Origin of the sequence: Microcoleus sp. AT8-B5, assembly GCF_036705565.1 — a bacterium.
Taxonomy (GTDB): Bacteria; Cyanobacteriota; Cyanobacteriia; order Cyanobacteriales; family Microcoleaceae; genus Microcoleus.
Genome location: NZ_JAUBUY010000010.1, coordinates 115,344 through 158,550 on the forward strand (window position 1 = coordinate 115,344; position 43,207 = coordinate 158,550).

Genomic DNA, 43,207 nt, shown 5'->3' on the forward strand with positions numbered 1-43,207 from the left:
CAGAGCAATCACCAGAGGCTTGCCTTATACAGGCAGACTTACTTGGCGATCCTGGCATGGAGATGAAGGAATGGATCGTCAATGGATCACCACCTGATGTAAACCCTTATCTTCAAATGGCGGAGATTCAAAACGAAGTTGGTCCCTGGGTTATGTTAGATGGCTATATAGTCCAGGAAAACGAAACTCTTGGTCGAAACATTTTTTGCTTCATCCGAAGTTTTCTCGTCTTGTCCAGTGAGGCTGATTCTTTTTTCGAGCATCTATCCAATCAAAACTTAGGTGGAAGATGGTTGCCTGAAAAGCCATCAGTTGGCTATACGTTTGCAGGCGAGATTCCGTGGTGTGGAACGTTTCCTGAAAATAGCACTTGTGAATTCTCGTTCGTTGTGAAAGAGGAGACTGTTCAAGTTGAGCGGATGGAACCAAGATTCTTTTTAGATGGCAAGCAGCTAGATTTGAGTCATGTCGATATAGTTAAACTTCGCTTATTAGGTGTTAATGCATACAATGAGGGTGCTGAAAAACTTAGCGAAGAAGAACTTGGGCGTATTGAAATTCGTGAAATTCCAGTGGAAGTTGAGGAAGTACAGCAAGATATAATCACATATCATGCACTCATTCCGGTCTGTGACTTTCATTGGGAAAGTAGTCGTAGCCCTGCCAATCATGCTAGTCATGCCACTACGTTAGCAAAAGAGATTGCCTCTGATTTGGAGTTAATTGGTCAACCACAGACATTCGATCTGCTTACAAGGAAGGGAGTTAAAGCAACATATAACGTTTCTGATTGTAGCGATGATTTCAACAACAGTCAGTCACTGTTTTATATGCAAGAAGAATTATTGAGAGACTTTCTTAAGGAAAACGATCTCGCCCTTATTTGGGCTATTTGGGGCGAACGTCAATATTCATCGAATCAACTCAATAGATTATTTCATAGACCCAATCACCCAGACCCAGCTCATGCGGTGTACAGCCTTGTAAAACGTTACAAGTAAGTAGGTGGTTATAAATCAAGCAAGTAGGTGGTTATAAATCAAGTCAAAAACCCAAAAGCCAAGAGCCTCATACCAAAAGACTTCCAGCATCGAGTAGTGTTACTTTAATTTTGACCGCCTACTTACTTGTAGCCACGTTCATAAAGTTTTTCAAATAACTCTTGTTAGACATACTAGCCCGTACCTTGGAGTAAAGACTATCAGCATCGACTAAGATGTCACCTTCAGCCGTGCGACCATCAAAGAAAAGACCCGACTGCGCCAAAGCTACTATGATTTCTGTTACGGAAAAATTATATTTCCAACGTTTCAGCGCTGAAAACCACTTACACTGTCTTCTTCCGATCGCTCACAATCCCTACTCCTCGCCTCTATCCGATCTAGCTCATCTGCCACAACTCTCCAAAAGTCAATATCTTCAGGGGAAATACCCTGAGCTAAAACCAAATTTTCTCCGCGAACCTTGATTAACTCCCCTCGGACAGAAACAGTCAGAGAAGATACCGAAACCCCCTCCGACTCTCCCACGATCAGATCGTACAAATCTCCTACCCGAACGCGAGTGTACTCATCAGTCTCTTCCACGCGATCGGGAGCATGATTGAGTAAATACTCAAAAGCTCTTTGAGCTGTTGGCAGGATAGACTCAGCCAATTTTACCTGCTGAATATCCATTGTGGCTGCTGGCGGTACTGAATCAGCATTCAAATTATCTGCTGACACGTTTTCAATTATCGGCTCTAACCAGTTAGAGAATATAACCAAATCCTCTGAGTTTTCTTTAACAGTTGCATTCAATACCTCTGCATCGCCATAAGATAGAGCGCTTTGCACTTCACCCTCTAAAGTGATCCGCAGAACGATGTGGCTGTCTCGATCGGAAATCACCCTGATTGCTTCATCCTCCTCTAAAAATGCTGTCCAATCTTCTATAACTTTACGTTTTCCTAGCTTTAATAGTTGACAACCATCTAATAAAGTGCTGACTAGCAAATTCTCTAGCTCTAAGCGCTCCTCTTCTGGCAGCTTTACTATCTCTTCTTTAAACTGTTCTTGTACTTCCTCTTCACTTTCAGTCTGGTATTTCAAAAGAACCGGATTGCTTAAAGTAAGAGGTACGATTAGTTCGCTAGAATTAGAGCGATCGCTCTTCAAATCTTGCTCCTGTATTTCAGCTTCTAAAGTTCCTGTTTCTGTCGATCGCGAATCAGCTTCATCACCCTCTCCTTCACTGCCCAGCGTCCCAACTTGATTGTCGCCATCTATTTTGGACAGCTCGACAAGCAAATTTTGTTTTGGTTGCCAATCTTGCCTTTTTGAGGAAGATAAGCCTTTAAGCTCAAGAACTCGGCGTTCGCAATCTTTGTTTAATTCGATGAAATTGGCGGCATTAGTTTTTACCAGACTGATTTGAGCATAGGCATATTTCTCACCTGCTAAGGACAGAGCAAAATCAATAGCAGCAAGGCAGCCGTGATAGAAATCTTGAGTCTCGCCGATGCAGACACAATCTTCTATATCTGGTCCGCAATCGGTTTCTCTTCCAATTTGTCTAAGTTGAGAAATAGATCTAACAGGCAACCTAGAAATGGATAGCTTACAGTCACCTTCTACTGAACTTGAACTTAAACTTTGTTGGGATGAGTTATCTCCTTCATCATTGATAAAAGTTGCTATTTTAGCTTCTAAAAGGTTAAGCGTTTGTACTCCGCTTTCTTCGTCTATTAATTTAACTGCCCCATCCAATCCCGCCAGCAATCCCTGGTAAAAATCTTGAGTTTCTCCAGCTATTGCTCGGTCAGTTGCTATTTTCTCAAAAAAAGCCAGCCCTATTTGTTTTAGCCTCCAAATATAGTCAGGGGGAAATCTCTGTATGGTGTCTAAAAACATAAGTGTTCCGCCATCTAAAAGCGCGTCGATCTTTTAGCAACCAACCTATCATGCGCTCTTGTCGATCTCGGTACGCCTTCAGTTGTAACTAACTTTAGTTCTCAAGGCAGAGAACATTGAACCAGTAATTGTTTAATCAAAAAGTATTGTCTAGAAAAAACCCATTGAATAAATGCCTTTTGCCTATTGCTATAACTAACTGGAATTACAAGAAACAACAGCCACTCGGACGATAGTTTTGCCTCTCAATCGCGTTTTAATAGTCCGCAAGATTAATTTTGCCGATGACTTTTGAGGTGGGAAATTAGGAGGGACGGCGGATTGAGTTTACAGCCTTTAGCTTTTAGCTTTAAGCAATAACTTTACTGTTAATAGGAGAACGGCGTTCCCATGCATTTTGACTATCAATACAGCTCTCGACAGCCTGCACCCGTCGCCGATCCGCTGCGGCACAGCAGGAGGCACATACTAGCATCCGTCCTATTGCTACTGGACAGCGATCGCGCTTTTGCCGACTGGTCTCTCCCCCAAATGCCCCACGTATCAGGGTTTACCTACAAAGGAAATCGCTTTTTGGTAGCAACTCACAAAGAGGCTGAGCAGATAGTTTGGGGGTGGCTCAAGGATAATTTATGGGCAGTAACCAATACTGCTGAAGATATTGACTTGCTGCTCCAGCACTTGCAAATTTCACCATCTCTAATTGAAGCACTCAATGGACAAGCTACTCTGAATTACCTTCGGACAGTTCATCCCAGAAAATTCTGCAAGCTTCTGTCCCCTGCCATAGCCAATCCCACCCAGTTCGTGCAAGCTCTGTTTAAGAACCGCAGCAGACCGGGACTGGTTAAACGCGCCATTTGTGAATCAGCCCAGTTCTCGCCTCTGGCAACGACCGAAGTGGAACGGGCCGGATATCTCATTTACTGCATTATTAATCAACCAGAGGTACTTCCTGGCTCGCTCAAACTAACAATCAACTATCCTTATTCCTACAAGTCAATGAAAGAGCGAGCTTAGAAGTATTTAGCGTCACCTGCTAGCATTCATGAACGCGACCGCATTGCCGTTGTCTTTCACAGCAACGGCATGGTCACTGTTGCCAATTGCCTTTGGGAGTGGGAAAAAATAAAAAAATTCCTAATGCGCCTTCAGAGACATCACCTTGATATGAGAGTATAACTATAGTTTTTCTACAAAACGGTCTGGGAATAGTGAGGGTTCATGCCTAAAGTGCAGACATTCCCAAACTTCAACAAAAGTGCAAATATGCTTACAGTTTTAACCGCCACCTCCCTTTGCACTCCGTTTTGGAACTATGGTGGCACGCTACCGGAGGGCAATTCATGACAAAGATAATCTCGCTGTTCAACCAAGCGGGCGGTGTGGGGAAAACCACGATCGCGCTCAATCTCGGCTACCACCTCTCCTTACGAGGCCACAAGGTTCTTCTCATCGATATCGATCCTCAAGGTTCTCTAACGCTCTTCATGGGGGTTGACTCTCAGAATTTGGATAAAACTGTGTTTGATGCCATTGTCAATGAGGAACCTCTTTCCATCCACACGGGCATTCACGGTATGGATTTGGCTCCTACCAACATCAACCTCAGCGCGGCGGAAATTCAACTGGTTAACATGGATTTTCGGGAAGTTCGCCTCAAAGATACGATCGCCCCCATTCAAGACAATTACGATTTCATCCTCATAGATTGCCCTCCCAGTTTAGGGTTGCTCAGCTACATCAGCCTGGTAGCTGCTACTCACGTCTTAGTCCCCGTTGAGACTCACTACAAAGCCTTTGAGGGCACCAACCTGCTGTTGCAAACAGTAGCAAGAATCAGAAAGAAAGGAAACCGCTCTTTGCAGATAGCTGGTTTTGTTCCCTCCCGCTATGCTGCTACCAACTCTCAGGACAAGCGGACTCTCAAAGCCATAAACGAGCAGTTTACGACCTTTGGCCCCGTTTACACTCCCATCCCGCGCATAACTGCTTTCGCGGATGCTTCCGAGAAACAAGTCCCGCTTGCTGTTTACGAACCTAAAAATCCCGTCGTCAAAATATTAGACCAGCTATCCGCCTTGATGGAGAAACTCAATGTCAAGTAAGAATGACCAGCCCTATAAAGGTAAGGCAAATTTGAGCGTTTTGTTTGGAGATGAAGAAGTGGCAGAACCAACAGCAGAAAAACTGCTCTCGATTGAGTCGATAAAGCTTCCATCCTCTCAACCTCGCCGATACTTCGACTCCCAAGCTATGCAGGCTTTGGTTGAGTCAGTAAAAACTGATGGAATTCTCCAACCTCTATTAGTCCGTCCTTTGGGAAATGAAAAATACGAGCTAGTAGCTGGCGAAAGGCGGTATAGAGCTGCTAGAGAAGTGGGATTGACAGAAGTTCCTGTTATCGTTCGGGACTTGACCCAACAGCAAGCTCTGCGCGTCGCATTAGTTGAGAACCTCCAGCGGGAAGACCTCAACCCAGTCGAAGAAACCGAGGGGATATTGCAACTGCTCTCTCATCACCTTGAATACGATCTAGAAGAGGTGGTACGGCTGCTCTACCGGATGCAAAATGACGTACAGAGGATGAATGATAACGTTATCATTCATCATGAAACGCAAATAGTCGTCAAGGTTTTTAGCGAATTGGGGCGGATGTCATGGGAGTCTTTCGTCAGCAATAGACTGGGACTGCTGAAGCTGCCGTCAGACATCCAAGAAGCCCTCCGCCGAGGTCAGATCGAGTATACTAAGGCGCGAGCGATCGCCAAAGTAAAAGACGAGCAGGCAAGAAAGTCGCTTCTAGAAGCCGCGATCGCTGAATGTCTATCTCTAACTCAGATTAAAGAACGCATCGCGGATTTAAAGGCAGGTAATTCGGAAGAAGAACCGGAAGAAAATCTGAAAACAAAAATAAAGGGAGTTTTAGCAAAAGCGAACAAGTCCAAAGCTTGGAGCGATGCAAAGAAGCAGAAGCGCCTCCAAAAAATTCTAATAGAGCTAGAATCCCTCTTAGTAGATTAGAAAAAACAAGGGCAATGCCGCATTCTGCCTAATTCATGCAACCGGATTCTAGAGAAGAAGTTCCGGCATTGAAGGGATGGTCGTACCCATTCAAATACAGAAGCGCTCGGATACTTCTGAGGAATTAAATATGCGACTTCTAGCGGACGCCTTCATAAAGCAAACGGCAAGGCGGTTAGGAGTTTCCAAGTTCCTGAAACCATTGATTCTAGTTCGTTTTTTCCCTAGTCCCTAGTAAGATCTCCCCTAGTCCCTAGCTATACTTCGGGCGAGCGGCGCGATCGCGCGGAGTACAGGGCTTGATATTATTTCTGCCCTGGCTGTTGGGAGGCAAAGGTTAAGTTTTTGTCAAGGATGCTGTGTTAACCAAGAGAACATTATTTTTTGGTGCTCGGTCTGATACAGGCGATCGCGCACGGGACGGCACAACTATTTCTGTAAAAAGAAAAGTCGAGCTAACAATTCTAACCAAGAGTGACAGTGAAGGAGAAATTATTAGCTTTGCGACAGTGAATGAGAAATCAGCTTTTAGGTAGAATTCGATCGAGCTTGGCAGTTGATAGGTTAGAGACATAGAGATGAAACCGAAAAAAGCAAACTCAAACCCTGTTTGGCTTATGTTGACAGTTATGCCACAAAGTCACACTCTTTCAAACCACAGCCGACTTTCACCGCCGGCAAAGTATCAAACCCTGTTAGACTGTTTTTTGGCAGATTTTCAAAAGTCGCTAAATGCTTTAGCCCGCGCTTGGAACAAGTATCAGCCCAACGATTCGCTCTCAAACGACAGAAAACAAGACTTAGATTGGCTTGAAACGACGCTGCAAGAGTACAAAATTTCCATCCACACTTCAACTAGGAGGCAAGAGTTTTGGAAAGGTTGCAGGGATGGAAAAAAAAGCAGGAGAACAATTTCTGACGAAGGCTCGCCAAATGTCGCACAAACCTTACTCAACGCGACCGCGAATCCGAAAATCCCTCAAATCTACGATCTGGGGTTCCATGTTGGATGGCGGTACGCTCGTCTCAAAGACTACTTGTTGCGAATCAGAAAGCAGCGAAAGTTGGAAGAATCCAAGCAGCTTCAAGATTATCAACAGTTTTTAAGTTTTATCCGCCAAAAGGCTGACTCAGAAGATATGGACTCGTTCGTAAGCTTTGGATGGAGGCGGGAGGGAAATCCAGGGTAATGAGAGATAAACGCAGTAAAATCTTGGCGGTTGATGATACGACTGACAACTTATTTATTATGCAGGCTATCCTCTCCGAAGAAGGCTACTGCGTCAGTACAAGTTCTAGCGGACTTGATGCTTTAGCTTTAGTTGAGGAGTCGCCCCCAGATTTACTCCTGTTGGATGTAATGATGCCAGAAGTAGACGGTTACGAAGTGACTTACAGAATTCGCTCAAATCCTCAACTTCCCTTTATCCCCATCCTGTTAATTGCGGCTGACAACTCAACAACCATAGCAGATGGACTCGACTTGGGCGCTGACGATTTCGTTTGCAAGCCCATCCAAGTAAATGAGTTGCTGGCTCGCGTCCGTGGCCTCCTCCGGCTCAAACACAGCATAGATGCGATGCAGGAAGTAACAAAGGCGCGAGAGGATTTTGTGGCTCGTCTTACCCACGACTTGCGGATTCCCCTAGTCGGCGCTGATAGAATGCTGACCCTACTCCAACGAGGGAAATTTGGTGAACTGCCCGTTCAAGCGGTAGAGGCGATCGCAACCATCGGCAGCAGTAACCAAAATTTGCTTTCGTTAGTCAATACTTTACTGGAAGTTCACCGATTTGAATCTGGTTGCAAAACTCTGGCGCGCACCCCCTTTGACCTCAAAAAACTGGTCAAAGAAGTCGTTAAGGAACAGGAGGCTGTGGCTATTGATAAAGGACTTGTCCTAACTTTCGACGACTCTGACCCGCAACCACTACGAATTGAAGGCGATCGCCTCGAACTCCGCCGAGTCATCACCAACTTAGTGGGAAATGCGATTAAATTCACCGATTTTGGTTGTGTGAAAATCGTTGTTCGTCCAGATGCCAAGTGGGTAAATATTACCGTAGAAGACACCGGCCCCGGTATCAGAGCCTCAGAACAAGCTTCGCTGTTTGAACGATTCCGCCCCGGAAACCATGCTAGAGCAGGTTGCGGCCTGGGGCTGCACTTGTCTTGCCGGATTGTAGAAGCCCACTCTGGCAGCATTGACGTGATATCAACGGTGGGTCAAGGCAGCACATTTACTGTACGGCTTCCCATCTCGCTCTAAAAGTTTTGTTTGGATCCAAAAGAGCGCATACGTTCTACCTTGGACACACCCCTGTCCCTGAAGTACAATTGTCCCTTTTTAAACAAACCAACCATGAATAAAATTAGCGTTGCCTTAATTGAAGACCACCACCTGACAAGGGCTGGAATCAAAGCAGCTTTAGAAGACTGCGAAGAACTCGAATTTATCGGAGAAGCAGCTAACGGTCTGCAAGGGATAACTTTACTGGAGAAAACCCTGCCTGATGTAGCGATCGTTGATATCGGACTACCGGGGTTGGTAGATGGGATTGAATTGACAAAAAGATTCAAAGAATACGTGCAAACTTCCAAAGCCCCAAGCATAGATAACCAACCGAAAGTGTTGATTTTGACGATGCAGGATAACGAGGAATCAGTGCTGGCAGCTTTTGCAGCGGGAGCAGACTCTTACTGCATGAAAGATGTCAGTTTTGAAAAGTTAGTGGAAGCTGTTGTTGAGACAAATGCTGGCGAAAACTGGATCGATTCTTCAATTGCTAGAATCGTTTTGGCTCGCATGAATAACCCTTTCAAGGAAGCTGTTAACAAAGCCCCCATTTCCACTGTGTCAATCAATGGAGTTGAGCCAGAATACAGTCAGTTGTTAATGGCAAACCCTTTAACAGAACGAGAAAAAGAGGTTATAGAGTTGATTGTCGAAGGGTGCAGCAATGAGGAAATTTGCAAGCAGCTATACATTTCCCTCGGTACTGTGAAAACTCATGTGCGTAATATCCTTAATAAGCTGTCTTGCGACGATCGCACTCAAGCTGCTGTCAGAGCCCTTCGCGCGGGTTTAGTTGACTAAATCCGTTTCAAGAGCAACCGCTTGGTGGATAATACAACAGAGACGTTCCAGCAATCTAAGCTATTTAGGCGAGGGTCGCGATTAAAGGAGGTGCAGTGCCAGTTAATGCCGACAAACCACACTTGTGGAAACCCGATATTGCCCTGTCGGTAGACTTCTATAACAATTGGTTCATGCAGTTTGCTCCAAAAGCCTATCGCGACACTCGCATTGCTACAACTCAACAAGTTGAATCTGCTTCTTCTGAGACAGCCAATCTTACCAACATCACGTCCGCATTACTGCGATAGCATCCAGAGGTTTTGCCCATTTTACGCATGGCGGCAGCGCCGCCAATTGCGCGCGATAGCCGGATCGGTTTAGCAGGAGTGTCGCCAAACCTGGTCAAAAATATGGAAGAGAACAACGAATTCCGCCCCGGGCAGACATTGCAACTCTGGATGCTGAACTAACAAAAATCGGCGTTGCTGAAATGAGGTATGATCGAGGGGGCGAGTGAAAGAGCGAGAAAATAATGAACATTAAATCAGACTATCGGCTCAATAAGTAGGGCTACCGTGTACACAGAAGTTGATTCTGAGCTAGTTTCCATCCCAAAAAGATGGATTCAAACTGTCGGAGTCCATGAACAAGGGTAGGCATTCCGGGAGGTCTCTGAGAACTATAACCAGAGCAACCCCCAAGTCGAGCAATCAGCCAAGTAGCCCACGGTAAGGAGGCGGGAGGATAGGGATTTTGCAATTTTTTCGTGCGCCCTTGAAAAGATGGTTCAATCACAGACAAGCATTGCTGTTGAGAATCAGAGAAAGTCAGGGAAACTGGTAAGTCGGCACGATCGCGCCCTTCAACCATTTGTAGGGTTCGCACGGCAACGCCTAAAGCCAAGACAGTGAGTCGTTGAATGGCAGCTACGAACTCTAACTGTGTAGCTTCAAGATTTAATCCTGCTTGTTTCCATGTGGCAAAAAGTTGTTCAATGCGCCATCGCCATCGATACCATTCGATAACTTGTAGTGCTTGTTCTAAACAAACCACCCTGTGAGTTGTGAGTAATCGCCAATGAATCGCTTCTTGCCCTGCCGGAGGATTAACTTCTATTGCTTCGACTGCGTAAAGAGTGATACTGGGTGGATAATCTTGTGCCTTCAATTGATCTGGACGCCGAATCTTAACACTAACACAGCGAATAATAAGCAATGCTTCTCTCGCCGTCCGACCAATGCGTGGGTCTGCTGGTACATCAATTGTATAAGCCCCTTCACAGGGCTGTTCTGTTAAATACAGAATATTCCATGTATATCTGGTACACACAATCTTGTAGTAACTAAGGTGCGTCGCCATCATCAACAATCTGCAAGTTTCATTGAACCGGAGGCGGCAACGACGCGCCCTACATAAGACGTACCACACAATATAGCTGCTACTGTACTTCATGAACCTGGAATATGCTGTAAGAACTTTGAGGGCGAAATTCAAAACTTGGGTTATCCGAAGGCTGCTTTATTTTCTTTTTGTTTAGCTCTGGTTTCTTACAATATTTTAGCTGTAGTCCGAAGGGCTCTCGGCAGTGTACGCGGTGTGGGAAAAATTGAGTCAAGTCTTTGAGAATTCTACGAAAGTTGATGAAATTTAAGGAACTTATCGGGGGACGACTATAGCCTGTGAAGCTGATAATTGGAGGCATATTCAGGCTTGGTCATTGTCTCAACTGGCTGATTTTCTGTTAGATTTAGCTGCACGAGTGAATTTGAAGTCTTTTCTGAAGCAGCCACGTTCCCCCAGAAAGAAGAAACCACCGGGGAATTGTTGACTCACGTCACCGTCATCTTTCTACAGCAAGGCTGCTGGAGCAAGCTCAGCAGCCACCTTGACAGGGCTGGGTTTGGTCAGCCTACGATCTCCCTCCCTTCAAGCATATATTTTTATGCGGGTATGGGCATATAGAGCGTTTATAAACAATTCACTTTTTGCTAGCGCTGTAAAAAAAGTTTCCCATCCCCCTTGACATTGAAGTCAGGTTCAAGGTTTAAGCTACTCTTATAACTCTTCAAAAAAGGTTAAGAGAATGGCTAAACGTATAGTCGAAGTCTTCACTGCTGGGTGTCCCTTGTGTGATGAAACCGTTAAGTTAGTGAGGGAGTTAGCCTGCTCAAACTGTGAGGTGCAGGTTTACGATCTGCGTGAGGGTTGCGCCACCAATAAGTGCCGTGAGAAAGCAAACCAGTACGGCATTAACCGCGTCCCTGCTATTGTCGTCGATGGTAAACTTGCTGAGTGTTGCTCTCACCAACAGCCAGTGTCCCGCGAAGCGCTTATAGCTGCTGGTATTGGGCAAGGATAAATTACTGATGGGGAGGGGTAATCGCCCTCCCATTCTCAATTAAAGAGGTGGCAAAAAAGTGAAACAGGGATTGTTTATCAGCCAGTTAAGCCGTCAACTGGGTATACCCGTTCCGACAATTCGCTATTACGAACGCTTGGGACTACTCAAGCCACCTGAGCGAACACAGTCACAATATCGTATCTATTCAGAAGAAGCGCTAGAACGTCTGCGGTTTATTCAAAAAGCTAAGCACTTCGGACTTTCCCTAGATGAGATCAAAAAGCTCATTGACATCAGCGCCCAAGGTATTCCTCCCTGTGCAAGCCTTAAGGCAATGGTAAAGGAGCATCTAGATGAGTTGGAGTGCCGTATTGAGGAAATGGTTGAATTTCGCCAGGATTTGGCTAATCGGTATTCAAAGATTGAGGCTTTGGTTGAAGAAGAGTCAACCACACCGAACAATGTCATCTGTGGTAGCACAATCTGTCGGCTGATTGAGCAAGAAAACGATACCCCCCGAAACATTACCAGCGAAACAGTTGTTAAAGAGCGTTTTAAGCGTTGATATGCGATCGCACTCATGGATTTTGGGCATGGCAGAGGTGTTCAGGTTTTGGTTTGGGTTTAGTTTCCCAAAAATTGAGGTGTTGGTGGCGATCGCGAACGCTGTTTTGCTTAAGATACCGCAGCGTTGTCTTTGTCAAGGATACGCTGCGAAAACTGGACTAATTCAGCAAAGCAACCGGGGTTATTTTCAAGCAACCATTCCGTGAGCATTACTGAGTGTTTAGTTTTCCTAAACTCGACCCGCGCGTTAATATTTTCGTCAACGTATTGGGGATTTGATAACTCCTCTGAAGTAATCCTTTTAACTCAAATCCATCCAATCCGCTAGACCCCTTGGAGCAAGAAGTTGACGAGCAAGGCCAAGAATTGCCGAGACAGTACCACCCAGCTACTAAAAAAACTTTGCAAAAAGTCTTTATCATCCTGGTAGTTGTTGGGGCAATTCTTGGGGAATTTTATCTATAGGGGTGATTTCGCTGATGCAAAAGGTCGGACTCACTGATGTGCCGGCGCGGGTACAGAATCCGAAGTAATCAAGTCCGAAGAATCTGTCGATGCTGAATGCACTGATTTTCTGGGATGAAGCTTGAGAAACTATAATGTTTTGTATGGATGTTTTCTAAATAATTGATGCTTAAAAATTCTACGGCTGCGCCCGATCGCATTTCACAGCGACAGATTTCAGAAAAACTTGTCTCCTCCGGCTTTCACGCTCTTTCTGACCCCCTGCGAATTCAGATTTTGGAGTTGCTGCGAGAACAGGAGTTGTGCGTTTGCGAATTGTGCGATCGACTTTCTGTCCCTCAGCCTAAACTGTCTTTCCACCTCAAAACCTTGAAGGATGCAGCTTTAGTCCGCAGCCGCCAAGAAAGCCGCTGGATTTACTACAGCCTCAATTTAGCTCAGTTTGTCGCCCTCGAACAGTACCTCGCCGAATACCGCCGCTTCAGCCAGATCCTGCCGGCCCGCCCTTGTTCCGACGCAGATTAACCCATCAACATTTCTTAATATGTTTATTGCCTGTTTGTCTTCCCTCATACTTGACATATCAAATTTTATTGATATGATTCCAGTGTACCCCTTAGTTATGACATTGGGTGAGGTCAATGAACCCAGCAGAAAAGCCCAAGGTTTCCGTACTAAGTATAATTGCTTTGACCATAGGTGCGATCGGGCTGCTCAGCTCCTGCGGACAAGTCCAGTCGCCAGAATCGCAAAGCATTAAAATTGACGGTTCCAGCACCGTGTATCCAATTACGGATGCGATGGCAAAAGAATATCAAAATACGAATCCCCAGAAAGCATCAATTACTGTTGAATTCTCCGGTACAGGTGGAGGATTTAGAAAGTTTTGTGCTGGCGAAACTGACATCAGCAACGCCTCGCGACCCATCAGCCCAGGGGAAATGGAAGCCTGCAACAAAGCTGGCATCCGCTACTACGAATTACCTGTCGCTTTTGACGCGCTCACAGTAGTAGTCAATCCAAAAAACGACTGGATAAAAGACATTACTGTAGAGGAATTGAAAAAGATTTGGGAACCCGCCGCCCAAGGAAAAATTACCCGTTGGAATCAGATCCGACCCAATTGGCCGAATCGACCTCTAACCCTCTACGGGGCAGGCAAAGATTCCGGTACATTTGACTACTTCACAGAGGCAACAGTAGGTACTGCGAAAGCCAGCCGTACCGACTATACAGCTAGTGAAGACGATACAGTTTTAGTGCAAGGGGTTATTAAAGACGAAAATGCTTTGGGTTACTTTGGATTTTCCTATTACGAAGACAACCAAAGTCAATTGAAAGCTGTAGGTATTGACAGAGGCAAAGGAGCAGTGTTGCCCTCCCGCGAAACTGTAGAAAAAGCTCAATATAACCCCCTTGCACGACCTCTATTTATCTATGTCAACTACAACTCTGCTCAAAATAAAATAGAAGTACGCAATTTTGTAGAATTCTACATGAAGAAAGCTCCGACCTTAGTTAGTTCTGTGGGTTATATTCCTTTACCAAAAGAAGGCTATCAACTAATTTATAACCACTTCTACAATGGCAAGGTGGGGACAGTTTTTGGTGGCAAAGCTCAGCTTGACTTGACTATTGGCGAGTTATTGCGACAGCAGGCAAATTTTTAGGTATCAGTGCTCATCTGTCAACTGTTGTAGCTTCTTAGCTGTCAATCTAGATTGGTAACTAAACTATAACAACCGAGGTAAATTTCTCACGGATCTACTCAATGTTCAAGTCAGTTTCTAAAACAGTGAGAAGCTTGTTTTCACCGGAGTGTCGCAGAGAAGCGCTCGCCGAATTTCTGGGTACATTTATTCTAGTTTTTGCAGGCACGGGCGCGGTGATGGTTAACAAAATTAGCCAGGGTGCTATTACTCATTTAGGCATCAGTTTTGTCTTTGGAGCCGTTGTAGCCGCGATGATTTATGCTACTGGTCATCTTAGCAGCGCCCACCTAAATCCTGCTGTAACATTCGCTTTCTGGGCTAGCGGCTTTTTTGTAAGCAAACGTGTTTTGCCTTATATTCTAGCGCAGTGTGCGGGCGCGATAGCAGCTTCCACACTGCTGCTAATTACTTTAGGAAAAGTGGCAAATCTCGGTGCAACTGTTCCTCTGAATGGTAACTGGTTACAGTCTTTAATTCTAGAAACAGTATTGACTTTTATCCTGATGTTTGTTATTTTAGGTTCAGGATTAGATAGGCGCGCTCCGATCGGTTTTGCCGGGATAGCAATTGGGTTAACTGTAGGGTTAGAAGCTGCATTTATGGGGCCAATTACCGGAGCGAGTATGAATCCGGCGCGGTCATTTGGCCCAGCAATTGTAGGAGGAATTTGGCAGCACCAGTGGGTTTATTGGGTTGCACCAATTTTAGGAGCACAACTAGCTGTTTTGGTTTATCGGATAATATCCAACGGATTTCGCGATATAAGTAAGCGAGGAAAATAAATGGAAAGTGTGATATTTATTTGCCAGAAAAATTCTACCCCTGTCGGATGAGGCGGCTGCAATGGACGAACAACAAGCGCAACCAATTTCAGAGAATTTGTGGTGGGTGATTCCAGGCCAACTGGCAGGGGTGCGGAAGCCAACAGCAGAGGAACTCTCTACGCTTCAGTCAGTAGGTATTGGGGGGATCGTCTCTGTAATGGACGATGCTTCCAATCTGGATTTGTATGAGCAGGCAAACATTCCTCACCTTTGGTTGCCAACGAAAGGCGGTACTGCACCCAGCCAGGAACAGATTCAGCAATTGCAAACCTTTGTGGATAGCCAGAATCATTGTGGGCACGGGGTTGCAATTCACTGCACAAGTGGCAGACGACGCACCGGAACGATGCTGGCTTCCTACTTGATTCAGGCAGGTTCATCCTATGACGATGCGATACTCACTATTCTGGATGCCAATCCCAACGTTGAATTGAGAGAGGCGCAAACCGCTTTCCTGCAAGAGTTAGCAGGAAAACAAACTTATTCTCAATAGCCCCATTCTTATAACTAATTAACGCTACTCATGACTCGTTTTGACCATCCTCCTCGCATCCTGTTTTTGTATGGCTCTTTAAGAGAGCGTTCTTACAGTCGCTTGTTGGCAGAAGAATCTGCAAGAATTATTCAGGATTTCGGTGCTGAAGTTCGGTTTTTCAATCCTCTAGAATTGCCCATTTACGGTAGCGTTCCCGATACCCATCCCAAGGTTCAAGAATTGCGGGAATTGAGTTTGTGGTCGGAGGGTCAAGTGTGGTCTAGTCCAGAAATGCACGGCAATATTACGGGCATTATCAAAAATCAAATTGACTGGATTCCTTTAAGTATTGGGGCTGTCAGACCGACTCAAGGCCGAACTTTGGCGGTGATGCAAGTCAGTGGCGGTTCGCAGTCTTTTAATGCTGTCAATACTTTGAGAATTTTGGGCCGCTGGATGCGGATGTTTACGATTCCGAATCAGTCTTCTGTGGCGAAAGCTTATCAGGAGTTTAATGAAGATGGGACGATGAAGGATTCGCCTTATCGCGATCGCGCGATCGACGTGATGGAGGAACTGTACAAGTTTACCTTACTGTTGCGGGAGCAAACCGACTATTTGACCGATCGCTACAGCGAACGCAAAGAACAAGCGGCCAAAGAGGCGATCGCACTAGCAAATCGAGCCCTTGAATTACCGGGCGCTTAGAAACCGCCGGAACCCCGACAGCAACCCATAACCAACAACTAACAACTAACAACCAACAAAAACCATGAAAAAAGTAATGTTTGTTTGCAAAAGAAACTCCTGCCGATCGCAAATGGCAGAAGGATTCGCTAAAACCATCGGAGTCGGCAAGATTGGAGTCACCAGTTCCGGGTTAGAATCAAGCAGAGTACATCCGACAGCAATTCAAGTCATGTCAGAAATCGGCATTGACATCACCGATCAAACATCCAACCCATTAAACGAATTCAATGCAGAAGACTACGACGCCGTAATTTCTCTGTGTGGCTGCGGCGTGAATTTACCCGAAGCGTGGGTATTGCGAGAAGTGTTTGAAGATTGGCAACTCGACGACCCCGACGGACAACCCATCGAAACTTTTCACCGCGTTCGAGATGAAATTAAAGCACGAGTTGAAACATTAGTTGACACTCTCAAGTAAGAGTGATATAGCAATCCTAAATCATTTGTGAATTTCTTACTCCCGAGCGAGCGGGTTCGGAGAGGGTTGGGGTGGGGTAAAAAATTTACGACTCCTGCAAGGATTGCTATAGATTGCGAACTAAGCGTTTAAAACAGATAGGTGTAGTATGTGGCAGGTTACTAAAGGTTGGCTAAAAGTATCAGGCGCAGAGTTTTGGTTGCCATTGCCGTTTGTGGCGATCGCGTTTTGGTTTGGCTCCAGTTTTCTGACCGCTCAAGAATTGAGCCAATCCCGAACAACAGAGAACAAACTTCAGGCAGATACTCAACTTAAAGCAACCCGGTCTATCAACATATTGCTGATCAATGCGGTCATCAACTAGCAGCAAGGAACGACCATGATTGAGGGGAAAACAGCAGAACCAATTTTGAAGCGATTGAAATTAGAATTGTTGATTACTGATACAAATCCGATCGAGAAAGTGATCGCTAATGTTAAGCAAGCAGTTCAGAAAATAATAACGATATAATCAATGCAATTCTTCTAATTCAGGTAAGGGAATTGTAACGCTATTAGACTATTTCTCTGTCTGAAAATTTGCCCATCTACGACGCATAAAAAGTAATAATTGGGAAACTAAGACCATAATAGGGAGTTCGATAAGTGGTTCAATAGCCAAAACAAGGGTAATCAAAGGATGATTAGGAAAAACAGATGTAGCGATCGCAGATGGTAATGCACGGATTTTGATCTATTTCACCTGTTTTTATTGCACCATTACTACCTTTCTTCGTCCGAAAATCCATACAGTGTTTACTTGAACCACTTATTCAGCAAGCCCTAGTTAGTTAAGTATATTTGTTCATCATACCATAAATGTGCAACGCCCAACGCCCAAGTTCTAGGATGTGCCGATTCCTCAATGATTCATGGCATCATTCACCAACGTCGCATTTCTTTCTCGAAATCGCAGTGTGAAAATGCTACCCGTACCCAATTTGCTCTGCACAGTCAGGCTACCGCGATGTGCTAAGGCTATAGCTTGCGCTATCGCCAACCCCAATCCCGATCCGCCAGTAACGCGATCGCGTGAACTGTTAACTCGATAGAAACGGTCAAAAATTTGCCTTTGATCTTCTGCTGCAATCCCACACCCTGTATCTTGAACATGAATCACAACTAAATGGTCACTTTTCTCTAAAATAACATTTACTTTGCCACCAGGTGAAGTGTATTGAATGGCATTGACAATTAAATTAGAAACTAAGCGGTAAAGCTGGTTAGAATCACCGATAATAGTCAATGGCTGATGCACCCGCAATTCCGATGTTAGCGCTACCTCTCTTGCGAGCGCCATTGCTGCCAATTCCTCGACTAAATCGCTAACCAGGTCATTCAAACAACACAATTGAGGGCGATAGGGTATCGGTTGATTATCCATGCGAGCCAGCAGCAGCAAATCAGCCACTAACTGAGTTAGTCGTCGGTTTTGGCGATCGATCGTCCGCAAAGTTTCCCGCGCCTCTTTTTCATCCAATTGAGACGTCAACAGCGCTGATTCTACTGTCGCCTGCGAAGCAGCTAAAGGCGTTCGTAATTCGTGAGCGGCATCCGCTGTAAACTGTTGAATTTGTCGGTAGGAAGCATAAATCGGTTTCATTGCCAATCCTGCCAATAACCAACTAGAAAAGCCGACCAAAATCAATGCTGTAGGCAATCCTAATTTCAAAACCAATTTCACTGTATTGAGATAATCATTGAAGTCTTGCAGGCTCCGCCCCACTTGAATATATCCCCATTTTTGCTGTGTTTTGGTGTGTAACACTACAGAAATTTGGTGATAAACATTGCCTTTGGTGTCAGTTATTGTTTGCCAGTATTTGGAGTTAAATTGTGGTGATAATTCTTCTGGAGAAGCGCCTGCTGTAGCAATCAATTTCCCGGAATAATCAAATAAACGAATATAGTAATAGCCTTGGTTGATAGCGCTTAAAATATGGCGGCTTGGCAACTGTTCTTTAATGCCTTTAACTCCAGTTAGGCGGAGGTTGGGCAAAAATTCGTTTACTATAGGCTCCAAGCGTCCGGGCTGCTGCAATTTGAGTTCTAGGCTGTCGTGTAGCGTCCCAGCTACCAATTCTAATTCCCGGTCTATGGCTACCCAGTGAGCGTGGGCGATCGCCCTATATACGCCAAATCCCAACAAGCTTAAAATCAAACCCATTACTGCTGCATAGGAAATGGCTAATTTCCAGCGAGTCCGGTTAAATAGTTTATTTTGATTCATTTTTCATAACTTGGTAATTGGTAATTCTTAATAGGTAATTGGTCAGGACTTACGCATTTCAACGTAATTCTGTCATTCTGAGTGTACCGAAGAATCTCACAGAGGCTTCACTACACTGCGTTGCGTTTGACTCATGACAGACACAATAGCTGCGTCCAGGACTGTTGGTAAATAAAAGGGGTTCTGAACAATGCCCACCCTACTTTAATTTCTCATCCGGTATCCTACGCCGTGTACAGTTTCAATTAAATTCGCGCCGCCAACCGACTCAAGTTTGCGCCGCAGCAAGCGCACTTGAGCTGCTACGACATTGCTAAAGGTATCTGCACTAACCTCCCATAGCTGATTCCGAATTTGGTCGGTGGTGACAATTTGGTTCGGATGTTTCATAAAATATTCTAACAGTTGAAATTCTTTGTTGGTCAGCGAAATTATCTGGTTTTTACCGTTGCGTTCGAGATGACAAGCAGTGCGATTTCCGCAGTCGAGAACGAGATTTCCTACCTGTAGCTGTTGCGGTTGAATTTGGGGCGATCGCCTTTGCAAAGCCCGCAATCTTGCTAACAGTTCCGCCATCCCGAACGGCTTCACTAAATAATCATCAGCCCCCGCATCGAGTCCAGCCACTTTATCTTCCATTCGGTCTTTTGCTGTCAGCATCAAGACTGGCAATACGCTATTTTTTGCGCGCAATCTTCGCAGCAGTTCCAACCCTGAAAATCCTGGAAGCAACCAGTCAAAAATAGCCAAGTTATATTGAGTCCAATGACTTTCTAAGTATTCCCAAGCTTCACAGCCATCCTGGGCCCAGTCAACGATATATTTTTCTTGCTTCAAAGTGCGATCGATCGCTTTTCCTAAATCTGGCTCATCTTCAACTAGCAAAACTCTCATAACTATAATTTATAGCAGTAAATCCCTTTAAAACTTGATTAGCAAACAGATAGCAGCGCCTAAAGTTCCCCAATTTTCGCCTTTGAATGACAAATAGCAGATTTTAAATTGCAACTTTCTCTAATTTATTCAAGTTACTTGCAATTTAAAATCCTTAAAGACCAGCTACATTTAGTAGGTTTGAATTAAAACTGTACCGAGTGGTATGTCTGCGTTTATTCCCACCATTTTGCCAGCGATTGCGTACCTCCAATTGTGACTGTAACCTGGAGTGTGAATGCCCCGCATATCAATTGATATGGTGGTGTCAGAAGAAACAGGTTGGGAGAAAACCACTGTCGCTTTTCGGTTATTAACAGAAACTTGAGACTCGATTTTTTGACCAGATTGATTTGTTACGTCAATGCCGCTACGCATTTTCACATCTTCCGGCAAATCAATTGTGAGTGCTGAAAGAGCTCTTCCCTGAACGTGAACTTCAAAATGATGGGTAGCAGCCTGAAAGCGAGCGTTATTGGGATGGGCGCCGCTGTGTACGAGGTGAGAAACATTAGCATTTCGCATGGCTCCTCCTGCAAGAGTAGTCGGGGCATTAAATGCTAGCACAAAGGTGAATGCAGCAGCGTAAAGTAACTTTTTCATGGCGATGTTCCTCAAATAATTAACTCAATGGACTTGGCATTAATTGGTTTAAAAGCCCTGAAATAAATCCAGGTAAGATGTCAGTCGTTTAAAGACTCAACCTTCACAAGCATTTACCAACGCGGGAGAGTTTGAATATTAGCCGTACCAACTTTTATGTCTGAACTCTGACCCACTTTCTTGGCATAAACGCGGTAGATATAATTACTCGGGTAGATTGAAGCCTCAACCTCAAGCACAGAAATTGTCAGCACAGTTCCGGCAACTACAGGTTTGGAGAAAACTACGGTTGCTTTTCCACCTTTAACAGAAGTTGTTGCATCAATCTTTTCACCGGATTGACTGCTTACTTCAATACCCTTGATTCGCAGTGATGGCAACTGAATTGACAGTTCTGAAATGGCTTCTCCCTCAACGTGAACGTCAAAATCGTGGAAGGCTCTCCAAGTTGGGTAGTCAGGATAGGAACGGCCTCCGACAATGTGAGGAGATTGGGAATCTCCCGGTATTCCTGTTGCTTTTGCTGCGGAGATAGAAGAGGCAAGAATTAAGGCAAATACTGCACCAATGCTAATTATTTTTTTCATGACTGCACTCCTTGAAAACTAACTGCTTATTTCTTAGTTTGATAGGTATGAATGAAACCAGGATGAAATATCGGCCGTAACACCTGATTTTTTTATTGATAGCTGCGAACCCGCGCCATACCGAGGGGTATGTCTGCATCGTCGCCAACGGATTTAGCAGCAACCTGGTACATCCAAGCGCTAGAAACTCCTGAAGTTATTACTTTATTCAGGGCAATTTTGATTGTGGTTTCGGCAGATACAGGTTGGGAGAAGGTTAGTATAACTTGATTGCTGTTGACAGAAACCTTAGTGTCAATTTTTTGACCTGAATCGTCAGATATACTGATATCATCCCTGACAGTTAACCCGGCAGGAACGCTAATTTTTAATTGAGAAATAGCCCTACTTCCTTGAGGAATGTGCAGCCGGAAAGTATGCCTGACAATTCTTGCCTTAGTTTCTGGAAATTGTACTGAACTATCAATGTGAGGAAAATTCTCGGCACCTGTTCTGGTACTCGCATGGACAGCAGGAACTAAAACTGCGGCTGACAGAGCAAATACGCCACCGTAAATGAGTGTTCTCATAGTCTTGACTCTCCAGGGATTTAAGTACAGTATGCCAACCTACTTCAACATTCATATTTGAAGAGTCAGCTTCTTATTAACTAGATTGACAGCTAATAATGAAATCAAGATGAAATATGAACCAGTGAGAGGTGAATTTTAATCGCAAACAAGCGCTTTACTCTCTTACTTGGAAATGAAATGAACCCAGAAATTTCCATCTGCCATACAAACGCGACGAATTAAGTCATAGGAATAATGAAGATAGGCTCCAGTGGCGTTGTTGTCATACCCGCTAGCAAACCATTCTCCATAAGGATCGTGAACAATCAAGCCAGTTTCGTCATATCCAACTACGGGCAGAATATGACCGAAAGGAGTAAAATAGCCATGTATGACCGTTGGGTTTCCATCTACTAACCAATCTTTAACTTCCTCAAATGTCGCATTCTCTTTAAAGGTATCTTGAGCACCATACTCTCTGACAATTTTTGCTAAGTCGTAGGGGTTCCAGCGACTGTAACCTTTGTTGAGTGCATATTGGTAGAGTTCGTCCTCAAATTGACCGATCTTGTCCCGGCGCGGTTTGTTGAGGAACTGCAAGCACATTGCCATTGATGTGACATTGCAAGCACCAGTCGGATTATAGTAATTATCCAGTTGGTACTTGTAAGGAAAATTAGCAAGTTGAAAGCTCTTAGGCTTAGTTTTTGGATAAATTACCTTTCCTTCTTGTAAAATTTGGACGTGCGACCTATAGACATACCAGATTTGAGAATTTTTAAAGGAATCTTTTCGCAAAGCTACTCGGATGTGATCGCGAACCATTTCATAAGAGACAAGCTCCAATACTTTCCCCGTTTCAATTTTTTGTTTCTCTGCATCTGATAAATTTAACGCATAGATAGGTCTAGCCTTGAGAACTGTCTCATTAACTATCTTGAGGACAGGAGGTGGAAATTTGAGATCCGATGGCTTGGCTTCAATAAGTTTCTCGGCTGTTTTTGCTCCGATAAATCCTGGTTCATCAGTGCACTGAATCAGCTTGTGAAATCGATTGAGAGCCGCAGTAGAGACTGGACTAAAGATGCCGTTGGCTGGAGGGTCTAGCAAACCTAAGTCGATGAGACGAATTTGGATTTGGCGAGTTAGCTCTTTATCGGCAGCGATCGCCTTTACATCCACTTTCTTATTGGTTCCTACAATGTTTTGGAGTTTCATAATTAATTTATTGAATATTGGAACTAAATGTTAAACCCATTTCCCCATTTTCGATCGCCTCGCCCCCACGGATGTTGCGTAAATCCAGATTAAATTCCCAGAATGTACTGACTGTAATTCTTGGGTAAAAGTTTTTGCAACAGGTAAATAATCCCAAAACAAACTAGCAAATCTACCGTCACTAAAACTCCGAGCTTGAGCAGGGGATCGGGAGAATACATAAATTTATAAGACGCTAAATTAACATAGTTTACTACCATCACATCTAGCAGGTATATAGGAAAGGAGTAAGCCGCCAATATTTTGACTAATTTCGATAGGTTACTGGGAAGTCTGATGCTTTTAGAAAATGCCAATATCGACAGTACGAACAAAATTGCGTATCCTTGAGTAGATAGTTTAAAAAACGATCGGGCAAACCAGGCATCCGAATTCACTTCACTGAGTAGGTAAAATTCCCAAATACTTGCTAGATAGAACAAGATAGTTGCTGCTAAAATAAGCATTTTTTGGCGCTGAAGGTATCTTTGAATGTTGTCATAACAACTGCCAAGAACTAAACCAGTGGAAAACGGCAAAATCCAACTAAAAATCCAGCGCTCTATCAGCGGTATAGGTAGGGAAGGTAAGTATTTGAAAGCAGCTAAGTAAAAGACTATGGTAAAAACTATTTGAATGGTGAAACCCAAAGCCAAAACTTTTCGAGGCTCTAAGAATCTTAATTTAACTAGAATCCACCACCACAAATAGCATTGAACAATCACAACTATAAAGTAATAGGGGGGCATCACAGAACCTGTCAGCACATCTCTAACTAATCCAAGTAAATCAAATCGTTTGAGGTTGCCCAAATTATTTAAAATGTAGAAGGCTACCGACCAAAAAAGATAGGGCGGTATAATTCTTGACAGCCTTTTCTTTAATATCAGCGTCGGATTATTTTGATTGTCAAGCTTGTTGGTAAGAAAAAAACCGCTGATCAGTAAAAATGCAGGTACGCAGAAAAGCTGGAGTGTATCGATCGAAATAAATAGAATTCTGCGATCGGGTAATGACAAAAAACCAGCATGAATAATCACAACACTGACGATCGCCAAAGCTCTGATTAAATCGAATTCAGCAAACCTAGTAGATGCTTTTTGCATTGTAAAAACAGGGTAGTGATGGTAGCCACACTCGGCTGCAAACGATATCTGTCAAGGGTTTCAGTCTTAAGTTGACACCTGCGGGCAGTGACGTATCCCTACTGCTTGGCGGGTGCAACACCAGAAACGTTACATTCTGATTAGACAGCGTTTAACCGCGATCAACTTAAGGTTTACATTCCTAAATGAAATCAGGATGAAATTTTTAATATTGATGCGACTTATAGTCCAGGTAAATAGCTCATTCTCTAACAGCAATCCGGTATGCTATCATAAAATGGCAGAATTACCCTACTGTGAAAATGACAGAATGAAACTTATAAAAATGAGCCAGCAAAAATTAAAAAACCCAATTCTCCTATGGATGGGTATGGGGATAGCAATGCTGGCGTGTTGCCTTGTGCCTATGGCTGCTTTCTTCTTTTTAAACGGAAGTTGGCGGGCATTAGTTGGTCACGACAACAAACAGCCCGCCAGTAACCCGTCAACCAGTCAGCAGCAGCTTCAACCTACTAAAAAGTCTACCGAGTGAAGGTGAATCGACCGTCTACCTTTTGACCGTTAATATCAGCACTAATCTTCATCTGATACTGACCGACAACTTTTCCAGGCAGCAAAGCTGTATAGTGCTGGTCTTTCTGGTCATAAGTGAAGGTAACAGTCTTTTGAGTGCGATCGGGCATCTGAATTTGACCGGTTATCTTCGCATTAGGTATTGCCTGGTGGTTGTCGCCTTTTTGCAAATAGAAATCCAGGTGAGTTTGAGTGGCTTCTTTCCCGACAACTAACTCTAGATGATAGGGCCCTGATTCAACGACTTGACCGCCTTTGTTTTGAGCGGCGGCTATCTCTGTTCTTGCAATGGGTTTTGAAGACGAGACGGCAGAACTGTTGGCTGAAGTAGCAGCTTGGCTGTTGTTACTTCCAACTCCCCAAAATATTAGCCCCACAGTACCCAGAACAATTAAACCTGACTTTACTGTTTTCATGGTCTTTCTTCCTTAGATTAGGGATTTTGTACTCTTATAAATTTCCGAGCATTGACTTTCATTAATGCTAGGACATCCAACCAAATGATTATTCCTTCTATTCGTCGCTCAACCGGATAATCTTGGTAATTTAGACTATTCATTTTGCGAGAAAGCTATGGTGCTTCTCCTCTGTTTAAATCATTTTAGGGGATTTCCGATCAATTGTAATAAAACTTGCATTCTATTGACTGAAGGTAAAACGACCGTCAACTTTTTCTCCGTTAATATCCGCAGTCACCTTCACTGGATAATTTCCTGCATCTTTGCCTGGAAATACAACGGCGTAATGTTTGCCATCAGCATCGTATTTGAAGTCCAGCGTTTGCTGCTCTCCATTGGGAGACTGCACTTGTGCCGTCACTTTTGCATTAGGAATCGGTTCGTGGGTATCACCTTTTTGCAAATAAAGATCTAAGTGAGTTCCGGTATCCTCTTTCAGAGTTAAAAGTTCTAGGTGGTAAGGTCCAGACTCGACAACTTGACCTCCTTTAGATGGTTTGAGAGGTCCTGTTTTAGCGGATGCTGCAGGAGAAGCGGCCGGACTGGAAGTATTAGGTTGAGAGGCAACAGGAGCGGATGTTGGGCTGCTGTTTGGGCCGGTTCCTTGGTCGCTTTTGCTGCAAGCTCCCAAAAACAGCAATCCGACACTGCCTAGAATAACTAAGCTTGACTTGAGCGCTTTCATTCGATTTACTTTTTGGGTACAATGATTAGAATATGACACCCAAAAATGAAATCAGGATGAAATCTTCAGACTTTCATACAGGTATTCGGATTGTGACATCGGAAATTCAATATTTTTATCATTTTTAATCTTCCCCCCCCTTGACTCTATAGCCTACTTGAGGGTTTATGCTATATATAGTTTCCCAAAGAAACTTTTCGATCCTAGATTCCCAGGTAAAAATTCATGATTAAAGCAACTCAGACTAAACGCTTCACTCTTGCAGCTTTGACGGCAGTTCTCCTGACAGCAGGTACAGCCGCGGTTGTCTTTGCCGCCGGCCCCTGTACTACTCCTACTCCTGACTGCCCTCAAGCTAATTGCGATAAATAATCCTTATTTTTCCACTGCGTGTAGATTCCATCGCCAATTTTTCGCCGGATAAGCAAGAAAATATCCGACAGCAGCACGATCTCAATTTTGAGTGACTGCTGCTTTTTTCTCCAATATTATTCTTGACAATATAGAGTATATTATCGAAAAATTGGATGACTATAACCACTACACAAAACTGAAAGTGGCTATCACTATAATGATTGGGTTCAAACTTGCCTAAAACTGCTATGAAAAAATTTGGAACAGAATCCTTAGAACAGCAGCTACTAAAAAGTCGTTCAACAATTATACTTACTCACATCAAATCTGGTAGCTAGTTTTCTAATTGCTCTTTTACCCTGCTTCTCGAATAGTGCGATCTTGCTTGTGTGCACACTACATATAGTGTGCACACAAGTAAGTGCTGAGATAGTATAACACCCTGGCGGGGTGACAACCCCGCCAACTGTAATCGACAACTAAAGCGATGGCGATGGGGAAAATAATGATGATGCCAAGAAGTAAATACTGATTAGCGATCTCTCAAAATTTTGATGGTTTACTCCATGCGATCGAGGATGTCTTACGCCTTGCGTCCGGCACAGCCTTGGCGGTTGCTATAATTGTTTGCGTAAATTGAACGCGAGACAGGATACTTCTATTGTTAAAGAAATAATCATCGCGCTCGCAGCCGCAATTGCACCCGATGCCCCAAGCTGAACTGCACCGAACGCAACTAAAAGCAATATAGTCGTGCCAATCCAAGTTGCATAATTCAGACCTTTGGTTTGACCTGCCCCGACCAAAAAACCTTGAGTAGCATTTTGCACCGCCACCAGAAGGGGTACAAACGCGCACAACAGCAATACGGGACGGATACTCTCAACCAGGGCTTCATCGTTGCCGATAAAACTTTGCACAACCTGCAACCCAAATGGCGTTGTACTACCTAAAAACAACAGTAGCGAACAAAATCCACCCACACTGAGGGCAAATGCAATTAATTGGCGATCGCTCACTTGATCTCGATTTTTGATAATCACCTGCTGCACCATGCGAGTCGCATTGGCAATCACCAAAACCAATCCCCAAGCCGCAGGCCAAGCCGCCAATGCAATATTAGCGTCTTGGGCGCGGGCAATAATTCCCACCAGGACAGCACGTCCGCCCCAGACTACTAGCATTGAAGAGCCTAAAGGCCAGTAGAAATTCCACACACTTTTGAGATTGGTGGGTAGCTTTAACTCAGAATCAATTGGTCGAGGCAGACGAGTGGCTCCTAGCCGGTGCGCCGCAATGGTTACAACCAGCGCCTCTGAGAGAACCCCCGCGATTAAAGCAGTCCCCGCCAGCAGTGCGCCTGACATTTTCAACATAAATCCGCCCCATAACGTTAGGGCTACAATTAACAAACGAACCATGCTAGCTTTGGCAACCGCCTGAGAATGACCTGTGTGGATGAGCAATCCTTGAAAATAACGCCGCCACGCGATCGCCAAAGGCCACAGAAACATTAACGTCAACACACTCTGCACTGTCTGCCGCAATTGGGGTGGAATTCCTAACAGCGTCCCTCCCAGCGTGGCGAAAATAAACGGCAGCGTCAGCAGCAACAGTAACGCACTCAGTCCGCCGCCTGCTAAAAGCGTAAATCGCCACAAGGCGCGACGCGATCGCCCATTCGGTGCAAGCGCATTCGAGGCGTGCAGAATCATAATAATCGGACTTTCAAAAAAGACCGCAAGGGCTTTGGCAATGCCTACGGCTGCCAAATTCACCCGTGCATCGGGTAAATGAGCTAGGGCAGCCGTCATCATCGGATCGCCAAAAGCCATTGCCACATCGCTGAGGGAGAGGGGAATAAATTGCCGCCATAAATCTAGCAGACCGATTTTAGACGGACTTTGAGAAGCCTTTAAGGTCATTGTTTATGAAGGTTGTTGCTGTTGCACGAGGGTAAGAGGGACGCTTTGAAGGGCGTTAATTGTAGCGGTGAGGGCTTTTTGTTCTAAGATTTCAATCCCTTGCTCGGACAGCCATTCTGGATTGTAGACTGTTTCGAGATAGCGATCGCCCCGATCCGGGTTCAACAGTACCATGCGTTGAGGATGGGGATGCTGCTGGCTGTAAGCCAGGGCAGCGGCAACGATAGCGCCTGTGGATGCTCCTAACAACAAGCCTTCTCGACGTGCCAGGGCATGACAAACAGAAAAGGCAATGCGATCGTTCACAGAATACGCTGCATCCAGTACCATTGGATCAAAATTGGGCGGTACAAAAGATAACCCTAATCCTGTCATTTTATAGGGGTGAGACGGCGTGCCAAAAATAGCCGAACCTGCCACATCTACGCCGACAATTCGAGTTTGGGGATGGCGCTGTTTAAAATATCGGCTAATTCCTGCCAATTGTCCCGCCGTACTAATCCCAATAACAATAACATCTGGTGCGACGGGAAAAGCCTGTTCGATTTCGCGAGCAGTAAATTGCTCGTGGGCAGTTGGGTTTTCGGGATTGCGGTGCTGGCAAGGATACCAGGCACCAGGAATGGTTTCGGCGAGTTCTTTGGCTTTTTTCATCCTCGCAACTTGCATCGATCCATTGGCATCGGCCGCACTCAGGGGGACATCTACCAATTCTGCTCCATAGGCAGCCAGCATTCGCCGAATCGGGGGCGGTGTTTTAGCATCGATGACAATCATCACGCGATAGCCTCGCGCTGCACCAATCATTGCTAAACCAATGCCGAAATTACCCGAACTAGATTCAACAATTGTGCCGCCGGGGGCGAGTAATCTGGTACGTTCTGCGTGTTGAATCAGACATACAGCATTTTTCTCTTTAATGCTGCCACCGGGATTACAGGATTCTAATTTGAGATAAAATTCGTGATGCTGACAGAGTTCGCTCAAGCGATTGAGACGAACAATGGGAACCTGTCCAATTGCCTGGGTGATATCGCCAGCTAGGGATGATTTCAGCGCTGTTTGTAGAAGTTCAATCATTGATTTAGATCCTTCAAAATACACGGTAGTTAGTCATGGTCATCTATCTTCCTTGCCTGCGAGAAATTTCAGCATTTGAGCGCGAGATTATGCTCATCAATTAGCCAGAGGGCATCTTTGCCTAATTACAAGCTTGCAACGCCAGAATGAAATTGGGGTGAAATAAGTCAGGTTCATTAATTTAAAAATTTATAGGAAAGAGCGCAGGTATAAGTGGTTTTTATATTTGCAGGGATAAGCAAGAGAATATCCGACAGCAGCAGTAACTCAAAACAGAGTTACTGCTGCTTTTTGAGTCACTAAAATTTTTGACAAAATAAAATATTTTATCAGCCAAAATTGGGTGAGTATAACCAGCACAAAAAAGCGAAACTGGCTCCCGCTATAATGATAGGGTTCCAATTTACCTAGAACTACTATGACCAAATTTGAAACAGAATCCCTAGAACAGCAGCTACTAAAAATAGGAGAACTAGCCAAGCAAACTGGTGTTACTGTAGGCACCCTGCGATACTATGAAAGCCTAGGGTTACTGGAACCTGCCTTACGCAACAGTAGCGGTTATCGTTATTACACAGCCGATGCTGCCAGAAAAGTGCAATTTATCAAGAAAGCCCAAAGACTCAACTTTTCTCTTCAAGAAATTCAGCAAATTTTGGCCTCTCGCCGTCAAGGAATAACAGCTTGTCCGCTAGTGCAAGACTTATTAAGTCGCAAAATAGATTTCTTTGAGCAGGAAATTCAGCGCATGAGTGCGTTCAAAGCTGAGTTGGAAGCTTATAAAAAACTTTGGACAAATCGAACTTCAGACAATCCCGATAGCGAGGAACTTTGCACTTTGATTGAGGGAGTGAAGGAGGGTTGATCAGTTCGCTATTTCAGCTTTAACTACCTTGCCGTCTTGAATAAGTGGCTGAGGTTGTTGAGGTCGTAAAATTTTCCCAATTTTAGCATACAAAGCTGGCAAAACTAACAGAGTCAAGGCAGTAGAAGTAAACAATCCTCCTAAAACTACTACTGACAAAGGTTGCAAAATTTCCTTTCCCGCGCCTCAATAGACACGAAATTGAGCTACACCAATAGGAATTTCTCTATTAACGCCAACAAATTTAGTAGAAATTCGGTATAGCCAAACGTTAGAAACACCTCTTATTCTTACATCGTTTAAAACAAGTTTAAGCTTCGCTTCTGACGCAACTGGTTGAGAGATTTTCACTACAATTTGGTTGTCTAAAATAGAAAAATCAGCATTAATTTTTCCTTTCACATCGTCTGTTAAAGTGATATTGTTGCTGACTATTAACCCCTTTGGAACATCAATAATCAGATGAGAAAGAGGGCTACGGCCTTGAGGAATGTGCAACCTAATCGTATGCCGAACAATCCTCGACCGAGTTTGAGGAAATTGTACAGCTCCATCAATATGAGGACTAGATCCTATGCTGGCACCGGCATAGTCAGCAGCAATCGGAACTGTGAGAGCTAAAGCTACAGCCGAACAGATTAGCCTTTTCATTATTTTACTCCTGTATGACAACCGATTTCGTTAATCAAGCCTCAGAATCCTTAGTAAACGACTCTGTTATTATCTAAATTGACATATTGAGATGAAATCAGGATGAAATTTTTGACCGTTCAAGCACATTTATCCAGAAATCAGATTTTCAAAAGAAACTATTCATTCATGTTGTGGTAAGTTGCTACTGCCGAGGGTGCGATGCGACAGTATCGAGAATAGTGTATATCAAGATATTTTTTATACTCACAACACAACATTTTCTTGAGCAAGAGGACAAGGATAACTCGGATCGCCAGTTTCTACTTGGAGCGTAGTGTGTTCAATACCAAAAAGGTCGTGCAGCTCTCGATTTACCTGCACTAAAAAAGCATCGCCGGGATAAGCTGTAGGCATTACCAAGTGAGCTGTGAGGGCTGTCTCAGTTGTACTCATTGCCCAAATATGAAGGTCGTGAACACCAGCTACGCCAGGGAGTTCAGCTAAATAAGTGCGGACTGCAAGGGGTTCAATGCTTGCTGGTACGGCATCTGTTATTAAGTTGAGGGATTCTTGGAACAATTGCCAAGTCCCTAAAACAATAACAACAACAATAATCAAGCTCACAACAGGGTCAAACCAAAGCCAGCCCGTTGCCACAATAGCGATGCCAGCCAGCACCGCACCCAAAGATACCGCTGCATCAGCAATCAGGTGGAGGAATGCGCCTTTGATGTTCAAGTCATTATGACGATCGGCCATAAACATTAAGGCACTTCCCGTATTAATAGCGCTGCCTACGGCTGCAACGCCAATAATTGTACCGCCTGATACTGAGCTGGGTTCTGAAAAGCGTTGAATAGCTTCCCAAGCGATCGCCCCTGAAGCTACCAGCAGAAAAATAGCGTTCAACAGAGCCGCCAAAATGGAAGAACGACGCAGCCCATAGGTGCGGCGTGCTGTCGGTCGCCGACGGGCCAGGATCGTTGCTCCCCAAGCCAGTAGCAGACCTAAAACATCACTCAAATTGTGACCTGCATCGGCAAGTAGGGCAATGGGAATTGGCAAGAATGCCATAAACTGGCTCAATGATGACAAACCCCGTGTTGAGTGCGATGCTGATGGCAAAGGCACGGTTGTAATTACCACCTCCGTGGTCGTGTCCGTGTCCTCCGTGACTGTGATTGTGAGACACGATCGCTACCCTTGAAGCTTGTTTCTCTTGCCCTACCCAACAGGGAAAATTTACTGATTAAAACTAAAGCGACCGTCTACTTTTTTCCCGCCAATATCCGAAGTAATTTTCACCTGATACTGACCCGCTGCCTTTCCAGGAAGCAAAGCCGTGTAGCTTTTTTCTTGAGCTCCATAGGTCATGGGAAGTGTCTTTTGACTACCATCAGGTAGCTGAATTTGAGCCGTTACTTTAGCATTAGAGATTTCTTCGTTATTGTCTTCTTTTAGAAGATGGAAATCTAAACGAGTTCCATTATCTTCTTTCTCAGAGACAAACTCTAAGTGATAGGGATCTGACTCGACAACTTGAGCGCCTTTGTGAGACGCGCCGGCATGGGTAGAGGGTTCTTTTTTTGCTGCTCCATCGGACGACGCGGACTCGGCAGGCTGTGCACCAGTAGAACTAGCATCGGAATTGGCGGCTTGGTTGCTGTTCCCACAAGCTCCCAAGAAAAACAGACCCACACTTCCTAGAACAATCAAGCCTGATTTGAATAAATTCATGTGCTTTACTCGTTGCATTCAATGATTAGTAATTCTAACAAATTTTACATCATCTTTATCTTGCATACTCCCCTAAGAATTAATGGCAATCTTTAGATTAATTAATCTGTGCGAAACTCAGCTACACCTATGGGAATCTCTGTATCACTACCAATGACTTTAGCTGAAAATCGGTACACAGAAGTAGAATCGAGAATGGGTTGTTTAACTTTGTTGAAATTAATATCAATCCTGCTGCCAGGAGCGACGGGTTCCACGAAGTCTAATATAATGTTTCTGCCATTGACAGAAACATTGATGCTAATTTTCCCACCCTTGTGTTCCAGCACCTCAATATCATTACTCACACCGACAGTGGGTGGAATGGCAATAATTATCTGGGTAACAGGGTTGCTGTTTTCAGGAAAGTGTAATACGAAAGTTTGTTTGACAAGCCGCCAGCGAGTAGGGGAAGAGTACACGTCTCCGTCTACATTGGAAAGCCTACTCTCATCTGTCTCGAAACTTGCATAGCTAGGAGCCATTAAAACTGTACTAACCAGAGTCAATGCAACCGCATTAATTAGTATTTTCTTCACATTATTTTTTTGGAACCTAAACGAATAAGAAAATCGGAGCAATATACCGCGAAAATCACTTTTCAAAAACAGCTTGAACTACCTTTCCGTTGTCAGAAACTGGCGGTGTTTGTTTAGGCACTAAGAATCTACCAAACTTGGCGTACAACGCGGGTAACACCAGAAGCGTTAATGCTGTAGAAGTAAACAATCCGCCTAAAACTACTACTGACAACGGTTGCAGGATTTCTTTTCCCGCGCCGCCTTCTAATGCTAAAGGTGCTAAACCTAAAGCTGAAGTTGAAGCGGTCATCAAAATAGCATTGAGCCGTTCCATCGATCCTTTAATAATTGCTTCCTTAAAAGGCATTCCCTCGGCAAATTTAGTGTTGTAGTTGTCTACTAAAAGCAAGCCGTTGCGGGTGGCAACGCCAAATAATGTAACAAAGCCAACCAGGGAAGCTACAGAGATGATGCCACCAGTTAAAGCTACCGCGATTACTCCTCCCACTAATCCGAGGGGTAAATTAATCATAATCATCGCAGTTGAAGGAATTGACTTGACGGACAAGTACATCAATACTGTAATTACAAGAAAAGAGATCGCACTAAATATCATAATATTTTGCGAAGCTCTTTGCTCGGCTTCAAATTGACCGCCGTACTGGATAAAATAGCCAAAAGGCAACTCCACCTCTTGTTTGACTTTAGCTTGAATTTCATTCACAACCGATCGCAAATCCCTACCTTTAGCATTAGCGGCCGCCACAATCAAGCGAGAAACATTCTCGCGGTTAATCGTATTGGGGCCAGTACCGTATTTGACAGTAGCAACTTGGGCGAGGGGAATTTTATTACCGCTTGGAGTATCAACCAACAAATTCTGAATAGTTTCTAAGTTATTTCGGGCTTCAGGCTGCAACCAAACAACTAAATCAAAAGTTTGCTGAACTTCTAAAACTTGAGAAACAACTTTGCCGTTTAAAGCTGTCTCAATTATTTCAGAAAGCTCTCCGATTTTCAAACCGTATCTACCCGCTGCTTGGCGGTTAAACTTAATTTGAATTTGTTGCACGGGCACCTGCGGTTCGAGTTGCAAATCCACAATTCCCTCAACTGTTTTCATTTGCTCTTCAACTTTTGCCCCGAGGCTGCGAAGCTGATCCAAATCCGGGCCAAAGATTTTGACAGCAATCTGACTTCTGACACCAGATAAAACCTCATCCATCCGGTGAGAAATAAAACCGCCGATATTTGGTGCAACTCCCGGCAATTTAGCAAATTCCTGCCGCAGCGCCTCCAAAGTTTTCGGTCTATTTTTCATGCCCTCCTCGCTCAAACCGATATCAATGTGAGCTAAATTGACTCCCGCAGCATCCGCATCTCCCGGAGCTCTGCCCGATCGCACTTGCACGTATTCAAACCTGCTATCATTCTTAAGTGCATCTTCAATAGCAAAAGCTGCGCTATCTGTTGTCTCCAAAGACACCCCCGGATAAAGCTGAATAGTATTCACCAAAGTTTGCTCCTGAAACTCAGGCAAAAACACCCGTCCAAACGAAGGCAAAATAATTAATGCAGCCACCATGCTAGCAGCAGCAAAAGCTAAAATAATCCACGAATAGCGCATTGACAATTCTACAAAAAAAAGATAGGTGCGCTTGCAAAATCTCGGCAGCCAAGGTTCCTCGGATCTCATGCGTTTAGTAGGCAACAAGATAGCGCAGAGGGCCGGAGATATTAACAGCGATTCCAGACTAGAAATCACCACAACTATCAGATAAGTAATCCCCATAGGCGTAAAAACTCGACCTTCTATACCGGGTAAAGTAAAAATTGGCGAAAACACCACAATCCCAATAACAGTCGCTCCAATTAACGAATCGCGCACCTCCTGACTGCCATCAAAAATCACATCCATTACCGGGCGAGGATGAAGAGAAGCCTTATTTTCTCTCAAATTGCGGTAGGTATTTTCCGCATAGACGATCGCATCGTCGATCGCAGTGCCGATCGCCACCGACAAACCCCCCAAAGTCATCGTATTTAATCCCAGCCCCAGCCAATACATCGCCAGCAGCGCCAACAGCCAAGTCAGAAAGAAATCCAGCAAAACCACCGCCAGAGTGCGCCAATTCATCAAAAACGGGATAAGAATAAGGGTGACGATGATGCTGCCTTCAACTAAAGCCGATCGCACATTCTCCACCGAAGAATTAATATATTCTTCCTGTCGGAAAGTCACAGTAACTTTAATATCTTTTGGTAGAGCTTCCTGTACCTCAGCCATTGCTGCCTCAACCGCTTTCGTTACCGCTGGAGTATCAGCAACGGGCTGTCTGTTTACCATCACAATCACAGCTTTTTTGCCGTTAAAGCTGCCGTCGCCCCGCTTGATAGCAGCACCAACCTTGACATCAGCGACATCACCAATTCTGACGACTGTTCCTTGCCGAGATGCGATCGCAGATTGCTGCAAATCTTCCACAGACTCAATCCGCCCCACCCCCCGGATTAAAGTTTCTCGATCCGGCGTAATTAAATACCCCCCTGGCGCGTTAACATTCGCAGCCGCTGTCGCTTCGGCAACTTGCTGCAACGACACATTAAAAGCTTTTAACTTGGCAGGTTCTACTAATACTTGATATTGCTTCTGATCGCCGCCATAAGCCACGACTTGGGCAACGCCAGTCACGCCTAAAAGGCGGTTTGTGACTTGCCAGTCAACCAGACGGCGCACTTCCATCAAAGGAGTAGTTTCCGAGGTAAAAGCATAGGTAATCACCAGACCGACAGGTGAAGTTGTCGGAGAGATTTGCGGTGTTTCTACCCCAGCCGGGAGTTTGCTTTGCGCTAGCTGCAACCTTTCTGTTATCAACTGGCGCGCTTGATAAATGTCAGTTTGCCAATCAAAAATTACCTTAACGGCAGAAAGGCCCACAGCAGAAGCCGATCGCACTGCTGTTACCCCAGGAGTTCCGTTAATCGCACTTTCGATCGGCAGTGTTACCAAAGACTCGATTTCTTCCGGCGCGAGCCCCGGTGCTTCCGTCTGAATTTCTACCTGTGGCGGTGCGAAAGGCGGGAAGACATCGAGCGACATTTGGGGGATGATAGAAAATGTCCAAAGACTAACAATAATGGTGGCGACAACGACTAGCCACCGGCGGTTTATTACCCATCTAAGAATAGTGCTGAACATTTTATTAGCTTTGAGTTAATAGATACATACTTCTGGCCATTAAATTGCTATATCCACGCAATTGTTTACTTCAAACTCTTGACTTCTTCCTCTTGAGTTTTAACGTGATGGTTGTCATTGTGTAACACCAGTTCAGTGTCTAACGCCGATGCAGAGGCGGAAAAACCATTATTTGCGGCATGGTTTCCTGAATCCGCTGCTAATGCTGGCAATTTGCGCCGATTTCCCAACAACACGCCTGCTGTGAAAGTTAGGGATGCGATCGCAATTCCTCCCCCTATTCCCGCCCACCATAAAGACACGGGTAAATTATTAAAATTAACCTCTGTTGCCTTTGGAGTTGCCTCTTTCTTTTCCTCGTCTTCTGAGTGTTTATCGCTGCCGCCCCGTAAAGATTGGGCGTAAAGTTGAGGTGCTCGCTGCGTTACTATCAAATCTCCCTCGAATAAACCGGTTTTAACTTCAACTAAATCTCCAGCAGTTTGACCGGGTTCAATTTCAACAGCTTGATAAGCATTGCCATTTTGGACGTAAACGGTTTTTTTCCCGCTAACCTCCACTATTGCTGCACTCGGAATTGCTAAAATATTTGTGGCAGTTTTGTCGGTTAAAATCTCCAACTCAGCAAACAGTCCTGGCTTTAATTCGCCGTTAATATTATCTATTTCTGCTTTCACCGGCACAACCCGCGTTTCTCCTTCGACGGATGACCCAATGAAGGCGATTTTTCCATTGAAAATGCGATCGGGTAAATTAGCGACTTTTACCCTGACTACCTGACCCTGTTTTACTTTATTTAGGTCTTTTTCGTAGATATTGGCGGTGGCAAAAACGCGGCTGTCATTTAAGAGACTCATCAACGGTTTTTCAGCGTTTACTGACTCTCCTGGAGTGATTTCGCGATCGGCTACCGTCCCCGAAATCGGAGCAACTACGGTAACGAGTCCTCGATCGTTGGCAACCGTTCCTAATTGTTGGAGCCGCGCTTGATAGGGTGCGTCAGCCAAACGAATGCGCGACTGAGCAACTTGGACGGCAGTTTTGCCGCGTTTGAGTTGGTTCTCGGCTTCTAGGACTTCCCGGCGGCTCTGAGCTCTGGTAAGTTGAGCTTTTGCTTCTGCAACCATGCCTTGAGATTCCCGCAATTCCCGCATTGGGAGGTCTACTTCGGCTTGTTTAATTTCGGTTTGGGCTTGGATAACTTCAGGACGGCTTTTTGCCTTAGCAACAGTGGCTTGTGCTTCGGCGAAGTGCGCTTGCGATTCCAGCATTGTGCGTCGTGCGATCGCTCCTGATGCCACTAATTCTTTGTCGCGCTCGAACTGTTCTTTTGCCACAGTCAGTTCAGTTTCTGCCCGCGCTATTTCGGCTTGCGCTATTTCAACTTGGCGCTGATAGTTTTCTTGAGCGGCTTGCACAACTGAACGCTTGTTTACTAATTCTTGTTCTTGCTGGTACTGCTTAGTTACCGCCGTCAATTGGGTTTTGGCTTGGGCGATTTCTGCTGCGGATATTTGAAGTTGGCGATCGTAATTTTCTCGTGCTAGTTTTAGATCTCCTTGTGCTTGCTGCAAATCTGCCTCAGCTTCAGCACGTTTCGAGAGAGATTCAACCCGCAATTGTCCTAATTCTGAACTCGATAAAACCGCAACCGGTTGACCTTTTGATACTTTGTCCCCAGGCTTAACTAGCAACTCTACTACTTTCCCAGCAACAGGAGCCGTCACTTCTACTTTTTCGTTGGGTAAAGTTTCAATTTGTCCTGTGGTTTTGATGCCAATATCTAGTCGCTGGCGAGCGGCAGGGGAGACTTTAATACCTAATCGTTTTGCTGTTTCAGCATCGACAGAAATAGCAGTAGGAGTTTCAGTTGCTTCGTCGCTATGCTTAAATTCATCTCCGTGGCCAGCGTGGGCAAAAGCGGGGGTGGACTCGATGAATAACAAAAGAGTCAGGAGTATTCCCGAAAAGTGAACAATCGGTGCTGAGGAGCGGACACGGGGGTAGTATTGCATGATTGAGTAGGGGAGAATCTGAACTCAAAGATCAGTTTTGCAGATAAAAATGAAATCCGGGTGAAATATGGTGTTACTGTTTGTACCAAGCTTGCCGCCACTCTTTCATTTGCTCGATTTCTTGCTTTTGCGAAGTCACAATCTCTTGGGACAATTTGTTTATTTCCGGCCGCTTCGACTTCTTCAAAGCATCTTGGGCCATCACTAAAGCTCCTTCGTGGTGGGGAATCATCGCATTGATAAATCGCAAGTCAAATTGGTCGTCAGCGGCCCCTAAATCCATGCTCATCATCATGCTTTGCATTTGTTCGGGAGTCATTGCCATCGTGTGACTCATTGGAGCGTGATAAGCCATTGGCGTACTGCTGGCTTTGGCATACCAAGCTTTTCGCCACTCTTTCATTTGATTGATTTCGCGGTTCTGAGCGGCAATCATCTCATTTGCTATTTTTTTCATTTCCGGGCGTTTGGATTTATTTAGTACCTCTTTTGCCATGTTTACTGCACCTTGATGGTGCAGTGTCATGCCATCAATAAATCGCAAATCGTACTCGGCATCAGCCGGGCCTAAATCCATTGACATATTGTGATCCATGCCATGATTCATGCCACCCATGCCACCTTGTGCCGCGTCTGGCTTGTTGTTCACTTCGGTTGCAGCCGTAACGTTTGGGGCTTGAGTTTGGCTTGTAGGAGCTTTTGAACAAGCTGCGAGCACTCCGCTGGTTAGGGCGGCTGTGGCGATCAATGTCAGCCCTGCAAAGCCGGTTTTTAATGAAATTGGTTTCATACATTTTATATGCTTAAAACGACTATTTATCTTCAGCTTTCCACATATAAATGAAATTAGGATGAAATTTTCGACTGGGAATTGTAAAAAATTATTGCTGTGCTGTCGATCGAACTCAAATTTAAGATTTACAGGACTCACAACCTAATTATGTAGGGTGCACAGTGCGCGCCTTACCCCTATGGGTAGGGTGTCAAACCACTTTTTCCATAATTCCTGATTAATTTCGCAATCCCCCTTGACACTCCAGTGGACTAGAGAAGTCCAAGCAGTTGACTCAGCCGCCGTTGTTTAAGCCGATCTCAAGACGAAGTTGGTGACAATTCAAACTGTGAAACCGGAAAATGAAGTTAGGAAAGCGATCGCATCTGTTGGCAGTTGAAGACAGAAGGCAGAATATTACCCATTCCCAATTTCAGAGTGCATATATGGATCATCTGACAGTCAAACTCCAAGGCATGAGTTGAGTCGGTCGCCCTTCTGCTGGTATCCAGCGCGTTTTTGCTGAAGTTGGACTAGACCCAAAAGCAGCTCAAATCTAAACACTGCAAGCACCAGGGAAAATTGTAGCGATACTGGGAGATGGGATTAACGATGCTCCGGCTTGGGCAATAGCGGATGTGGGAATGGCGACGCTGCTCAGGTGAGGGTATAAATAAGCTTTCAGGTGTTTACATATCATTATTTGCTGATATGATGATACAAAAGAGCTTTGTATTGGAACTAAGCATATGATTGTCTCTGCTCAATCCCAGTCCACTCGCTTGAAAGCAAAACTCTTTCGTGGGTTTTCCGATCCATCCCGATTGGCGATTTTGGACGTGCTGCGATCGCGTGCAATGACTGTGAGTGAAATTGTTGAAGCAACCGGGCTATCGCAATCTAACACCTCAAACCACTTGGGCTGTCTCCGTGATTGCGGTCTGGTAAACACCCTGCAGCAAGGACGGTACACAAGCTATCAACTCGCCGATGCACGAGTTGCTGAGATTTTGGAAATGGTTGAAGAGTTACTGGCTGATGTAGCAAAAGGAGTTTATGAATGTACCCGCTACAACTGCTCAAAGGACGAATAACAACAAGCTAATTAGGAGGCGCACGATGTCAGACTGTGGATGTCACATGGAAGCCAAGAACGCAGCCGAGCGTAAAACGCTGCGAATTCTGTTACTTATCAATGGCACAATGTTTGTCGTCGGAATTGTGGCAGGAGTTTTAGCGGATTCAACTGCCTTAGTTGCAGACTCATTAGATATGTTTGCAGATGCTTCGGTTTACACGATGTCGCTGTATGCAGTTGGCAAATCGGCGCATCACAAGAATCGTGCAGCGAGTCTAAGTGGTATTTTTCAGATCACGTTAGCTGTGATGGTTGTCGTCGATGTGATTCGACGGTTTGTTTGGGGAAGTTCACCCGAATCAGGATGGATGATGGTAATGGCTTTTTTGGCCCTGATTGCTAACAGTTATGGTTTGTACCTTCTCTCAAAGCATCGTAAGGGTGAGGTACATATGCGGGCAAGTTGGATATTTACGCAGAATGATGTAATTGCAAATTTTAGTGTGATCTTCGCAGGTTTCCTAGTCACTCTATTTAATTCTCGCTTTCCTGATTTAATTGTTGGATTTGGAATCGCAAGCCTAGTCGTTTGGGGTGGAATCAGTATTATTCGGGATGCACAACGCGACAGAATGAAGCAACAACGGCTGTAGTAATATCGCTTAACAGGTTTTGCAGCAACGATTTGAACGTTTCTCGCTTCGTTTTAGTTTTTTCATCGCCGAGACATAGAAACAGTACCGAAGATAGCTATGAGTAAAATGTACTCCAGCAACTTAACCCTGGAACAATGGGAGTTGATTGAACCTTTTATTTCACCTGTAACATCTAGGGATCGTCATCCTAAGGTTGAGGTGTGAAATGTCCTGAATGCGATATTTTACCTGTTAACCCAAGGCTGTACTTGGCGTGACTTATTTGGAAATTCCCCACCTTGGCAGAGCGTGCATCGCTACTTCTGCACCTAGCGTAAAGACGGAATTTTGCTGAGGCTAAATGACCGACTTAGAGCCTAGGTTAGAGTTAGCCACAACCGAGTGGTGAGTCGGTCTGAAGCCATCGTGGATAGTCAAAGCATCAAAAACGCAGCAATGGTAAACCAAGCAATGGGATGTGACGCAGGCAAGCAAATAATATGAGTCAATAATTTTTACTTAACCTGAGCAAAACGATAATAATTCTTACTCTCGATCGCAACTTGTGACCGCTAACTAGAACTAACTAGCAGCCCAACTTTTAACTCAATAATTTCCCAAATTTTGAGCTTTGGAGATATAGTATGAATATGTGTTCATAAGTTAATTATTTCTTTCAACCTAGGAGACATCATGAACAAGCCAAAAGCATCGGATTCCGGCTGCTGTAGTTGCAGTCACGACGATCGCCCCGATCTCAGTCATGAGAATCATAACCATGACCACAGCCACAACCGCGGTCAAGGAGACTTCAACCTGAAGCAAGAATTGATTCCTGTGATATCGGTTGTTGTCCTATTTGTTGGCGGTTTAATTTTTGAAGAAAAACTGCACAACACGCCCTATTCTGTAGGTGAATATCTGGTTTTCATCCCAGCCTATCTTTTAAGCGGATGGAATGTTTTAACCAGTGCGGGTCACAACATTCTACGAGGTCGATTTTTTGATGAAAACTTCTTAATGACTATAGCAACACTCGGGGCTGTAGCTATTCACAAACTCCCTGAAGCAGTCGGGGTGATGTTGTTTTTCAAAATCGGAGAACTTTTTCAAGAATTTGCCGTTGGGCGATCGCGTCAATCGATCCGATCGCTTTTAGAAATTCGCCCAGACAGCGCCAACCTCAAGGAAAATGGCGACATCAAAAAAGTTTCGCCCGAAACCGTAGCCGTCGGCGATATCATCCTCGTCAAACCCGGAGAAAAAATCCCCTTAGACGGTGAAATTATAGACGGCAATTCTCAAATTGACACATCTGCACTAACTGGAGAATCAGTACCTCGAACCGTGAAAGCTGGAGAAACAGTTTTAGCAGGAACAATTAACCAGACAGGAGTTCTCACCGTCAAAGTGACCAAACTCTTTGGTGAATCTTCAATCTCCCGAATTCTGGAATTAGTAGAAAATGCCAGAAGCAAAAAAGCTGAAACTGAGAAATTCATCACCAAATTTGCCAGTTACTACACGCCGTTTGTAGTATTTGCATCGCTAGCAGTAGCTTTAATTCCGCCTTTGTTCATTTCAGGAGCAACTAATGCAGACAGATTTTTATGGGTTTACCGCGCCCTAGTCTTGTTAGTTATTTCCTGTCCTTGCGGATTGGTGATTAGCATTCCTCTGGGATACTTTGGGGGAATTGGCGGTGCAGCCAAGCGCGGTATTTTGGTTAAAGGCTCGACTTTTTTAGATACCCTGACAGCAGTCAAGACAGTTGTTTTGGACAAAACAGGAACTTTGACAAAAGGAGTTTTTAAAGTAGCACAAATTGTGCCTAGAAATGGTTTTGCCCAAACAGAGTTGATGACAATAGCGGCTAAAGTAGAATCTCAATCAAATCACCCAGTCGCGAAATCTATTATGGAAGCTTACGGCGGAAATATAGATTCATCGGATGTGAAAGATTACGAAGAAATAGCGGGACACGGCATTCGAGCCAAATTAAATAATCAAATTGTGCTGGCGGGAAATGACCGTTTGCTGCACCGAGAAAATATCCCTCACGATCTCTGCAATGCTGAAGGTACTGTCGTGCATTTAGCGGTAGACAACCGCTACGCTGGCTATATTTTGATTGCTGACGAGCTTAAGGAAGACGCAGTACAGGCTATTCGCGACCTCAAAAAATTAGGTGTTGAGCGAATCGTGATGCTCACAGGAGATAATCAAGCTGTAGCCGATAGTGTTGCGAGAAAGCTCGGTTTAGATTCCTATTTAGCCGAGTTATTACCCGAAGGAAAAGTCGAGGCGATCGAAAAACTGATCGATCAATCTAAAAAAGGCGATAAAATTGTCTTTGTGGGGGACGGAATTAATGATGCACCCGTTCTTGCGAGAGCTGATGTGGGCATAGCGATGGGGGGTTTGGGTTCGGATGCGGCGATCGAAACTGCCGATGTTGTGATTATGGCAGATGCACCGTCCAAAGTGGCTGAAGCTATTCAGATTGCCCGAAAGACTCACAATATTGTTTGGCAAAATATCATTTTTGCCATGTTAGTCAAAGGCATATTTATTGCTTTCGGTGCTTTTGGGTTAGCTACAATGTGGGAGGCAGTTTTTGCGGATGTTGGGGTGGCTTTAGCAGCTATTTTCAATGCGACTAGAGTTTTGAAATAGAGTGTTCGCAGGGTGGGCATTGCCCACCTTACGCCACAATTGAAACATACATTTTGAGGTCAAAAATACTATGCGTCGTCAACGTTCTCAGCCCTGGATTCACCGCTATT

47 protein-coding genes and 2 pseudogenes (1 of these 49 running past the window's edge) are annotated in these 43,207 nt (G+C 44.6%); 28 read left to right on the forward strand and 21 right to left on the reverse strand.

Annotated features, from left to right (window positions below; translation table 11 throughout):
• Nucleotides 1–1,001 carry the 3' end of a hypothetical protein gene (locus tag QUB39_RS09480; protein ID WP_333261046.1) on the forward strand. 3,262 nt of this gene lie to the left of the window's left edge, so the window shows 1,001 of its 4,263 coding nt (coding positions 3,263–4,263); the start codon falls outside the window, past its left edge; the stop codon is at nucleotides 999–1,001.
• A 309-nt stretch (nucleotides 1,002–1,310) separates the two neighbouring features.
• Here the strand turns inward: QUB39_RS09480 and QUB39_RS09485 are convergent, their stop codons facing one another.
• Nucleotides 1,311–2,891 carry a hypothetical protein gene (locus QUB39_RS09485; RefSeq protein WP_333261043.1) on the reverse strand — a complete coding sequence of 527 codons (1,581 nt, stop codon included), beginning with the start codon at nucleotides 2,889–2,891 and terminating at the stop codon, nucleotides 1,311–1,313.
• Between the two features lie 390 nt (nucleotides 2,892–3,281).
• Here QUB39_RS09485 and QUB39_RS09490 point away from each other — a divergent pair, with 390 nt between their 5' ends.
• The 8 genes from QUB39_RS09490 to QUB39_RS09525 all read left to right on the forward strand — a co-directional run bounded on the left by QUB39_RS09490 (nucleotide 3,282) and on the right by QUB39_RS09525 (nucleotide 9,464).
• Nucleotides 3,282–3,911, forward strand: a complete 630-nt coding sequence (locus tag QUB39_RS09490) for a hypothetical protein (RefSeq protein ID WP_333261040.1) — start codon at nucleotides 3,282–3,284, stop codon at nucleotides 3,909–3,911.
• A gap of 326 nt (nucleotides 3,912–4,237) precedes the next feature.
• A complete protein-coding gene (locus tag QUB39_RS09495; RefSeq protein ID WP_333261037.1) occupies nucleotides 4,238–4,999 on the forward strand; it encodes a ParA family protein in 762 nt (253 codons plus the stop codon).
• Nucleotides 4,989–5,915: a ParB/RepB/Spo0J family partition protein gene (locus QUB39_RS09500; RefSeq protein ID WP_333261034.1), complete on the forward strand. Its 927-nt coding sequence runs from the start codon at nucleotides 4,989–4,991 to the stop codon at nucleotides 5,913–5,915. The genes QUB39_RS09495 and QUB39_RS09500 overlap by 11 nt, the downstream gene beginning before the upstream one ends.
• A 629-nt stretch (nucleotides 5,916–6,544) precedes the next feature.
• On the forward strand, nucleotides 6,545–7,105 hold the full coding sequence (locus QUB39_RS09505; protein ID WP_333261030.1) for a hypothetical protein: 561 nt from the start codon (nucleotides 6,545–6,547) through the stop codon (nucleotides 7,103–7,105).
• Nucleotides 7,105–8,184: a hybrid sensor histidine kinase/response regulator gene (locus tag QUB39_RS09510; protein ID WP_333261026.1), complete on the forward strand. Its 1,080-nt coding sequence runs from the start codon at nucleotides 7,105–7,107 to the stop codon at nucleotides 8,182–8,184. The genes QUB39_RS09505 and QUB39_RS09510 overlap by 1 nt, the downstream gene beginning before the upstream one ends.
• A 93-nt stretch (nucleotides 8,185–8,277) precedes the next feature.
• A complete protein-coding gene (locus QUB39_RS09515) occupies nucleotides 8,278–9,012 on the forward strand; it encodes a response regulator transcription factor (RefSeq protein WP_333261023.1) in 735 nt (244 codons plus the stop codon).
• Between the two features lie 95 nt (nucleotides 9,013–9,107).
• Nucleotides 9,108–9,302, forward strand: a complete 195-nt coding sequence (locus tag QUB39_RS09520; RefSeq protein WP_333261020.1) for a hypothetical protein — start codon at nucleotides 9,108–9,110, stop codon at nucleotides 9,300–9,302.
• 12 nt (nucleotides 9,303–9,314) lie between these two features.
• Nucleotides 9,315–9,464 (forward strand): XamI family restriction endonuclease, encoded by a 150-nt coding sequence (locus QUB39_RS09525; protein ID WP_333485051.1) that lies wholly within the window; start codon nucleotides 9,315–9,317, stop codon nucleotides 9,462–9,464.
• Nucleotides 9,465–9,564: 100 nt separating this feature from the next.
• Here QUB39_RS09525 and QUB39_RS09530 read toward each other — a convergent pair.
• Nucleotides 9,565–10,293, reverse strand: a pseudogene (locus tag QUB39_RS09530) (IS4 family transposase); the annotation flags it as partial.
• Nucleotides 10,294–11,077: 784 nt separating this feature from the next.
• Here QUB39_RS09530 and QUB39_RS09535 point away from each other — a divergent pair.
• The 11 genes from QUB39_RS09535 (at nucleotide 11,078) to QUB39_RS09585 (ending at nucleotide 17,057) form a co-directional block, all read left to right on the forward strand.
• Entirely contained in the window at nucleotides 11,078–11,353 is a 276-nt protein-coding gene (locus QUB39_RS09535; protein ID WP_333261017.1) for a thioredoxin family protein, read from the forward strand.
• Between the two features lie 58 nt (nucleotides 11,354–11,411).
• The gene (locus QUB39_RS09540) at nucleotides 11,412–11,900 is read left to right on the forward strand and encodes a MerR family transcriptional regulator (protein ID WP_333261013.1); all 489 of its coding nucleotides are present in this window, start codon (nucleotides 11,412–11,414) and stop codon (nucleotides 11,898–11,900) included.
• Nucleotide 11,901: 1 nt separating this feature from the next.
• Nucleotides 11,902–12,108 (forward strand): hypothetical protein, encoded by a 207-nt coding sequence (locus QUB39_RS09545; RefSeq protein WP_333298202.1) that lies wholly within the window; start codon nucleotides 11,902–11,904, stop codon nucleotides 12,106–12,108.
• Between the two features lie 424 nt (nucleotides 12,109–12,532).
• The gene (locus tag QUB39_RS09550) at nucleotides 12,533–12,892 is read left to right on the forward strand and encodes a metalloregulator ArsR/SmtB family transcription factor (RefSeq protein WP_333261010.1); all 360 of its coding nucleotides are present in this window, start codon (nucleotides 12,533–12,535) and stop codon (nucleotides 12,890–12,892) included.
• A 116-nt stretch (nucleotides 12,893–13,008) separates the two neighbouring features.
• Nucleotides 13,009–14,037, forward strand: coding sequence for a PstS family phosphate ABC transporter substrate-binding protein (locus tag QUB39_RS09555; protein WP_333261007.1), 1,029 nt, complete (start codon nucleotides 13,009–13,011; stop codon nucleotides 14,035–14,037).
• A gap of 101 nt (nucleotides 14,038–14,138) precedes the next feature.
• Complete coding sequence (locus QUB39_RS09560; RefSeq protein WP_333261004.1) at nucleotides 14,139–14,861, forward strand: MIP/aquaporin family protein; 723 nt, start codon at nucleotides 14,139–14,141, stop codon at nucleotides 14,859–14,861.
• 61 nt (nucleotides 14,862–14,922) lie between these two features.
• The gene (locus QUB39_RS09565) at nucleotides 14,923–15,396 is read left to right on the forward strand and encodes a phosphatase domain-containing putative toxin (protein ID WP_333261001.1); all 474 of its coding nucleotides are present in this window, start codon (nucleotides 14,923–14,925) and stop codon (nucleotides 15,394–15,396) included.
• Nucleotides 15,397–15,426: 30 nt separating this feature from the next.
• Nucleotides 15,427–16,086 carry an arsenical resistance protein ArsH gene (gene arsH / locus QUB39_RS09570; RefSeq protein ID WP_333260997.1) on the forward strand — a complete coding sequence of 220 codons (660 nt, stop codon included), beginning with the start codon at nucleotides 15,427–15,429 and terminating at the stop codon, nucleotides 16,084–16,086.
• A gap of 64 nt (nucleotides 16,087–16,150) precedes the next feature.
• Nucleotides 16,151–16,546, forward strand: coding sequence for an arsenate reductase, glutathione/glutaredoxin type (gene arsC, locus QUB39_RS09575; protein WP_333260994.1), 396 nt, complete (start codon nucleotides 16,151–16,153; stop codon nucleotides 16,544–16,546).
• A gap of 148 nt (nucleotides 16,547–16,694) precedes the next feature.
• Complete coding sequence (locus QUB39_RS09580; RefSeq protein WP_333260991.1) at nucleotides 16,695–16,910, forward strand: hypothetical protein; 216 nt, start codon at nucleotides 16,695–16,697, stop codon at nucleotides 16,908–16,910.
• A 15-nt stretch (nucleotides 16,911–16,925) separates the two neighbouring features.
• On the forward strand, nucleotides 16,926–17,057 hold the full coding sequence (locus tag QUB39_RS09585) for a hypothetical protein (protein WP_333485052.1): 132 nt from the start codon (nucleotides 16,926–16,928) through the stop codon (nucleotides 17,055–17,057).
• A 390-nt stretch (nucleotides 17,058–17,447) separates the two neighbouring features.
• Here the strand turns inward: QUB39_RS09585 and rppB are convergent, their stop codons facing one another.
• The 7 genes from rppB to QUB39_RS09620 all read right to left on the reverse strand — a co-directional run bounded on the left by rppB (nucleotide 17,448) and on the right by QUB39_RS09620 (nucleotide 23,852).
• Nucleotides 17,448–18,815 (reverse strand): two-component system sensor histidine kinase RppB, encoded by a 1,368-nt coding sequence (rppB, locus tag QUB39_RS09590; protein WP_333260988.1) that lies wholly within the window; start codon nucleotides 18,813–18,815, stop codon nucleotides 17,448–17,450.
• A 204-nt stretch (nucleotides 18,816–19,019) separates the two neighbouring features.
• Nucleotides 19,020–19,709 carry a two-component system response regulator RppA gene (gene rppA, locus QUB39_RS09595; protein WP_333176594.1) on the reverse strand — a complete coding sequence of 230 codons (690 nt, stop codon included), beginning with the start codon at nucleotides 19,707–19,709 and terminating at the stop codon, nucleotides 19,020–19,022.
• 171 nt (nucleotides 19,710–19,880) lie between these two features.
• Nucleotides 19,881–20,351, reverse strand: coding sequence for a DUF2808 domain-containing protein (locus QUB39_RS09600; protein WP_333224270.1), 471 nt, complete (start codon nucleotides 20,349–20,351; stop codon nucleotides 19,881–19,883).
• Nucleotides 20,352–20,464: 113 nt separating this feature from the next.
• Complete coding sequence (locus tag QUB39_RS09605; protein WP_333224269.1) at nucleotides 20,465–20,938, reverse strand: hypothetical protein; 474 nt, start codon at nucleotides 20,936–20,938, stop codon at nucleotides 20,465–20,467.
• Between the two features lie 92 nt (nucleotides 20,939–21,030).
• Complete coding sequence (locus QUB39_RS09610; RefSeq protein ID WP_333224268.1) at nucleotides 21,031–21,507, reverse strand: DUF2808 domain-containing protein; 477 nt, start codon at nucleotides 21,505–21,507, stop codon at nucleotides 21,031–21,033.
• Nucleotides 21,508–21,672: 165 nt separating this feature from the next.
• On the reverse strand, nucleotides 21,673–22,707 hold the full coding sequence (locus QUB39_RS09615; protein ID WP_333176583.1) for a C39 family peptidase: 1,035 nt from the start codon (nucleotides 22,705–22,707) through the stop codon (nucleotides 21,673–21,675).
• Nucleotides 22,708–22,796: 89 nt separating this feature from the next.
• Nucleotides 22,797–23,852, reverse strand: coding sequence for an acyltransferase (locus tag QUB39_RS09620; RefSeq protein WP_333176580.1), 1,056 nt, complete (start codon nucleotides 23,850–23,852; stop codon nucleotides 22,797–22,799).
• Nucleotides 23,853–24,162: 310 nt separating this feature from the next.
• Here QUB39_RS09620 and QUB39_RS09625 point away from each other — a divergent pair, with 310 nt between their 5' ends.
• Nucleotides 24,163–24,384 carry a hypothetical protein gene (locus QUB39_RS09625; protein WP_333176577.1) on the forward strand — a complete coding sequence of 74 codons (222 nt, stop codon included), beginning with the start codon at nucleotides 24,163–24,165 and terminating at the stop codon, nucleotides 24,382–24,384.
• Here QUB39_RS09625 and QUB39_RS09630 read toward each other — a convergent pair.
• Both QUB39_RS09630 and QUB39_RS09635 read right to left on the reverse strand, forming a co-directional pair.
• Complete coding sequence (locus QUB39_RS09630) at nucleotides 24,374–24,841, reverse strand: hypothetical protein (RefSeq protein WP_333176575.1); 468 nt, start codon at nucleotides 24,839–24,841, stop codon at nucleotides 24,374–24,376. The two genes, QUB39_RS09625 and QUB39_RS09630, sit on opposite strands and share 11 nt — an antisense overlap.
• A 223-nt stretch (nucleotides 24,842–25,064) precedes the next feature.
• A complete protein-coding gene (locus QUB39_RS09635) occupies nucleotides 25,065–25,568 on the reverse strand; it encodes a hypothetical protein (RefSeq protein WP_333176574.1) in 504 nt (167 codons plus the stop codon).
• Nucleotides 25,569–25,793: 225 nt separating this feature from the next.
• On the opposite strand from QUB39_RS09635, the gene QUB39_RS09640 reads away from it, so the two are divergent.
• A complete protein-coding gene (locus QUB39_RS09640; RefSeq protein WP_015211800.1) occupies nucleotides 25,794–25,940 on the forward strand; it encodes a hypothetical protein in 147 nt (48 codons plus the stop codon).
• Between the two features lie 599 nt (nucleotides 25,941–26,539).
• Here QUB39_RS09640 and QUB39_RS09645 read toward each other — a convergent pair.
• A complete protein-coding gene (locus QUB39_RS09645; RefSeq protein ID WP_333176572.1) occupies nucleotides 26,540–27,847 on the reverse strand; it encodes a hypothetical protein in 1,308 nt (435 codons plus the stop codon).
• Between the two features lie 3 nt (nucleotides 27,848–27,850).
• The gene (locus QUB39_RS09650) at nucleotides 27,851–28,927 is read right to left on the reverse strand and encodes a cysteine synthase family protein (protein ID WP_333260984.1); all 1,077 of its coding nucleotides are present in this window, start codon (nucleotides 28,925–28,927) and stop codon (nucleotides 27,851–27,853) included.
• A gap of 418 nt (nucleotides 28,928–29,345) precedes the next feature.
• On the opposite strand from QUB39_RS09650, the gene QUB39_RS09655 reads away from it, so the two are divergent.
• Nucleotides 29,346–29,792, forward strand: coding sequence for a heavy metal-responsive transcriptional regulator (locus QUB39_RS09655; RefSeq protein WP_333260981.1), 447 nt, complete (start codon nucleotides 29,346–29,348; stop codon nucleotides 29,790–29,792).
• Here the strand turns inward: QUB39_RS09655 and QUB39_RS09660 are convergent.
• The 8 genes and pseudogenes from QUB39_RS09660 to QUB39_RS09695 all read right to left on the reverse strand — a co-directional run.
• Nucleotides 29,793–29,978, reverse strand: a pseudogene (locus tag QUB39_RS09660) (efflux RND transporter permease subunit); the annotation flags it as partial.
• Nucleotides 29,979–30,443, reverse strand: coding sequence for a hypothetical protein (locus QUB39_RS09665; RefSeq protein WP_333176565.1), 465 nt, complete (start codon nucleotides 30,441–30,443; stop codon nucleotides 29,979–29,981). It abuts the pseudogene before it with no gap.
• Nucleotides 30,444–30,689: 246 nt separating this feature from the next.
• Complete coding sequence (locus QUB39_RS09670; protein ID WP_333260978.1) at nucleotides 30,690–31,571, reverse strand: cation diffusion facilitator family transporter; 882 nt, start codon at nucleotides 31,569–31,571, stop codon at nucleotides 30,690–30,692.
• A 96-nt stretch (nucleotides 31,572–31,667) separates the two neighbouring features.
• On the reverse strand, nucleotides 31,668–32,162 hold the full coding sequence (locus QUB39_RS09675; RefSeq protein ID WP_333176559.1) for a hypothetical protein: 495 nt from the start codon (nucleotides 32,160–32,162) through the stop codon (nucleotides 31,668–31,670).
• A 101-nt stretch (nucleotides 32,163–32,263) separates the two neighbouring features.
• A complete protein-coding gene (locus QUB39_RS09680; RefSeq protein ID WP_333176556.1) occupies nucleotides 32,264–32,740 on the reverse strand; it encodes a DUF2808 domain-containing protein in 477 nt (158 codons plus the stop codon).
• A gap of 55 nt (nucleotides 32,741–32,795) precedes the next feature.
• Nucleotides 32,796–35,921 carry an efflux RND transporter permease subunit gene (locus tag QUB39_RS09685; RefSeq protein ID WP_333176553.1) on the reverse strand — a complete coding sequence of 1,042 codons (3,126 nt, stop codon included), beginning with the start codon at nucleotides 35,919–35,921 and terminating at the stop codon, nucleotides 32,796–32,798.
• 65 nt (nucleotides 35,922–35,986) lie between these two features.
• Entirely contained in the window at nucleotides 35,987–37,936 is a 1,950-nt protein-coding gene (locus QUB39_RS09690; protein ID WP_333260975.1) for an efflux RND transporter periplasmic adaptor subunit, read from the reverse strand.
• A 73-nt stretch (nucleotides 37,937–38,009) separates the two neighbouring features.
• The gene (locus tag QUB39_RS09695; protein WP_333176548.1) at nucleotides 38,010–38,726 is read right to left on the reverse strand and encodes a DUF305 domain-containing protein; all 717 of its coding nucleotides are present in this window, start codon (nucleotides 38,724–38,726) and stop codon (nucleotides 38,010–38,012) included.
• A gap of 344 nt (nucleotides 38,727–39,070) precedes the next feature.
• Between QUB39_RS09695 and QUB39_RS09700 the strand changes: the two genes are divergently transcribed.
• From QUB39_RS09700 to QUB39_RS09715, 5 genes are all read left to right on the forward strand, one after another.
• A complete protein-coding gene (locus QUB39_RS09700) occupies nucleotides 39,071–39,193 on the forward strand; it encodes a hypothetical protein (protein WP_333176545.1) in 123 nt (40 codons plus the stop codon).
• Nucleotides 39,194–39,457: 264 nt separating this feature from the next.
• On the forward strand, nucleotides 39,458–39,802 hold the full coding sequence (locus QUB39_RS09705) for a metalloregulator ArsR/SmtB family transcription factor (RefSeq protein WP_333260972.1): 345 nt from the start codon (nucleotides 39,458–39,460) through the stop codon (nucleotides 39,800–39,802).
• A gap of 25 nt (nucleotides 39,803–39,827) precedes the next feature.
• A complete protein-coding gene (locus tag QUB39_RS09710) occupies nucleotides 39,828–40,439 on the forward strand; it encodes a cation transporter (protein ID WP_333373152.1) in 612 nt (203 codons plus the stop codon).
• Nucleotides 40,440–40,661: 222 nt separating this feature from the next.
• Entirely contained in the window at nucleotides 40,662–40,754 is a 93-nt protein-coding gene (locus QUB39_RS30550; RefSeq protein ID WP_445251763.1) for a hypothetical protein, read from the forward strand.
• Nucleotides 40,755–41,114: 360 nt separating this feature from the next.
• Nucleotides 41,115–43,097, forward strand: a complete 1,983-nt coding sequence (locus QUB39_RS09715; protein WP_333176535.1) for a heavy metal translocating P-type ATPase — start codon at nucleotides 41,115–41,117, stop codon at nucleotides 43,095–43,097.
• Nucleotides 43,098–43,207: the final 110 nt, after the last annotated feature.

Excerpts from the sequence above, each read along its gene's own strand:
- QUB39_RS09685 (WP_333176553.1), bottom strand. The coding sequence starts at position 35,921 with ATGTTCAGCACTATTCTTAGATGGGTAATAAACCGCCGGTGGCTAGTC.
- QUB39_RS09565 (WP_333261001.1), top strand. The coding sequence starts at position 14,923 with ATGGACGAACAACAAGCGCAACCAATTTCAGAGAATTTGTGGTGGGTG.
- QUB39_RS09700 (WP_333176545.1), top strand. The coding sequence starts at position 39,071 with ATGAAGTTAGGAAAGCGATCGCATCTGTTGGCAGTTGAAGACAGAAGG.
- rppA (WP_333176594.1), bottom strand. The coding sequence starts at position 19,709 with ATGAGAGTTTTGCTAGTTGAAGATGAGCCAGATTTAGGAAAAGCGATC.
- QUB39_RS09640 (WP_015211800.1), top strand. The coding sequence starts at position 25,794 with ATGATTAAAGCAACTCAGACTAAACGCTTCACTCTTGCAGCTTTGACG.
- QUB39_RS09635 (WP_333176574.1), bottom strand. The coding sequence starts at position 25,568 with ATGAAAGCGCTCAAGTCAAGCTTAGTTATTCTAGGCAGTGTCGGATTG.
- arsC (WP_333260994.1), top strand. The coding sequence starts at position 16,151 with ATGAAAAAAGTAATGTTTGTTTGCAAAAGAAACTCCTGCCGATCGCAA.
- QUB39_RS09510 (WP_333261026.1), top strand. The coding sequence starts at position 7,105 with ATGAGAGATAAACGCAGTAAAATCTTGGCGGTTGATGATACGACTGAC.
- QUB39_RS09645 (WP_333176572.1), bottom strand. The coding sequence starts at position 27,847 with ATGACCTTAAAGGCTTCTCAAAGTCCGTCTAAAATCGGTCTGCTAGAT.
- QUB39_RS09600 (WP_333224270.1), bottom strand. The coding sequence starts at position 20,351 with ATGAAAAAGTTACTTTACGCTGCTGCATTCACCTTTGTGCTAGCATTT.
- QUB39_RS09665 (WP_333176565.1), bottom strand. The coding sequence starts at position 30,443 with ATGAAAAGGCTAATCTGTTCGGCTGTAGCTTTAGCTCTCACAGTTCCG.
- rppB (WP_333260988.1), bottom strand. The coding sequence starts at position 18,815 with ATGAATCAAAATAAACTATTTAACCGGACTCGCTGGAAATTAGCCATT.
- QUB39_RS09505 (WP_333261030.1), top strand. The coding sequence starts at position 6,545 with ATGCCACAAAGTCACACTCTTTCAAACCACAGCCGACTTTCACCGCCG.
- QUB39_RS09500 (WP_333261034.1), top strand. The coding sequence starts at position 4,989 with ATGTCAAGTAAGAATGACCAGCCCTATAAAGGTAAGGCAAATTTGAGC.
- QUB39_RS09580 (WP_333260991.1), top strand. The coding sequence starts at position 16,695 with ATGTGGCAGGTTACTAAAGGTTGGCTAAAAGTATCAGGCGCAGAGTTT.
- QUB39_RS09560 (WP_333261004.1), top strand. The coding sequence starts at position 14,139 with ATGTTCAAGTCAGTTTCTAAAACAGTGAGAAGCTTGTTTTCACCGGAG.
- QUB39_RS09495 (WP_333261037.1), top strand. The coding sequence starts at position 4,238 with ATGACAAAGATAATCTCGCTGTTCAACCAAGCGGGCGGTGTGGGGAAA.
- QUB39_RS09545 (WP_333298202.1), top strand. The coding sequence starts at position 11,902 with ATGCGATCGCACTCATGGATTTTGGGCATGGCAGAGGTGTTCAGGTTT.
- QUB39_RS09675 (WP_333176559.1), bottom strand. The coding sequence starts at position 32,162 with ATGAATTTATTCAAATCAGGCTTGATTGTTCTAGGAAGTGTGGGTCTG.
- QUB39_RS09695 (WP_333176548.1), bottom strand. The coding sequence starts at position 38,726 with ATGAAACCAATTTCATTAAAAACCGGCTTTGCAGGGCTGACATTGATC.
- QUB39_RS09535 (WP_333261017.1), top strand. The coding sequence starts at position 11,078 with ATGGCTAAACGTATAGTCGAAGTCTTCACTGCTGGGTGTCCCTTGTGT.
- QUB39_RS09705 (WP_333260972.1), top strand. The coding sequence starts at position 39,458 with ATGATTGTCTCTGCTCAATCCCAGTCCACTCGCTTGAAAGCAAAACTC.
- QUB39_RS09630 (WP_333176575.1), bottom strand. The coding sequence starts at position 24,841 with ATGAAAACAGTAAAGTCAGGTTTAATTGTTCTGGGTACTGTGGGGCTA.
- QUB39_RS09650 (WP_333260984.1), bottom strand. The coding sequence starts at position 28,927 with ATGATTGAACTTCTACAAACAGCGCTGAAATCATCCCTAGCTGGCGAT.
- QUB39_RS09625 (WP_333176577.1), top strand. The coding sequence starts at position 24,163 with ATGAAACTTATAAAAATGAGCCAGCAAAAATTAAAAAACCCAATTCTC.
- QUB39_RS09515 (WP_333261023.1), top strand. The coding sequence starts at position 8,278 with ATGAATAAAATTAGCGTTGCCTTAATTGAAGACCACCACCTGACAAGG.
- QUB39_RS09605 (WP_333224269.1), bottom strand. The coding sequence starts at position 20,938 with ATGAAAAAAATAATTAGCATTGGTGCAGTATTTGCCTTAATTCTTGCC.
- arsH (WP_333260997.1), top strand. The coding sequence starts at position 15,427 with ATGACTCGTTTTGACCATCCTCCTCGCATCCTGTTTTTGTATGGCTCT.
- QUB39_RS09710 (WP_333373152.1), top strand. The coding sequence starts at position 39,828 with ATGTCAGACTGTGGATGTCACATGGAAGCCAAGAACGCAGCCGAGCGT.
- QUB39_RS09550 (WP_333261010.1), top strand. The coding sequence starts at position 12,533 with ATGCTTAAAAATTCTACGGCTGCGCCCGATCGCATTTCACAGCGACAG.
- QUB39_RS09615 (WP_333176583.1), bottom strand. The coding sequence starts at position 22,707 with ATGAAACTCCAAAACATTGTAGGAACCAATAAGAAAGTGGATGTAAAG.
- QUB39_RS09485 (WP_333261043.1), bottom strand. The coding sequence starts at position 2,891 with ATGTTTTTAGACACCATACAGAGATTTCCCCCTGACTATATTTGGAGG.
- QUB39_RS09610 (WP_333224268.1), bottom strand. The coding sequence starts at position 21,507 with ATGAGAACACTCATTTACGGTGGCGTATTTGCTCTGTCAGCCGCAGTT.
- QUB39_RS09690 (WP_333260975.1), bottom strand. The coding sequence starts at position 37,936 with ATGCAATACTACCCCCGTGTCCGCTCCTCAGCACCGATTGTTCACTTT.
- QUB39_RS09715 (WP_333176535.1), top strand. The coding sequence starts at position 41,115 with ATGAACAAGCCAAAAGCATCGGATTCCGGCTGCTGTAGTTGCAGTCAC.
- QUB39_RS09555 (WP_333261007.1), top strand. The coding sequence starts at position 13,009 with ATGAACCCAGCAGAAAAGCCCAAGGTTTCCGTACTAAGTATAATTGCT.
- QUB39_RS09620 (WP_333176580.1), bottom strand. The coding sequence starts at position 23,852 with ATGCAAAAAGCATCTACTAGGTTTGCTGAATTCGATTTAATCAGAGCT.
- QUB39_RS09655 (WP_333260981.1), top strand. The coding sequence starts at position 29,346 with ATGACCAAATTTGAAACAGAATCCCTAGAACAGCAGCTACTAAAAATA.
- QUB39_RS09585 (WP_333485052.1), top strand. The coding sequence starts at position 16,926 with ATGATTGAGGGGAAAACAGCAGAACCAATTTTGAAGCGATTGAAATTA.
- QUB39_RS09490 (WP_333261040.1), top strand. The coding sequence starts at position 3,282 with ATGCATTTTGACTATCAATACAGCTCTCGACAGCCTGCACCCGTCGCC.